The following is a 51048-nucleotide window of genomic DNA, read 5'->3' as shown; positions in this document are numbered from 1 at the left end:
TCACTTTGCGGACCTATGCAACTACGGGGCTATCGCTACATGAAACTGTCCGAACTATTGAAGGATAAAAAAAAGAATTAATTCCTCCTGTAAATTTTCCTGTGATGGCGATGATTTGCGGCCTGGGCTAGAACATCGGCTTCATCTAACTCTTTGATCTTGCTGAGAGGTGTGCGTTGTACTTACCCAACCCGTCGTGCGAATCACAGGAAAATTTACAGGAGGAAGTATTTTGATGACATGTGGGTTCACTTTCGATGCTTGACTCCTGTACTCGCGAGTGGAGCAGAGTTGCACTACATTGTTGGTAATTCGACTTTCTATGGAATACTGGTTTCGACGGAACTGCTATACGCTGAAATGCTCACAACACTAGGGTTCAATGAAGTTAAATGCCGTGCAATGCGCAAGCGTAATTCGAAGAAAGAGTTGGTTGAATTTGATGTTGTTGCACGATGGAAATAATAGCTAACAGAGCGCTCCAGCCGACCGCTTGAAGTGGCGGCCAAGTTTTATCGGTTCCAACTGCCCGATTATTCCCCCTTCCCGACGCTAAATCCCGCAGTCTCCTAAGCCTCGAATACTTGCGAGTAGGTCAGAAAGGAGGAGGTGATTTCAGCGCGCCGCCGCCAGCGCCTGCTCCAAATCAGCAAGAATGTCGTCAATATGCTCGATGCCAATGGACAGCCGCACCAAATCCTCGCTGACCCCAGCGCGGGCCAGTTCTGTTGACGATAACTGGCGGTGAGTCGTGGTCGCGGGGTGGCAGGCCAGTGATTTGGCGTCGCCGATATTGACCAGCCGGGTTACCAGTTGCAGCGCATCAATGAACTTGGCGCCGGCATCGCGCCCGCCCTGGATCCCGAAGCTGAGGATGCTGGAGCCGCGCCCCCCCATGTACTTATCCACCAGCGGCTTGTCCGGGCTGTCGGCCAGCGCCGGATAGCGCACCCAAACCACCTGGGGATGGTCACGCAGATATTCCGCCGCCTTGACCGCATTCTCGCAGTGGCGATCCATCCGTACCGGCAAGGTCTCGATCCCTTGCAAAATCAGGAAGCTGTTGAACGGTGAAATGGCCGCGCCGGTGTTGCGCAGCGGCACGACGCGCGCCCGACCAATAAACGCTGCCGGTCCCAACGCCTCGACATACACCACGCCATGATAGGAGGGATCGGGTTCGTTCAAGCGGGCGAAACGAACCTTGTGCTGATCCCAGGGGAAGCGGCCAGAATCCACGATAATACCGCCGATGCTGGTGCCGTGGCCGCCCATGTACTTGGTTAGAGCGTGGACCACGATGTCGGCGCCGTGCTTGAACGGCCGGCACAAATAAGGAGTCGGCACGGTGTTGTCCACGATCAGCGGTACGCCATGGGCATGGGCCATCTCGGCCAGCGCGCCGAAATCCACCACGTTCGCCGCCGGGTTGCCGATGGATTCGCAGAACACCGCCTTGGTCCGGTCGTCAATCAGCCGGCCCATCGCCTCGGTGTCATGGTAATCGGCGAAACGCGCTTCAATGCCGAACCGGGGCAAGGTATGGGCGAACAGGTTGTAGGTACCGCCGTACAACGTGGAAGTGGTGACGATGTTGTCGCCCGCTTCCGCAATCGTCATCAGGCTATAGGTGATCGCCGCCATACCTGAAGCGACCGCCAGCGCGCCAACCCCGCCTTCCATCGCCGCCACCCGCTGTTCCAGCACCGCAGTGGTGGGATTCATGATCCGGGTGTAGATATTGCCTGGCACCTTCAGATCGAACAAATCCGCGCCATGCTGGGTATCGTCGAAGGCGTAGGAGGTGGTTTGATAGATGGGAACGGCGACCGCCTTGGTGGTGGCTTCTGGCGTATAGCCTCCGTGAATGGCAATGGTTTCAATTTTCATGGTTTCGGGTTCCGTCGGTGGTCGGGGAAAGATTAAGGATATGGGTAGGATCAGCTTGCAAACCGGCCCGGCAGCACGTCCTTCAACTTGGCGCGTGCCTCACGCAGCATCTTGGCGGTGGTGGTCCAATCCACGCAGGCGTCGGTGACTGAGACGCCATACTTGAGTTGCGAGCGGTCAGCAGGAATTGGCTGATTACCCCATTCCAGATTGCTTTCGATCATAAAGCCAACAATCGAGCGGTTGCCTTCCAAAATTTGATGCACGCAGTCATTCAATACCAGCGGTTGTAAAGCTGGGTCTTTGCGGGCGTTAGCATGGCTGCAATCCACCACCAGGTTCAGCGGTAGTTTGTTCTTGATCAGTTCCTGCTCGCACAGCGCAATCGTCACCGTGTCGTAGTTTGGGCCTTCGGTACCGCCGCGCAGCACCACATGACCATAGCGGTTGCCGGTGGTGCGGATTACCGCCGACTGGCCGTGCTGGTTGATGCCAAGAAAACTATGCGGGCGGGCAGCGGATTGCAGGGCATTAATCGCTACATCCAGATTGCCGTTGGTGGCGTTTTTGAAGCCGACCGGGGTAGACAGGCCGCTGGCCATTTCCCGATGGGTCTGCGACTCAGTGGTGCGAGCGCCGATAGCGGTCCAGGCCAGGAGATCATCCAGATATTGTGGGCAGAGCGGATCCAGTGCCTCGGTGCCGGTGGGCAGGCCCATCTCGGCGATTTCCAGCAGCAGCGCACGGGCGATTTGTAGCCCTTCGGCGACGTTGAAAGAGTCGTCCAGGTGCGGATCGTTGATCAGTCCCTTCCAGCCGACGGTGGTTCGGGGTTTCTCGAAATACACCCGCATGATCAGAACCAGAGTGTCGCCGACCTCATTTGCCAGTTCGCGGAGTCGCTGCGCGTACTCGCGGGCCGCCTTGAGGTCATGAATGGAACAGGGACCGACCACCACAAAAACCCGGTGATCCTGATGATCGAGAATGCGCTGCACGGTGTCGCGCCCGGTGAGAACCGTAGCGGCAGCGGTGTCGGTCATCGGCAGCCGTCGCTTGATGTCATCAGGCGTAAGCAGCACATCCAGGGCGGCAACATTGACGTTGTTGAGCAGAGTCGGGTGCATAGGGGTTCCTGCGGAGAGATTCATGAAAAGGGTCGGGTGATTGCTGGACAAGAATAATGGATAAAACTCGACCGGCAGACAACAAAAAGGGCTTGGCCGGTCAATGATTTTTCAGCGGCTGGTGATCTTCAACTCGATCCGACGGTTGCGGCGATACGCATCGGCATTGTCTGCCGGATCAATCGGGTGATACTCCGCCATCCCGACCGCCGCCAGTCGCTGCGGCGGAATGCCCTGCTGAATCAGGTAATTCACTACTTGCTGCGCTCGCGCGGTGGACAGTTCCCAGTTGGACGGGAAGCGGCCCCGCACCGGCACCCGGTCGGTATGACCTTGCACCTCGATGATGACCGGTAAATCCGGCGGCAATTTAGCGGCCAGTTGGCGGTAAACCGCCGCGAACTTGTCCAGATCGCCGCCCCCGGACGCCGATAGCGTGGCCTCGCCAGAGGCAAACAGCACCTCGGATTGAAACACGAAACGGTCGCCCACCACTTTGATGTCGGGATTATTGGCAAACACTTCGCGCAAACGGCCAAAGAAATCGCTGGCGTATTTCTCCAGTTCTTCAACCCGTTCCAGCAGTTTCTTCTTCAAGGCGCTGTCCAGTGCCTCGATCCGGCCTTTTTGCTGGACGATCACCGAATCGCGCTGCGCCAAATCCTGCTGATTGGCCGCCAGCGCACGGTTGAGCCGCTCCAGTTCTGCCGCCAGCCGCTCAGCGCGAGTGCTGAGCAGCGCCGCCTGTTCCTGCGCGCTGGTGGCCGTCTGTTCCGCCTTGCTCTTGTCGGCACTCAATGCCGCCCGTTCGTTGCGTAATTGCGCCAGCAGTTTATCGCGTTCGCTGACCGTGCTTTCCAAGCCCTGCATCCGGCTGCGCAGGCGCGCCGCTTCCTTATCGGCGTCCCCTGCCAGACCTTCCAGATGGCTGATGATCCGCTGCAACTGTCCAATCGCGGTTTCTTTGCCCATCATCTCGCGACCGATCAGCACCTCGGTGATTACGAATACCGTAATCAGAAAGATCAGCACCATCACCAAGCCGCCCAGCGCGTCGGTAAAGGCCGGCCAGACATTGAACTCGCTGAGCGAATCACGCCGGCGGCGCATGATCAGTGTCCTCTGGTTGTGTGGGCCGTTGCGCCAGCAACCGGGCAATAATGCGCAGCTCGTGCCGCAAATCAGCAGTGCGGTCATTCTCGATGTTTTGTAGCGTGGTCCGCAGCGATTCAATCCGTTCGCCCAGATTTGCCACCTGCTCCGCCACCCGGGTAATCCCTTCGCCGCGATTGGCCAGATATTCAGTGGTCGCCGCAACCCGTTCCAGCCGGTCAGTGGTGGATTGCAGCAACGCCGCCAAATGCCGGGGAGAAATAGTTTCAGTCTGAGCAGTCACCGTAACCACCGGCTGCCACAACGGCACCAGATCGCTGACCACCAGCGCCTCCAACTGGGAATGATGATCGTTCTGGGCGTGGAACAGTTGCAGTTCCAGGAAACCCAGCGCCAGCGCGCCCATCAACCCGAACAGCGAGGCCGAGAACGAGGTGCCCATCCCGCCGAGCGGCGCAGCCAGCCGATCCTTGAAGTTGGCGATCAGGGTCATGGTATCGGTCGCCTTCTCGGTCGCCAGGCCACCAATGACATCGCGCACCCCGGCAATCGTCAGCAGCAGGCCGTAGAAGGTGCCAATCAAGCCTAACAACACCAGTGCCCCGACCAGATAACGCACCAGTGCCCGCTGGTCATCGCCGCGTGTTGCCAGCGAATCAAGCAGATACGGCAGGGTGGCAGTGGCGTCGCCGTGACCGATAACCCGGTGAACCTTATGCAGAAAATCGCTCACCCCACGCCGCTGTATAACCCCCAGCAACGCCTCATCAGCCTGCCTGAGCGGCAGTTCATGGCGGCGTGCCTTGAGCGCCACCTCGGCGGCCTGATCGGCGGCGCGGACATCGAGCAGCGTACCGGCCATTGCTTTGAGGGTGTAGGCCACCCCGAACAGGAACGCGACCGCAATCGTGCCATTCAGATAGGGATTGGTCAGGAATGCGGCGATGAGGGGCTGGTGGAAAAACGCGCCCAGCGCTGCCAGCACCAGCAAAAACAGCAGTGAACGGAACAAATAGCGGCTGGCCCCCCGGTTGGAGCGCCGATCAGACGTGGTTATGGGCATAGCGATCTCAGAGAGGAAAGTAGGGCGCGCACGGCGTGCCCCAACAGTTGGGGTACGCCATTTTATCCAGCCTTTAAGTCTGCTGAAGGCTCTGGTTCCAACCGTCCTCGAAGACAATTTGGGCAAGCGGCTTACGTTCCCGTGGCGCCTGTTCGCGCTCTCGCAACACCCCCGGCAGCACCTCGGCCGGTGCCGGATGACCCACCGCAATCATCGCCATGCAGACATGATCGGCGGGAATATTGAAGCGGGTTTTAGCCGATTCCGGGTCAAAACCACCCATCTGATGCGCTACCAACCCCAGCGCAGCTGCTTGCAGGCAAAGATTTTCGCTGGCTGCGCCGGTGTCGTGCTGCGCCCAGCGGTTCGGCTTGCCATTGTGGCCGAAATTCGGCGCAGCTACTGCCAGCAGCAATAGCGATGCATTTTTAACCCACTCTTGATTACCCTCGGCCAGACACTCGAACGCCTGTTGCCAGGCGGCGGCATTGCGGAACCGATCCCAGACCAGATAGCGCCACGGTTGATCGCCGAAGCAGGACGGCGCCCAGCGAGCCGCTTCCAGCAGTGCCAAAAGCTGTTCGCGGCTGACTGGCTGATCCGGATTCATCGCACGCGGACTCCAGCGGCGGGCGATCAAATCGGCAATGACGACCTGAGTGACAGCGGGTTTTTCAAGCATAAATTTCTCCTAATATCGGTTTTGCGAATCTGTAGACCACGACGGCCCAAAAAAGACGAAAATAGCCGCAGATTTTCTTTACGACCGCGCTATCCCCCTATCCTAGAGGAACCTTCATGTCCTATGAGCAGGAAATCAACGATTTTCTCAACCATCATGTCCCGCTGTTTCAGGCGATGCAGGCTCGACTGGAGCGCTGTGACGATACCGGACTGACGCTGGTTGCGCCGCTGGCGCCGAATATCAACGATAAAGGCATCGCCTTTGGTGGATCCATGGCGGCCATCGCCGCGCTGACCGGTTGGGCGCTGACCCGTGTTACTTTGCGTGAGCATGGCGAGACCGCCGAGATCGTGATCACCGACAGCACCCTGAAGTTTCTGAAGCCAGTACGCGAGGGAATCGTGGCGGAGTGCGTGCGCCCGGACGCCGAGGTAACCGAACGCTTTATCAGCCACTACCGCCAGCGCGGCAAGACCCGCTGGACAGTTGAGGTGATCATCCGCGCTGACGGCGAACCGGCGATGACCTTTACCGGGCACTATGCGATTTACCGACCTGAAAAAACGCAATGATGCGGTCGAAGTGAGCGCTGATTCTCGCGACCGGACCGACGCCATAGCGAACACCGTATGCATTCAGGATGGCCGGCGTGGATTCCGGTTCGCTCATCCGGTGCAGATCGTGGTGGCGCGGCGGGCGGATGAAGTGGTTCCGGCGCTGCACACCATCGAAACCGCTGTGACCCAACACCGCCGGTATGCCGCTGGCTTCATCAGCTATGAAGCCGCCGCTGCCTATGATCTCGCGGTGCATCAGCCCGCTCCGGATTTACCGCTGCTCTGGTTTGGCCTGTATGCGCAGGCGGAGCCGATCCACGATTGGCAATCTCTGATAAGTAACGAGTTCGCGCCCGACGCCTATACGGTCGGTCCCTGGCAACCCGCGCTCAGCCGCGCCGATTATGAGCGGGCGGTTGCCCGCATTAAGGACTACCTCGCACGCGGCCACAGCTACCAGGTCAACTATACTTTCCCGCTGCACGCTGATTTTGACGGCGATCCATGGGCGCTGTTTACCCATCTGGCGACGGCGCAGCAAGCTGAGTACGCCGCCTTTATCAATACCGGCCGCTTCGTGATCGGATCGGCATCGCCTGAACTGTTTTTCCAGTTGGACGGCCATCGGCTGAGCGCGAAGCCGATGAAAGGTACCGCGATGCGCGGGCGTACTCTGGCGGAAGACGAGGCTTGCATCGCCGGATTGCGGCAGTCCGAAAAAAATCGGGCTGAAAATCTGATGGTCGTAGACCTGATCCGCAACGATATGGGTCGGGTAGCCCAAGTAGGCAGCGTCGCCGTACCCCGTTTATTTGAGGTGGAGCGCTACCCGACCCTGTTACAAATGACCTCTACCGTTACCGCCCGAACAACGACTTCCGTAACTGAGATTCTGGCGCGGATGTTCCCCTGCGCCTCGATTACCGGCGCGCCCAAGGTGCGCACCATGGAAATCATCCGGGAACTGGAGCCGCAGCCGCGCGGCGTGTACACCGGAGCCATCGGCTTTATCGGCCCCGACCGCCAGGCGCGATTCAGTGTTGCCATTCGCACCGTGCTGGTGGATCGCGAGCGACGACAGGCCGGCTATGGGGTAGGCAGCGGCCTGGTGTGGGATTCGGACACCGCCAGCGAGTATGAGGAATGCCGCTTGAAAGCGCGGGTGCTGACCACACCGCGCCCGTGGTTTCAGTTGCTGGAGGCATTGCTCTGGGAACCGGACAGCGGCTATTTTCTGTGGGCGGAACATTGGGCGCGGTTGGCGGATACCGCCGTTTATTTCAATGTTCCGCTCGACCGGGTCGCTATCGAGGCCGGTTTGGCCAATCGGGCGTTGACCCTCAACCAGGCGAGCAAGGTTCGACTGCGGATCAACCTGAACGGCGCCTTTTCGCTGGAGGTGGAGCCGCTGGAGCGGGGGGTGCTGCCGCAGCCGGTGCGGGTTGGGTTAGCCAGGGAACCGGTTGATTCCGGCATGATCTGGCTGTATCACAAAACCACCCGGCGCGAGATCTACGATGCGGCCCGCGCCACCCGCCCGGATTGCGACGAGGTTATCCTGTGGAACGAACGCGGAGAACTGACGGAAGCCTGTACCGCAAATGTGGTGCTGGAGGATCGAGCGGGTGACTGGGTGACTCCGCCAGTGATGAGCGGTTTGCTGGCGGGCACTTTCCGGGGAAAATTGCTGACCATTGGACGAATCCGGGAACGGGTGCTGACTCGCGCTGATTTAGCCGAAGCGCGAGGTCTTTACTTGATCAACGCCGTGCGCAAATGGCAGGAAACGGCCCTCATTTCCTGAATACTGCCGTGCCCTCGGTTCGGTCCGTTAACCTTCCAGTAACGCCTTATCAATCCGGGCGACCCAGATCAACGCCTCATCCTGGGTCAGCAACAGAATCTGGAGGTTGTTGCGGAAATCCTGCCAGGATTTATCGACACATTCGGTCATGGCATCGGCGTAGCCCGCCACAAGCTGGTCTGGCGAATCGCCGATCCGGGATTGCCTCACATAATCGGTGCTGTGTTGCAAACAGAGTAGATAAGTGTCCAGATTCTTGCGTACCGAACTGAGTATACCGATGCCCAGTAGCCCACTGATTCGCAACATGCATTGCAAAGCCAGCAGATTCGCCATCTGATTGCGCTCCAGTATCCGGTTGATCGTTGTCATGAGAATGTCCTCGTCCCGATTTTGATTTATTAAGTCACGGTTTATTGATTTGTTGCATCGCAACATAATTTACGCTGATCGTCAAGCGGATTCAGCAGTACCCGCCAATTCAATTCACACCGCCACCGCTGCCTTAATCGCGGGATGCGCCTGGTAGCCCACGATCTCAAAATCTTCATAGCGGTATTCGGCGAGCGCCTCTGACCGGCGGTGAATGAGCAGATGCGGCAATGGATAGGGCTCACGGCTCAACTGCAAACGGGCTTGATCCTGATGATTCAGGTACAGGTGGCAGTCGCCGCCAGTCCAGACGAACTCACCCACCCGGAGGTCGGTCTGTTGCGCGACCAGGTGAGTCAGCAGCGCGTAGCTGGCGATATTGAACGGCACTCCAAGAAAGAGATCAGCGCTGCGCTGGTACAATTGACAGGACAACTCGCCATTGGCGACGTAGAACTGGAACAGCACATGGCAGGGCAATAATCGCATTCGATCCAGATCGCCGACGTTCCATGCCGATACCACAATCCGCCGCGAATCCGGATCGCTCCTTAACAATTCAATGGCGTTCGCCAGTTGATTGATGCGCCGACCATCGTTGGCTTCCCAGGCGGTCCATTGCTTGCCATAAATCGGCCCCAGATCGCCATCGGCGTCGCTCCATTCATCCCAGATGGTGACACCATGCTCATGCAGATAGCGGAGATCGGTATCACCGTGCAGGAACCAGAGCAACTCGTGAATGATCGAGCGCAGATGCAGCTTCTTGGTCGTCACCAGCGGAAACCCGGTACTCAAATCGAAGCGTAGTTGCGCCCCGAACCGGCTTAGCGTTCCGACTCCGGTTCGGTCGGATTTGTGGACTCCTTCCTCCAGCACCTGCCGCAGCAGATCGAGATAGGCTTTCATGGCTGGGACACCCTGACGCGCCACGCCATCGCGAAGCGGTAGTATTTTATGGTGCAATGCAATATATTGACGGCAATTCCATGAAGCATGAATAAGTTACCGCACGTTAGGATTCAGAATGGCTGCCAAGGCAACGTCCTCGATTCAAGTGATTACCCGGGCGTCCCGGCTGTTGGACGCCATCGCCGCGTATGATGATCCGGTAAGCCTCAAGACCTTGTCCGATATCACCCGGCTGCACCCCTCTACCGCTTTCCGTATCCTGGCGTCGCTGATCGAACACGACTTTGTCGAACGCAGTTCGGCAGGACACTACCGGCTGGGTATCCGACTGCTACAGTTGGGTCACCGCGTTCACAACTGCCCCGATCTTCATTACGGAATCCGTCCCATGATCGAGCGGCGGCACGACCCACTGAATGGCGAATCAGGCATTACCCATTCCGGGGCAGTTCCACTATGAAGGTAGCGCCCTGCCCGATCTCGCTCTCCACCCAGATATGTCCGTGGTGATGCTCGACGATCTTTTGGCTGATCGGTAATCCCAAACCGGTACCCTTGGGTTTACCAGCGAGGACGTCGTTGACCTGGTGGAACTTCTCGAAGATCAGCTTGTGCTGGTCGCGGGCAATGCCAGGGCCGTTATCAATCACCTCGATGCGACAGGTATCTGCGAGCGACGGCAGGCGAATGATGACTTCGCCGCTCTGTTCGGGGCAAAACTTCACCGCATTTGAGAGCAAATTGATGATCACCTGCGTCAGGCGGTCGTGATCGCCGGCCACCATCACCGGATGGTGGCCCAATTCGGCTTGCAGCACTACCGCCTTGTCGCGAAACAGTTGGCTAGTGGAATTGATGGCATCTTCGATCAGCGCCCGCAGGTCAACTTGATCAATGCGCCATTCAACCCGGTCGGAGTCAATCTTGGCCATGTCCAGCACCTGATTGATCAACCGGGTCAGTCGCTCGCTCTCCTTGACGATGATGCCGAGGAATTTGCTGCACTGCTCGGCCTCCATGTCCGGGTTGGCCAGCAGGATTTCCGAGAAGGCGCGAATCGAGGTCAGCGGGGTACGTAACTCATGGGTGACGGTGGAAATAAACTCGTCTTTCAGCCGATCCAGTGCGCGCAGGCGATTATTAGCCTCTTGCAGTTCGGCGGAGGCGGCTTCCAGTTCGCGGGATTTCTGCTCCAGCCGGCGGCTGTACTCGATCACCTGAGTGCTCTCGTCAAGAATGGTCATCACCTCTTCGATGCTGAGTACCTCGCCCATCACGATGGAGGAGATCATCACCCGCGCCGAAGCCGCGCCAATCGCCCCAGCCAGCAACCGCTCGGTGTAGTGGATCAGCCGTGAATCGGCTTGCAGCGAATCGGTATCGTGTTCACGGGCATAGCGGTCGAAAGCCTCATTGGCGCGGTGCGGCCCGATGAAACGCGCCAGCAACTCGTGCAACTCCGCCGTTTCCACCACGCCCCGCCACAGCAGCGAGTCGCCGTCGTGACGCTTGCGTTCGAGAATGCCGACGAACTGACTGCCTTGCACCTGCTCGATGGTATCCGGCTTGCCCAGCATCGATCCCAGTACCAGACCCCCAATATTGAACAACATGCTCCAAAACACCGCGTGCATGTACCGGTCGAGACCGGCCAGCCCGAACAGCGCGTAGGGCTTCAGCATCGCCAACCCGAACGGGCCATGCTCGATGAAGGCGGCGCTGATCCAGCCGGAATGGGCCATAGCCGGCAGCAGCAGGGTATAGGCCCATATCAGGAAGCCGCCGCTGAGTCCAATGAGTGCACCCAGACGGCTGGCGCGCTTCCAGTACAAACCGATCAGAATCGGTGGGGCAAACTGGGCAGCGGCAGCGAAAGAGATCAGGCCGCTGGCCACCAGCGCGTAGCTTTCACCGACAAAGCGGAAGTACAGGTAGCCGAGCAGGATAACTGCCGCAATACCGGTGCGCCGAATCCCCAGCAGCAAACCGGACAGATCGGCGCGACCCGCCAGCCAGCGCGGATTGGCGCGCAGCAGGATCGGCATCACCAGATCATTGCAGACCATGGTGGACAGGGTGACGGTCTCAAACAGGATCATGCTGATCGCCGCCGATAACCCACCCAGAAATACCAGTAACGCCAAATCAGGCAGATGCTGAGCCATCGGCAGCGCCAGCACGAAAGTATCGGCATCCACACCGCCATTGCTGAAGATCAGCCGCCCGCCGAGCGCTATCGGCAACACGAACAGATTAATCAGCAACAGATAGAGCGGGAATAGCCAGATCGCCTTGCGGAGGTGGGTCTCATCAACATTCTCTACCACCAGCACCTGAAACTGGCGGGGCAGGAACAGAAACGCCATCATCGCCAGAAAGGTCAGCGACAGCCAGCCGCCGTAACCGCCTGGCACCACATCGAAGCGCATCAGTGCGGCTAAATTCGGCTGTGTTGCTGCTTGCCGGAACAGGTCGCCAGGCCCGTTGAACATACCGAAAGTCACCACCGCGCCGACCAGCACGAAGACCACCAGCTTGAACAGGGACTCGAACGCCACCGCCGCCACCATGCCTTCGTGGCGCTCGGTGTTATCAATATGGCGGGTGCCAAACAGGATAGCGAACACCACCAACACCAGCGCCACATAGAAGGTAGTGTCCATCCATACCGCCTGTTGCGCCGAGGCCGCCGGCATCGTCACCGCTGGATAAAGGCGCAGCACGTTGAAGCTGGTGGCAATGGCCTTCAATTGGATAGAGATGTAGGGCAGAACGCCCAGCACGGCGATCACAGTAACCATGCCTGCCAACAGGCCGCTTTTGCCGTAACGGGATGCGACAAAATCGGCGATGGAGGTGATGCGGTGCGCCTTGGTAATCCGCACGATACGCCGCAGCACGAACCAGAACAGCACCGCCATCAGGGTGGGTCCCAGATAAATCGGCAGGAAATCCACTCCGCTGGCCGCCGCCAAGCCGACACTGCCGTAAAAAGTCCAGGCGGTGCAGTAAATCGCCAACGACAGTGTGTAGATGTAGGGGTTGGCGATGATCGAGCGTCCCGCATCCGCCCGCTGGTCGCCGTAATAGGCAATGCCGAATAGCAACCCCATATACACCAGGGCGCTGGCGATGATCACGCCGTCACCTAACATCAGGGCAACTCTACCGACCCGTTGCCACCGCCTGCCTTGACCGCAGTGTCTATTCGAGATGCCGGTTCCGCCGCTGGGGCGGGTGCAGAGGGGCCAGATTCGCCATGCTCATTCGGTTCGCGGACTTTCGAGCGCTCTACGATCGCGATCAGCAGTACGATGATGAGGAACCAGACCAGATAGAGGTAAAGGTAGAGCAGCGGTATCCCGAACGGCATCCAGGTGCGATCGAAAAGGCCCAAAAACGGGTAGTTCAGCGCCAGCACCGCGCTGATGAACAGAATAATGATGGATTCCTTCGATTGTTGCCGCATGGGTTAAAAGTTTGCCTGAGTCTTGCGAATTTCCACCATCTTGTCGGATGCCGCCAGCGCTTGGCCGAGGGTCTTAATCCCTTGCGCTTCCAGCAAATCCAGCAGCTTGAGAAACACCTGCGCCGTTACCAGCGAGTCACCCAGCGCAGTGTGGCGATCATGCACCTCCACACCCAATCGGTCGGCGATGGCATCCAGATCATGATCGTCGGTGTAATCATGCAGGTAACCGGACAGCAGCAGGGTATCCAGCACTGGATTGCCGAAGCGGACCCCGGTCTTCTGCTCCTTGAGCTTGAGGAATTTCATATCGAAAGCGGCGTTGTGCGCCACCAGGACGGTGCGGTCGTCGCCGACAAAAGCGCGGAACTGCGGCAGCACTACCGCGATGCCGGCCTTATCCTTGACCCTCTCGTCGGTGATGCCGTGGAAGCGGATCGATGCCTTGGGAATCGGTCGGCCGGGGTTGACCAGCAGGTCGAGGTTCTCGCCGGCCAGCACCCGGCGGTTGACAATACGCACCCCCGCGATCTGGATAATCTCGTCGCCCTTGGAGGGAGACAATCCGGTCGTTTCAGTATCGAACACCACATAGCTGAGCGCCGCCAACGGGTAATCCAGTAGATCGTTCCATCCCTCGCGATGCTCAGCCAGCGCAAAATCGTAGAATTCTGGACGATCCGGCAGTTCCTGGGCGGGTTCCTGCCATTGTCGCGCGGAGGCTGGCAGCGGCAATCGCAGCAGGGCATAGCCCGGACGGCGGTGGGATTGGCTCCATAAGTCGCTGTTATGCCGCCGCAACACTTCGCCCACCGTGGTGGCACCCACCAAATCCCGCACATGCTCGTTCAACCAACCTTCCAGCCGGTCGGCAGGCACCGGTTTGCCAGGCCAGAGGATATCCATGTAAATCCGCCGGTTGCCCAACAGGCATTCGATTTCAAAGGTATTGCTGATCGCGTCGGCATGCAGTTGTTCAATCAGGTGCTCCAGCAACAGCATGATCGAGTGGTTATCCACATTCAGCCATAGCGGCATCCCGATCATGGTGACGCGCAAGCCATCCTGGTGTTGCAGATGGTGGATGACGCTGCCGATCAGGTCGGTGGAATACACGTCATTCATCGGCCAACTGTTGGCGTACAAGTGGCGCAGTTCAAGCGTCATCTGCTGTAAACGCTGGCTCAGGCGTTCGCTCTCCTCGACGATCACCCGCTGAAACGCATGGCGCTGCGCCTGATCCATATCGGCGAAATTCATGACGGTTTCTGCCGCTGCCCGCAAATTAGCCAGCGGCTGGCGCAGATCCTCGGTGCGAGTCTTGAGCAGAGAGCGGTCAATCTGCCGGGTCACGTCACGGAAGGTAATAACGAAGGTGGACGCCCGTTCGGCCGTGTCCGGCAACAGGCTCATTCGGCACTGGAACATGGTTTCGTCATCGACGGTGGCGCAGACGAATTCGGCGTCGCTGACCGATTTACCGTCGCTGGCGGTCTGTTGGCGGTAGCCCAGCAATTGCAGGGTGTTCTCGATGGGGGCGCGGGTCCACAAGTCATACAGCGAACGGCCCAGTCCCAGCGCTTCGCGATTGGGCAGCAGTTTCGCTGCCGCCGGGTTGTAAAGCAGGATGCGCGCTTCGCCATCACAGACTAATACCCCTTCGGACAGCTCGCGTAGCACCGTTTCCAGCCACGCTTTCTGCTCTTCAATCTCGCGGGTGCCAATGGCTGTGGCGGCAGCGACTTCGCGCCGGGCCTTGTGCAAGGCTTCGCCCAGTTCCTGCAACCGGGTGGGAAAGAGTCCCAGCCAATGTTGGCGGGGCAGTTCCACCGCATAACCGGGATTACTGCGGGTGATAATCTGAGCGCCACGCGCCAGCACGCCGAGCGGAATGAAGCAGTACCAGTCGAGCATGGCCCAAGCTGCGGTGGTTCCGCCGACTATGGCGAACGCCGCTAACGCCAACCATAGCAGGGTCTGGTCACGCTGGTCGGGGTCCGGTACCACCGGGAACAGCAACCAGCCCAGCCCAATCAGCAAGGACAGGGTCAAACCGACTGGAATCAGCCAGAGCAGCCAGAGCTTCCGCCGGTAGTCCATGGCGGTTCAGTCCGCTTCCGCCAGCAGCTCGCGGACCCGTTCTACCACTTCCTGGGTCGAGAACGGCTTGGTGATGTAATCGTCCGCGCCGAGCGCCAAGCCCTTTTCCCGTTCCACCTCGCGGCCTTTGGCAGTCAGCATGATGATCCGGGTACCTTTCCAAGCTGGGTTGGCGCGAATAGCCTGACACACTTCGTAGCCATTCTTGCGCGGCATCATCACATCGAGTAGCACCAGATCGGGGGGTTCTGCCGCGATAGCCGCCAGCGCCGCCTCGCCGTCGGAGGCAGTGCGCACCTGAAACCCCGCCTGTTTCATCAGAAATTCCAGGGACAGGACGATATTGGGTTCATCGTCCACCACCAGAATCTTGTTCGCCATATCCGTTCCCTCCGGTTGCCAGGCGTTCTCGTTCAGGCGGGTATTATGCTGATTTTTCAGCACCGTTGCGCACTCCGGCCGAATCAGACTCGTCTGACGAATCGGCCTTCCGTTCGGCTTCATCCTTGTTGGATCCGCCGCCGGCCTTAGCGAAGGCTTCCCAGAATTTCTGCACCATGTCCATCGAGTGAAATTGAGCCGGTAGCAGGGGTTTGAACATGCTCAGCGCATCGAGATTGAGTACGCCACGCTGCACACTGTCACGCATTTTTTTCAGGATATCGTCGTGTAGAGGCTGTATGTTGGGCAGCCCCAGAAACTCGCGCATTTCCTGGGCGGTAGCCTCAACGCTGACATTAACTTTCATCGAGATGTTTCCTCATGCTTCGGAGCGGCGGGATCGCCGGGTCATTGCAAAGATGGCAGGGACAAGTGCCGGTCTTGCCACCAGCATCGCCATAAATATTTTTAGACAGCGTAAAGCTAATGGAAAACTGCGCCCCCGGCAATCATTCAACCCGTATTCCGGTGATACCGGCTGCGCCTGAAAGGGAGAATCAACCGGGAGCGGGTGCTGCTTAACCCACCACGCCGGTGACGAGTTAGGCGAGTATCATGGCATTTAGAATGAGTAGAAGGAGACTAAAGATGGTCAGCAGCTACCTGATTTGTGATCAGTGTGGACAGTTTGGCCCGCCGGCTGGCTTTGTGAACCAAGGCGGTCTGCGACTGTGTTACCAGTGTTGGTACCAGGAACAGCAGGACAACGCGCCTGATGCTCATCCCAGCGCAACCGGTTCGACGACCGATCCAGCCGGCAAAGGAGAACGGTTCGAACCGGATAGGGAACCATGACCACCTGGCATACCCCATCGAGTGATGGCCCGATCAGCCACGCAGAAGCTCATAGCTGGATTTATAGGCATCCGCTAAAGCCGTCAGATAAACCTCGTTGACCTGCTCAGCATCCAATCCCAGCGTGGTCAATGTGGCCCAGTCACACTGCTCGTAAGCGAGAGTACACGCCAAAACCTTGCCCAATAGCCCTTCATGGCGCAATAAGGCGGCATTGATCTCATCATCCAGCGGCAATGTCGCCAACACATCGGACATCGGCGCCTGCGCGACCAGATCCAGTACCGACAGCAGCCCTACGGTGAAGCCCATTTCGCGCTGTTTTAACCCCAACTGCGCCGCTAATTCCTCACACATCTTGGCGCGAACCAGGGCGATGGTCTGTAAATCGTCGCGGGTATTGTCCATGGCGGACATTGAACGCAGAGTGGCCCAGGAGCGGATATTGCGTAAGCCCAGCAAGGTTACTGCGCGCTGGATGGAATCGATCCGTCGCGATAGATTGAAGTAGGCCGAATTGATGTAGCGCAGCAGCTTATAGCTCAAGGAAACGTCCTGAGCGATCACGGTTTCAATCGTCTTCATGTCGACGTCCGGCTGATTGAGCGCGCTAATCAGCCGCAGAACCGTCAGATGATTGGTGGAAATGCCTTTGAATTTGAGCAGGCGGGGCTGGGAAAAATGGCGTCCCTGAAAGAAGTTGAAACGCAGCGCCTGGCACGACTCCAGAACTTCCTGATCTTCAATCCCCCCGGCGATCAGCGCCACACCACGCTGTTGCAGCCGGGTGATGATCCGGTGCGCCTCCGAAGCTGGAGTGGTCACCATATCGATCCGTGCATATTCAGCAACATCCAGCAACGCTCGATAGGCTTCGTTGTCGGCATAGTTGTCCAGCAAAAAATGGTAGCCCTGCTGGCGTAGGGCGCGTAGCGCGTCTATCAATGGCGTATCCACCATGATATCGGTGCTGATTTGGAACACCATTTGCGGTGAGGAAACGATGGTGTGCTGCAAATACCCCTGCACGATCAGTTCGCGGGCGGCGCTCAAAAACGCCTTGCCAGAACCGACCAGCCGCTCCAGCCCAACCTCAGCCAGGGTGTCGAACAATACTTGCGAGCTGGATAGCTCACTATCGAGCAGACCGGCGTTTTCGGCATCGGTGGGATGATAGGACAGCTCATAACCTTCCAACCGGAAATTTGCCTCATAAATCGGCTGGCGTCCCAAGTAGATTTCCTTCATGGCCACTCCCGATTTCAGTTAGTTAATAGAGGCTGGACGGCCCGGAATTTTAGCAGAACGGATGATGGGTCGAAGCGCTGCAATCCTGAAATTCAACATCACACCTCATCATCTGTCTTCATAACGGGTTCAACCGGAATTTGCGGTTGTGCTTTACCGATACTTAGTTGTGACAGTAACATACCAGCAAACATCAGCACACACCCCACAATCCCGCGTCCCGACAAGGTTTCGTGCAGCAACCACCCGCCACCAAGCGCTGCAAATACGGTTTCCAGGCTGAGAATGATCGCCGCATGGGCCGGTGGGGTATCGCGCTGGGCCACCACCTGCAAAGTGTAGGCAACTCCAACCGACAGCAGACCCCCGTACAGGATCGGTAACCCCGCCGCCCGTAGCCCATCCAGGCTGATCGGCTCGGTGACGATTGCCACCACCAGGCTCAGCACCGCGCAAATGATAAATTGCAGGCAGGCCAGCAGTACCGGCTCGTCATGTCGCCCGGATAGCCAGCCAATCACCAGCACATGGTTGGCCCAGAACAACGCGCCAAGTAGTACCAACCCGTCGCCATAGGCCAAGGTTGGATCGTCGGCTAAGGTCAGCAGGTAGAGGCCAATCACCGCCAGCACCGCGCCGGCCCAAGTACTCCAGGGAGTTCGGTGTCCCCATAGCAGGCCGATCAACGGCACGATGACCACATACAGCCCAGTGATAAAGCCGGCCTTGCCCGCAGTGGTGTAGACGATGCCGATCTGTTGCAGCGAGGCGCCGGCAAAGAGCAACAGACCTGCCAACAGGCCGCCGCTCAGGATTGATCGCCAGTGATCCACCCTCAAAATGGCGGACCGCCGATTGAGCAAGAGTAGCGGCAGTAGCGACAAGGCACCTAACATGAAGCGAACCCCGTTGTAGGTAAAGGGGCCGACATGCTCCATACCGACCCGCTGGGCGACAAAAGCGAAGCCCCAGATTACCGCTGCTAACAGCAAGAGTAATTCTGCTTTCAACGCCTTGAGCGTCAATATCATGTCGCTTGCCTACCTGGTTGAGGCCATCCGCGCTGATTGCAACCGGCATCCTCATGAGTCCAGGTCAGGCAACGATCGTGGCTGGCCTTGCCCGGTAGTGGAAAATGCTTAATAATCACAATTAATCCCGCGCCGGGATGGCGGAACGGTAGACGCAGTGGACTCAAAATCCACCGGCCGCAAGGTCGTGAGAGTTCGAGTCTCTCTCCCGGCACCATGATTTTATTGCGCTTTTCGGATGGGGATTACGTTGTCGGGAAGCCCTACCGGCAGATTTAGGCCAGATTTAGTCTGAGACGAGAGTGCCGCCACACAGTCCACCAGATGTTCGGGAGCTAAGTGGGCGTACCGCTCGGTCACGGACAGCGTGGAATGGCCGAGCCAGAGCCGGATGTTGTAGAGCGGGACGCCGCGCTGCGCCAGCCAACTCGCGCAAGTGTGGCGCAACAGGTGCGGGGTGATGACCCGAATCCCGGCGCGCTGACACGCCCTCGCCAGCGCGGTACGCACGTCGCGGATCGGGCGACCGCCCTCATGACTGAACACCGTCTCCGCTCGCCGGGGTTGGCGCTCAATCGCCGCCAGCGCATCCGGCGTCAACGGCAACACCCGGCGCTTGCCGGACTTCGTGCGATGCCCGTCAATCCACACACTCCCATTTTTCACGTCCTCCCAGCGCAGCCCGTTGATCTCGCCATGCCGCAGGCCGGTGTGCAGCGCGACCGTAATCCAGTCGGCCAGGTACAGGGCGTCTGAGAGCCGTGCGCCCGCCAGCAGCGCCACAGCCTCTTGCTCCGTCAACCAGTCCAAGCGCCCTTCCGGCTCGCGCTGTTTGTGGCCGCGTACCGGGTTCGGAATCGGGTAGCCGCCGACCTGGGCGCGATTAACGGCCACACTGAGCAACGCCAGTTCCCGATTGATCGTGGACGGGCTGACCTTTTCGCCGCGTTCGGAGACATACCGCTGCATGTCCGAGCCGGACAGGGTGTAAGCATCCACGTCGCCGAGGTGACTGAGCAGCGTGGTGGATCGGATGACATCTTCCCGGTGTGACTTTTTGGCGCGGCTGGAGTCGAGGTACAACTTGAGGACGGTACCGAGAGTGATCGGCGGGCGGGCGGGTTGACTCGCACTGGCAGCCAGTTCGGTACGCCAGCGGGCTTCGATGGTGCGGGCCTCGCGGGCGTTGCTGGTCTTGGTGCTGCGGCGAACTTTGCGACCGTCCGGGGCGGTCAGACTCACCCAGTAGAACGGGGAGCCTTTTTGACGATAGGCCATGCGGGGGGGCTCCTGAGCAGAATCCCCGTTATAGTAGCCTAAAGTTACGCTAATCCGGGTAAAAATCCTGCCTCTTTCAAAGCGGGAACCACCAAAAACAGCTAAAAAATCATAGATCGGGCGTTCCACGCGGCTTTTGCGGATTCCGCATCGCGCCCGGCTATCTGGATCAAGCTTTGCGGCTGCCCTTCCGTTAGCGTGGACTCCGAAACAAATCAAACCGATGGGTGGCTTTGTTAAATTCCACCTCATCGTTTTCAATCAATACATCAATCACTTTCTCGTACAATCCTCCTTCGAGGGTTAGAAGATGTTTTGATATACTCCTCCATCTCACAAAGATATAACTCTCTGATTTCTCTATTTGCCCTTCCGTACCAGCATACACAAATGAATATCTTCTGACATAAGGCGTCATGGTTTTCATCATTTCTCCATTATTTACGAGATCACATCGTTCTTCAGGAAACAGCCCATTTTCGTCTAAATCTTTCGCGCAATGTCCACAATAACATTCTCCTGACCCAAAAGCAGCTAAAATAGTAGCCTAAAGAGACTATTAAATCAATACGTCATATCTCGGATGCGCGCTAAAACCTCTTTATGCCGTCCTGCCTCCATCATCGCTTCCAGTACCGACCACTCGCCGATCAGCGCCTGCCACTGCTGCCCGCAGGATGCCATTTTATGCAGCGACTGCCGGAACTCTGGAACCGCAGCGAGCAGCCCCAGGCAGCGGCCAAAATCATCGGAGTCGTGCGGGTAGTCGCAGCGACGCGAGGGGTGAGCGGAACCGGTCAGCACCCAGGCCATGTACTTCGAGGACAGGCCGGTCTGATCGGACGCCTGCCAAGCCGTCAGTCCCATTCCCGGCGTGACCGTCCGCTCTGGCGTCGCCAGCGCCTCTATAATCGAATCCGCTGCCGCGATCACCGCGTTGAACTGCCGGGGAATCAGTCCGGGATAGCCCGCTTCTTCCAAGACCCGCAAAATGCCGGCGATTAAATTAACCTGACTGATTGAAGGGGTCATGATGAAATCCTCTCTAAAGTGGCGTACCGTTTTTTACGGGCGGCGGCGCGATCCCGTTGTTCCTGCATCCAGCGTAAATCCTCGTCCAGAATTCCAAATGTTCCAGAGGCGTCCCTTCGTTCACGCTTGGCTCGGCCTGTTTCAATGGGCCTCCCGTAACCGGGGACGTACCATATGAAAATAGGCTTCCAGACTGCGCTGCGCGTTTCGCAGCGAGCTATCGTTTGTCCGCCGAAATACAGCACTCGCAACTTTTGGGCAATGACTTGGAGAGGCACCCCGGTTTTCTCGGCCAGCCGGGCTGCCGTGATCGGGCCGTAGGCTTTCAGTGCGTTGATCAGCGCTTCTTGATCCATGAGTTATCCCTTCATCAGTAAGCGCCGGGCCTCGGCGCGGGTCAGGCGGGAGGGCGCTACCGGAGCGATGATCGCCGGCGCCGGCGATCCGCTGATTTCAGCGATGTAGCGATCCACTTCGGCGCGGGCGATGCGCGGGCAGCCCGGCGATGGGAAGCAGCGCTTGATCTTCCCGCTCTGAACCAGCCGGGCGACCGTATCCTGCGACACGGCCAGCAGCGCGGCGACCTCATGGGTGCGTAGCAAGGGGGACATGATGATTCTCCGGCTGGCGATAAAGGGGATGGGTCAGGGCAGGGTGAGGCGCGTCCGGCCATTCGTAGCGGACGATTTCCGGGTAGCTTTTTTCGGCGGCGGTACGCAGGGTGATGAACTCCGGGGCGTTCAGCGTGTAGCCGGTCTTGATCCAGTCCATGGCTTGATCGACGCCTCCCGGCAGCATGGAGACGACCTTGGGCATCCGTTCTTTCCACCACGTTTCCGCCTTCTTGCGCGGGTAGGTGCCTTTGGGGTGGTCGAGGCAAACCCACTCGCTGGCGAGCCGGAAAAATCCATCGTAGTAGTCCACCCGCAGAGTCGGGATGCCGCTCTTGCCGCTGGTGTGCTTGGAGTAGGCGACACGGGTCACCGCGTAGCGCACGGGCGGCTTCATATCGGAGATGCCCGCGATAATCGCGGATTGATTCGCGCTGGGCGGCTGAATCGGTTCCGGTTCCCTGGCTGGAAACTCGTAGCCGCACTCCGGGCAGACGCTGGCGAAAATGCGGATCACGGCGTGACAAGCCGGGCATTCCTTCGTCGGTTCCTGCTTCTTGACCGACGGGCCTTTGAGTTTCAGGCAGTCTATCGGGCCATGGCGCTCGATATTGCCGACGAAATCCAGCACCAGACAGCCTCGCCGGATGCCGTCCTCTTGGCTGATTTTCTCGTCGGTCGGGCGCATCCCGCGACCCAATAGCTGAACGTGCATCACCGGACTCAATGTGGGCCGGGCGACAATCAGGCAGTCCGTGAGCGGCGCATCAAACCCTGTGGTGAGGGTATTGACCGACACCAGCGCGGTCACCTGGCCGGCTTGAAACTCGCGGATCGCCGTCTCCCGGTCGCGGGCGCTGGTTTCCCCGGTCACCACCACGGCGCTGATCCCGCGATCCCGTAGGTTCTGGGCTGTGGATTTCGCCCCTTCGACGCCGGTACAAAAAACCAGCCAGTGTTTGCGATCATCGGCTTGCGCCAGCGGGATCGCCGCATCCAGGATCGCGTTGATCACATCGGCGCTGCCCATGAGGGCGTTCAGTTGATCGGCTTTGTAATCGCCGTTCTCGATCCGAACGCCCTTGAGGTTGACCCGGTACTGCGTCGGCGTAGGCCACAGCGCGGCGAGGTAGTCGTCCTGAATCAGCGAGACCAGCGACCGGCTCAAGTCATAAACGATATCGGTAAAGATGCGGTTCTCGCCGACGATCAGCGACTGGTAGCCGCCCGTATGGGTCTTGGTACCGGGGACGTAGCGGTACGGTGTCGCGGTCAGCCCGATGACCCGCAGCTTGGGATTCAGCGCGGTCAGGTCGTCAATGAATCGCCGGTAGGTGCCGCCCTCGATAAACGGAACCCGATGGCACTCATCGATGAACACTACGTCAATCGGCTGGGTCGTGGACGCCAGTTTGCGGGCCTTGTTCCACACCGACTGGATGCCGCAAAACAGGATCGCCCGGCGCGTGTCCGACTTGCCCAGCCCCGCCGAGTACGCTCCGACATGCGCCTCCGGCCAGATTTTGATCATCTTGTCGAGGTTCTGCTGGATCAGCTCCTTGACATGAGCCAGACAGATCACCCGCTTGGCTTTGCCGGTATCGAGGAACTGCTGGATGATTCCAGCCTGCAAAAGCGACTTTCCCGAACCGGTTGGCGCGACGACCAGCGGGTTGCCGGGGTTGCCGGCGTCCACGTAGTCGCACACGGACTGAATGGCTTCCTGCTGATAGGGGCGTAGGATCATCGCGCCTCCCCTTTCCACGATTCCCGCTCCCGCTGCGGCTTACGCATCACCCGATCCGCACTGGTGAGATGCCACTGGCGGCATTCCGGGCATCGGTACGCCGTGCCTTCCAGCCCCTTGCGCTTGTGCGTGTAGCGGCTTTTTTGACTCAGCCGGATCTGAATCACGTCCCAGGCCAGCGCGGCAGTCGCGTAGCTGATCTTTCCGCTGGAGCAGGTCATGCGGTCACCTCGTCCAGTTGCGACTGCGCCTCATCCAGTTCTTTCAGCGCCTGTTCAAGCTCCACGGCCAAATGCCACGCCAGCGCCTCGATTTGCGGCAAGGTGGGCAGGCACAGCATCTTTCCGCGCTGAATCAGGTCTTGCAGGCGCTTGACGCGGGCGTACTTCTCGTTCAGGTTTCCCATATCAATCTCCGATAGCGATTATTCAGGGCATGGGGCGGCCTTGATAACCGCCCCATCAAGGGTTAAAGGGCTATCCGTTCTTGCGTGGCCTTCCATGCGGCGACGGCTCGCTTCTTTAGCCCGTTCTTGAGCGCGGCAACCGCCTCGCGGTAGGCTTCCAGTTCCTCTTGACTCTGGCACTCGGCAAGGGCCAGCAGCAGGTCAGCAATCGGGTCAACCTCCGGTTCCATCAACTCGCCAGTGATCGGATTCATGTCGGCAGGCATTGGCCCCTCCCGATCCAGCGCCTCGCCCAAAGGTTTCAACTTGTCGGCCAGCGTGGCTTTCAGGGCGGCGCTGCGACTTCCCGTAGGCGCGATAGGCGTTACCGGCGCTACCGGCGCGTCGTTTAACTCGACCACCTCCTCTGGGGCGTACATTCCGCTCAGTACGCCGGGGAAAATGGCGCGGATGCCCTCCGAGATGCACCTTGCTTTCAGCATTTGGCGCGGGTACTTGGAGTGCATGTCGTTCTTGATTTGAGCCTTGACCGCCCGCTGGGGCGTCCACTCAATCGTGATGCTGTCGCCGGCGGGATGGGTGAAGGTTCCCGATACCCGCTCATCGGTGTAGCAGCCCCACTGCACCTTGCCGCCTGCCGCTTGGAACCGCGCCAGCATGGCGTCGGCTTTCAGCGCCGGGCGCCCCTGAATGAGGTGGTAGTCGCGCATGGCGGTCGCCGGATGCAGGTTTTCCGCCTGGCAGAGCAGCATCAGCGCGATGGCCTGTTGCTCGGTCTGGATGCCGAACAACTTGCTGGATGCCATGACCTTGCCCATGCGGGCGATGTCGTCAAACGGGATCATGGATACGGCGGGGACTTCGATTCGGGTCAGGGCATTCATGCTTTTTTCTCCTTCGCCAGCCGGAACACCCGGCTTTGAGTGGTTTTCGTGTATTGCGCGGCCACATCGGGCAGCGCCTCTTTGAGTGCGGTCGTATCCAGCCGGGTACTGGATTGTGATTTCCAGGTGCATATCGGCTTGCCGTTCGCTCCGATCAGCGCCTCGGCGTCGCCCAAGACCGCCTTGATCTGCATCTCGGCGGCATCGGCGCTGCCCTGCTTGGCGGAAATTTCCGCTTTCAACCGGTTCAGCGAGGTCACCAGTTCCTCCTGATTCGGAGTGGCCTGTACCGTGGTGCCGGGAGTGGACTTCGGCCAGCAGCGCGCCGTGTCCTCCAGCGTGGCGATAGCAGGCGGGGTGTCGGTCGTAACGTGCCACCAGAATTCGGCGACTCCGGCCTCGATCATCTGGTGAACTTCGGGATCGGCTTCGACCGTGTAGATTTTCAGCTCTGGCCCCATGACCAGGGCGGCGACGTAGGCGACTTGCGCGCCGGTGAGCATCAGGTAGCCCTGCATTTGCAGCATCACATCGGCGTCCACCTCGTCGCTGCCGTCCGCGCCAAAGCGCGACTTGCTGCCAAAGCCGAGGCTGGTCTTCATGTCCACGACCGGGCGCTGCAACTCGCCGATTGCTCGTCCGGCGCGGTAGTCCACATGCCCGATCAGTGGGAGTGTGGGATGCAGGTACTCTTGGCGGTCGCGCCGCAAAATGCGCCCCAGCTTCTTTTCCACAAAGGGGCGCAGCACCTCTTCCATCGGCTCGCCCAGCGCGACCCGCAGGTCGCCTCCGATGTTCGGCCAGGGAGCGCGACCGGTGTAGTTCTCCCAGAGTTGGTAAGCCGTGCCGTAGCGCCCGACGCCAAGCGCCTGGGCAATCTTGCTGCAACCGAGCCGAGTCTGGTGGGACGCGGCGATGTCAATCTTTGCAGTGGCGCTCATGCGGCCTCCATCGTCTCGATAATTTTCAGTTCAAAACCTTCGATCTGCTTGGCAGAGAGCAACTGCGTCACATCCACATCGATCCGCTCATCACGCGGCTCGTATTCGCCCAGGCCGGTATACCAGGCTTGAAACCTGCGCCCGGCCACCACGTTGTGAATATCAATCTCGCCGTCATCAGTCAGGATGTACGAGACGCTGCACAGCCTCGTCTCGCCCGCCAGTTCAATTTCAGTGTCAAGATAAAAAAGTGGGCGGCTCATCCGATGAACTCCTTAATCAGCCCGCCAATCCCGTAAGCGACCGAGGCGAAGCATCCGAAAATCAGCGCCATCAGCAGCACCGCGATCACCCGATCCGTCCGATCCGACACCTGTGGGGCTTTCGTGTAGCGAGCAGCAATCCATGCCCTGCGCCCGGCAGGATCAGCGGGCGGATTCCATTCGCGAATTTCATTCTGATTGCGATTAAAGTGTGCCATTTCAGTCTCCAAAAGTGAGAATTAAGCGCGTGACATTGCCACGCGGCGATGTTGCTGGTGGTTCCGATACTTCTGTTGCCAGGCGATGTCCTCGCGGGTGACGCCCTTGACCGGCGTCAGCGGAGCCATCAGGGCGTTTTCATCCTCGTCATCCTGAGCCGCCAAGGCAGCGGTTGCCTCGGCCAACAGCCGCTCCGAGCGCAGCAGGATCGCGGCGGTCAGCCCTTTTTGAAGGCGGGCATCACAAGCCAGTTCCCGCAGCCGGGAGTTGAGCGGCGCGGAAAGCAAATCCGCCCAGGCATCGGCCACATGAGCAATGGTTTCAAGGCTGGAATCCATGTCGATCTCCTTAATCCGCATCAATCGTGACGAAATAGCCCGACTCGGTTTCCTCCACCGTCATCGGGGCGTCGCTATCGCTCAGACCCTCAATCCAGTGTCGAACTCCTGCAAGGGCGTCTTTGGCGCTGTTGGCAATGCCGATCTGATCAAAGCCTTCGTCGGGATCGTCGTCGGTATAGCGATAATGCAGGGGCTTTTTTGTTTCGCTCATCTTTGCTGCTCCTTTTCGTTTGCGTGGTTGACGGTGATAATAATAGTATCTTTAGGATACCAAAGCAAGGATTTAATAACCGCCCAATAGGCGGTTAAGGTGCTGCGAGACAGGGTTAGACGCCAATCCGGCGCAGCGGGTTAGGCCAGGCATCCGGGGCGGGTGGCGACATGCGAACTTCGCGCATCCCGATCAGGGCAAGGCAGGCGATAGCATCCACAAAGCCCATTTCCTGACCTCGCCCCTGCCGCCAGTTTTCGCCAGTACCGGGTTCCCGATGAAGCCCTAGCAGGGCCGCGCAGAGCGCATGGTAGGCTTCGCGTTCGTTGTTGTGGGAGAGGGTTCGGAGTTCTTCCGAAAAGCCAAATCCGACTTCTAAGCCGTCATTCCAGACTTCATCATCGTCATGCTCGACCGTCCAGCCGAGCAGGCGTTGATGGTGATCCAGGCGCACAAAGGACAGGTCTTCGGCGCGTCTCGGATTTTTGACGGCTGGCTTTTTCTCTCGCGCCGGAGCGGCAGTGACCGCAGATTCTACCCTGGCGACCGACTCGCTAATCTGTTGCAGCAAGACGGAGGTTTGTTGATCCGGCGCGGGCAGGGCCAGCTTGCCTTTGGTAATGGGCATCGCTTCCAGGAAGGCCATGGCCTCTTCAAACCGGCGGGCGGGAAGTTGCGAGTATTTTCCCAACTCAAAATGATCGTTCAATCCAGTGTAGAAAAAGGAAATGTACTTTCCGGTCTCCCTGGATCGACGGGTCGCCATCTGCCGGATCGCGCTTTGTTGCGCCGGAGTGATCGGATCGTCGGAAATCGCGGGAGTGGGAAGGGGTAGGGAGGCTTGGGAACCATGCAAAATGGATTCAACTTGCAGGTCGCACCAGATAGCAAAGCGGGTATCCAGCCAGCGAGAGAATGGAACCCCAAGCTTGGGGTGCATCCAGGTTCCTCCCCCAGCGGTTGGGTTGCCAAACTTGGTTATAACTAATTGATTTTTATCAAGTGTGAGAAAATCACACACTTGATTGATGTAGGATTTGGTATCCGGCAACGCCAGCCAGTCTACTGGACGCCTATCAAACGGTTTAGCCACAGCGGTTGCGTTGAAAAACGCATCATTCGTGAAGGGAACCTTGAGAGACAGACCTTCGTGTTCGTAGGTCTTGACGATCATTTGGGTGTTCATGGGTACAGCCTCTATCGTTTTTTCAATTACCTTCATTAGAAGGTGGTCAGGAAGTTGAAAACCGCGATAGACGGCGCAGGGTATTGGATATTTCCCCGCCTTCCTGACCATTGATCAGGGCGCAAAAAAACCGCAAGGCTTTCGGGTGCGGGTACCGCTATCGGGAGTTTTCAAGCTCCGAGTTCAGCATAGCCCCGCTTGATCTGAAAAATCAACTACAATTATTCAACCCCCTTTGTGGCCGTGATGATTTTCCCGTTGTATAGCTGGCAGATGAAGGATTCCGCCCCGCCATACGCGCCGAACGAGTTCTTGGCGTTGACGTGGATCGTGATGGTGGCGAGCTTGCCGTCAACCGTAGTGTCCGGTTTCCCTTCAATTCGCAGCGATTTACGATCCTTCCAGTCTAAATGGCCGCGAATATAGTCCAAGCAGGTATAAGCGTTGTCGGGCGGCATCCCCGGCGTCGAAGGTCTGCTGGCAGCGCCAGAAACCGCAAAAATAACGACCCCGACAATCCACAATGGAGGCGCAGCAACGGCAGCCCCCATCAGCCACCACCAGATCGACATCTTCGTCTTTTTTGCTCCGTGCCAGCACCCCACCACCACCAGCCCCACCACCAGCCCCATGATCCACAGATTCATCTCTCGCCATCCTCATTACAGTCGTCAAAAGGGATTATTTTCGTACCCTTTCATTTTTGAAACGCCGTGAAACGAATCTCGTTTCAAAAATGAAATCCGCTCAAACAGTGTCATTCCCGGTCAACCCCTGTGCCAAAGCGCCGATCCCGTCCGTGAATTTTTTAGTATCCAAAAGTAACCCGTTCCTATAAAATACTTGTACATTAGCAGTCACCTATAACCTAACCGGGACACTCTCGCTTGAATCCGCACATTGATCACCTTGATATGGCATTCGTTATTCGCTTGGCTAAGACACTGGGAGTCTCGTTAGAGTGGCTCCTTTTCGGGACGGGAGAAGAACCTAAGCCTCGCTGCTGCCAGGAATGCCAGTCACCCCCCCCCCGAAAATAAAACGCATGTATCAGAAAAATAACGCCTCCGCTAGTTTTTAGTGGCCGCGCTGGTCGCCGCATCCAGCATCGCTTCAAAGATCTGGCGGCTGCGCGGATCGAGCTTTTCGATCTGCTGTGCGGTCTTTTTGGACGCGGTCGCGGGCGCGGGGCGCATATCGCCGCGTCCGGTCATCAGCCAGTCAAACGACACGTTCAGCCCATTGGCAATCCGCTGGGCGGTCGTGGCGGACGGGAGCTTCATCCCATGCCGCCAGGCGTGGATGGTGGTGCTTTTCACCTCGAACGCTCGCGCTAATTCGAGTTGGGTTTCGCCGATGGTGTGCCGCGCCTGGTAGCAGGCTTCGCGGAAGCGGACGGCAAATTCTTTGTGTTCGCCAGACGGCGGGCCGGGGATTTTCTTAGGCATATATCACTCCTCATCTTGCCGTTTTCAGTCGCTATCGGATACCATAATCGTCATGAACGATATCCAACGTGCGATCCACATCATCGGTACGAACCGGCTGGCGAAGGCTTGCCGGGTCAAGCACCCGTCCGTCAATAAGTGGGGCAAGGCGGGCCGACTTCCGCGAACGGAGTGGACGGGGGAAACCCGCTATGCCGAAGTCATCGAGCAGCTTTCAGAAGGGCGGGTGACGGTCAAAGAGCTGCTGCGCCTGCCGCACCGTCCGCCTCGCTAACCGCTCCCGATCCGGGGGGGCATCCCAGAGAAAAACAGGATGCCTTTGTAGGGTTAATCATAGTAGCTACAAGTTACCATTACAAGTCATGCGGCGTATGTGCGGTAGCGCACATAGCGATGGATTGTCCGTAAAATTATCTTCTATAGCGAGAAAAAATCATGCCATTTCAGCGGGGAAACGCCGTTATTTTGTTGATAATCAGCGGTTTAAGAGTTGTTGAGTCAGTATCTAAAAGCGACTATGGTAGGCAAAGAAAAAGCCCCGGCGCAGGGGCTTTCCGATTCAACGCAACAGCAACAAAGGAATTTTCAATGAAGGCTCATTGTAGCACATCGGGCGGGAACGGAAACGCAATCCGGCTTCCCGTTGAAATGCTGGAAAGGGTTTATACGGGAATCACCGATTTTTATCCCGCAATTCCAGATGATTCGCTAATGGAGTATGTCGCCCTCGTAGATTTTATGCGTATGGCGCTGGATGAGCTGATCCGAGTTTCAGCCCAAGGGGAGGACGCGCCATGAGGGACTACGGCAAAGTTTCGGCTCAATTCTGGACAGGGAAAACCGGGCGAGCATTGCGCGGCGATCCGACCGCTCAGGTGATCGCGCTGTACCTGATGACCAGCCCTCACTCCAACATGATCGGAGCCTATTACTGCCCAATCGCCTATATCGCCAACGATACCGGCATCCCCTTTGAAGGGGCTTGCAAGGGGCTTGATAAGTTAGTGACCGATGGGTTCTGTGAGTATGACGCCGACTCCGATTGGGTATGGGTGCGCGAGATGGCGCGGTTCCAAATCGCGGAGTCTCTAAAAGCGAATGACAATCTGGTGATCGGGATTCGCAAGGAATACCGACAGCTTCCAGAGGGGGGGATTAAATCGCATTTTTTTGAAAGGTATTCAGAGGCTTACCACCTATCCAGCCCTTCTGGAATCGCCGCCGATAAGCAAGCCCATTTGAAGGGGCTTGGTAAGGGGCTTGGTAAGGGGGTTAGCAAGCCCCTCCGAAGCCAAGAGCAGGAGCAGGAGCAGGAACAGGAGCAAGAGCAGGAACAGGAACAAGACTTAAAACATTCATCACCTGAAGGTGATGTCGTCGTCTCGCCGCCGGGCGACACCCCCCCTACCGCCCTCTCGAAAGCCAAGATCGACCCCACGCCGTATCAAGCCATCGTCGCGCTGTACCACGAATGCCTGCCTACCCTGCCTACCGTCGCCAAGCTCACGCCCCTTCGCAAAACCCAGATCAAGCGAGCCTGGCGTGAAGACCTCAAGACCCTGCCCGACTGGGAACGCTACTTCCGCTACATCGCCGAACAAAACGGATTCCTCGTCGGCAAGGTGCCGGGCAAAAACGGCAAAGCCCCGTTCACCGCAAGCCTGGAGTGGATCACCCACGACGGGCACATGACCAGCATCATCGAAGGCAAGTACGAGGATCACGACCATGCCTGAACTCTTCTCCCGCGAGGCTGAACAAGCCGTCATCGGCGGACTGTTTGTCTCGCCGATTGCCTTCGCTGAAATCGCCGACCGAGTCGCCCTGTCCGACTTCGCCGGGGCCGATCACCGGCACATCTGGCAGGCCATGGCGGCGCTGACGGCTGAACACCGCCCGATTGACATCCTCACCGTCGCCGAACGGCTGGAACGGGACGGGCTGATTCCCGGCCAGGTGGACTTCTCGTACCTCGGCCTGCTGGCGCACGACACCCCGTCTGCGGCGAACGTCCGCACCTATGCCGACCTGGTGCGCGGCTACTCCAAGCGCCGGCAACTGGCGGTGATCGCCACCCAACTGGCGGCGCTGGCGCACAGCGAGTCGGATGTCGAGAAGGCCATCAACAGCGCCAAGGCCGCGCTGGCGACGCTGGAATCCACAGGCAAGGCCGACACCCTACAGCCCCTGTCCGTCGCCCTGAGCGCGGTACTGGCCGACCTGGATGCGCGAGCCAACCACACGCCTCGCCTGCTCGGCGCCTCGACCGCTCTGGACGCGGTAGACCGCATGACGGACGGGCTGCAACCGGGCCGGCTGTACGTGATCGCCGGACGCCCCTCGACCGGCAAATCGCTGATCGGGCTGCAATGGCTATGGGCGGCAGTGGCCGCAGGGCACAACGGGCTGCTGGCGACGCTGGAAATGGGCGCCAAGGAAGTCGCGGCGCGGCTGCTCGCCAGCGAAACGCCGATAGACCACGGCCAGTTGCAATCGGCGCGGCTGGATGAAGCCGACTGGGGAAAGCTGGCGGAATCCGCAGCGGGGCTGATGAGCGCCGCGCTGTGGATCGACGATTCGCCGTCGCTGTCCATCGCCGAACTCCAGAGCCGGGCGCGTCGCCTGCATCGCCAGCACCCGCTCGGCATCGTCGTCGTGGACTACATCGGGCTGATGACCGGCAACAAAACCGGCAGCCGCTACGACAACCGGGCGCAGGAAGTGGGGCAAATCTCTGGCGGGTTGAAAGCCTTGGCGCGAGAGTTGAACTGTCCGGTCGTCGCGCTGGCGCAACTGAACCGCGATCTCGAACAGCGCACCAACAAGCGCCCGATCATGGCCGATCTGCGGGAAAGCGGCAGCATCGAGCAGGACGCCGACGTGATCGGGTTCCTCTACCGCGACGAGTTGTACGACGAAGCGAGCCTCGACAAAGGCTGCGCGGAGTTGATTTTTCGCAAAAACCGCCAAGGCAAAATCGGCACAGTCCCGCTCAAGTTCGAGGGCCAGTTTTGCCGGTTTAGCGCGCTGGCCGGAGGGCTACCGAGCCAGAACGCGCCCGCAGCGCCGAAAAAAGGCAAGGGTTTCCGCAAGGGAGGCGACTACGTTGACTACTGAAATTCTGGACAGGATTCGGGCCAGGGGCGTTCCCTCGATTCCCTCCGCGACCGTCCTCGCCAATGGGCGCCGGGCGCAACTGGCGACGTTCCCCCCGGAATTGCGGGAAGCGATGAAGGTCGCCGCCAAGCGCCACGCCTGGACGCCGGAAACCTGGATGATCCAGGTGGCGCTGATCGCCGATTGCCGACATGCCGGACGCTGTTCCGACGACGATTTGGTTTTAGCCTATCAAAACCCACCACCAGAATAGCCCTAGAAGCCGTCAAAACGGGCGCGTGTGGCGTCCGTTTCTGCTTTTGCTACCAACGTAGCGGGTCGGTTGAAATCGTGGCTTAAAACGCAAAATAGGCGGCACGGCGATTTTAGGCTGTCCTGCGCGGGCGAGGCTTAGGAGTTGAGTTGCGCTCCCGCAAAAAAAAGCAGATAATAGTATCTGAAAGCAACCAAAGGAAAAACGTATGTGGATTTTTTTGAATGACGCCTTTTTGAGTATCGTCGAGGACAAAAATAACCCTGATTTCCTGCTGGTGCGCGGGCGGATCAAGGGCGATATTGAGCAGGTGTTTCCAGACTATTTAGCCATAGAAGGCGAGGGTACGGACTATCGCTTTCGCGCCTTGGTGGAGCGGGATATTGTCGCCGAGGCGCTGTACCATGCCGCTTGCAACGTGGATTACGGCAATTTCAAGAGCAGCGTCCAGGAGCGCGAGCGCCACGATAAGTACATGAAAGTGTGGGAAGTGATGGCGAATTGGCAGTCGCAAGCTGAGTCAAGAGAGCGGGCGACTGAAAAAGCCGCGAAATTGGCGGCAAAATCGGCTGAAAAACCCCTAAAACCGGCAAGCAAAAGAGTCAAAACCAGTGGCTAAAAAGCTCTACGATTTATCAGTAAAAACGCGCACCTACACTGATAATCAGGGTAAGGAGAAAGGAGTCTGGCAGAATGTTGGCTCAGTCTGGCTGGGGGATGACGGCGGCAAGTGGATCACGCTGTCGCGCTGGTTCAACCCGGCTGGGGTGAATGTCGAGCCGAATCGGGACAGCATTATGGTTTCGATGTTCAAGCCGGAGGACAAGAACGTGGTGATCCAGGACGTGCCGCGATCCGCGCCGCAACGGGCCGCACCTGCGCCGGCGCCGGCAGAGGACGACATCCCGTTCTGACGCCCGCAATTATCGCTGATAGCGGCTGATACAGTCTCCCGACGAGGGCGTCGGAAAACAAAAAACCGCAACACTGAAATCACAGTGCTGCGGCTGGTTTATAACTCTTGACGACATGGTGAATGATGTGGCTTCAAAAATTAGAAGTGAAATGGTTCTGGTAACTCCCGAAATGGCAACAAAATATCTCAGTTGCAACGAGCAGAATCGTCGGGTTCGCTTGGGGTGGGTGGATTGTCTAGCGACTTCGATTAAGAATGGAGAATGGCAATTTACTCATCAAGGGATTGCGTTTTCAGAAACCGGGAGGCTACTGGACGGGCAGCATCGGCTTATGGCGATTGCGAAGGCGGGGATTCCGGTTTCTGTCATCATCACCCATGGGTTAGATGATAATACCTTCGCCGCGATTGATTGCGGCATAAGACGAACCGACGAAGATTTAACGCGGCTACCTAAATTCACGGTGGAAGCAACGAAACTACTGATAACTATTATGAATTTTGATGTTAATGGTTATTTGAGTAGATCAGCGAAAAAAACTACTCCCGCCCAAATTCACTTGTATGCCGACATTATAGGCGTTTTCTGTGATCTGCTTCTGAAGAAAGCGCCTACCAAAGCGGCGATATTTAGCTCTACTCCGGTGAGGTTAGCGGCGATTTACGCGATGATGACAGGGGAGTCACTGGATTATGTGATTTCCACGTATCGGAAACTGGTATTGAGAGATACAGCGTCTATGTCTCCGATTTGTCATTCGGCGGTACGCCAGGTACTTACAGGAACAGTGACCACCAGAGGAGGTGATGATGTTCGTATTGAGAACTTTGCTCGGTTTATCGCCGTGTTTAAAGAAACGAACAAGAACGTCTTGAAACTCAAGGCCCGCGACCGGACGACCGTAATCCAAGAGGTGAGAAAAGAACTCAAGCATTGGTTTTCTAGTGAGGTTTCTCCAGTATTGAAATCAAAGATTGAAACGGTACGCTCATCTGTTTATGAACAGATGACATTAACGCAGGAGCGCAAGGAAACCGCATGATCACCCCCAAGCCCGACCGCCCGCGTCCCGATTTGCGCTGCCCGTATACCGGCTGCGCGTCGCCGGTGATCCAGTTTAAACTGTCCGCCGATCCGAAGCAGACAGGGTTTCGCTGCCGCGTCCACGGCATGATTGCCCCGCCCGTAGCGGCCAGTGCGGCCAGCGGGTTCACAGCGAAATCGTAGCGTGACTCTTTTTTAATCCCTGAAAGCGACTATACTTCACCCATAAGGACACAGCCCATGTCAAGAATATCGTTTGATGATGATCCGAACCTCACCCTGGCCGACCGGCTGGATGCACTGACGACGATCCGCGATAACGTGGACGCGCAGATCACCGCGATCCGGCAGGATATTCGAGATCAAATCTTGAAGCTGAACGCGCTGATCAATCCGCAGCCGGTCAAGGTCGCCAAGGTCAGGCCGCCCAAGCCGCCTCGGTACGCCAACCCCGACGATCCGCTGGACACCTGGAGCGGGTACGGACGCCGCCCACCGTGGTTTCAGAAGGCGACCCGCGATGGAATTGATCCGGAGACGTTAGAGATTCCGGGTTATTCATGATCGAGCCGCTGCTGACGCTGACCTTGCCGGTACCGCCGTCCATGAATCACATCTGGCGGCATGTCGGCGGGAAGGTGCTACTCAGCAAAGCGGCGCGGGACTACCGAAAGGCGGTCAAGGCGCACGTCACCGGCCTGTTGCTGGTGCTGCGCTGGAAGCCGCTGGAAGGGCGGCTGGCCGTTAAAGCGATACTGTATCCGAAAACCGCTGCGCCCCGCGACTGCGACAACGTGTTCAAGGGTATCGGCGATGCCCTCACCGCCTCCGGGGTCTGGCTGGATGACGCTCAGATTGACTGCTTGATGATTGAGCGAAAGCCTGCCGACAAATTCAATCCCCGCGTCATTGTTGAGATTAGAGAGTACCCATCATGCCCCTTCTAGTGAAACGACTGCGGGAGAGCGCCATCCTCCCGACTCGCGCCCATGAGACGGACGCGGGGCTTGATCTGTACGCCGACATTCCTGAGCCGATCCGCATCCCCCCCGGAGAGCGGGTCTTGGTGCCGACCGGGATTGCGATCAGCCTGTGGCCGTGGACGTGCGGGCAGATCTGGCCGCGATCCGGCATGGCCGTGGCCTTTGGCGTGGATACGCTGGCCGGCATCGTGGATTCCGGCTATCGCGGCGAGGTCAAGGTGGCGCTGATCAACCACGGCCATGATCGGGTCACGATTAACTCCGGCGACCGCATCGCCCAACTGGTTCTCGTCACGATTGCACGGGATGAGGTTCTGGAAGTCTCCGAATTGCCCTCGGCGGATCGTCGTGGCAACGGATTCGGGAGCAGCGGAGTTTGAGTGCCGTGGAGCGAGTGGACTGCCAAGGCGACCTGTTGGTGGTGAATGCCGCCAGGGCGTCGCTGGATAAGCAGCACATGACGTTTGACGGCGTGAACGATCAGCGGCTACTGAACTACCTGGCGCTCCATGGGCACATCAGCCCGTTCTTTCACCCGCAGATCACGCTGCGAATCACCGCGCCGATTTTCATTGCTCGACAACTCATGCGAAGCACGGTCGGGCTGGCGGTTTCGGAAGTCAGCCGGCGTTATGTCTCGACCCCGCCCACCTACTGGCACCCGGTCGCGTGGCGTTCTGCCGTAGCGAACGTCAAGCAGGGCAGCGGCGGCGCTCTACCCAAAGCCAAGGCGCGGCTGGTCGGAGCGATGTACCGGGCCGTCCTGGCGGTCTGCGATACCGCCTACCGCCTACCGCCTCAGTCTCAGGATCGGACTGTGTCCAGAGCAGGCGCGGGCGATGCTGCCGCTTTCGCTGGAAACGACCTGGATTTGGACGGGTTCGCTGTACGCTTTTTGGCGGGTTTATCAGTTGCGATCCGAGGCACACGCGCAGCAGGAAAGCCAGTGGATCGCGGCGCAGATTAAACGGGAATGCCGGGCGCAATGCCCTGAGAGTTGGACAGCCTTGGAGAATGCCCTGTCGTGAGTGAGCCGATTGATTTCTACGGAGTGGCTTGGCCGCAAGAGTGCGCTGACCCGATTGTCGAGACGGTACGCCAGAAGCTGAAAGCGCGATCCGAGGTCGGGATTGCGAAGTACGGCCATACCCTGGCACGAACCGATTTAAGCCGGCTGGATTGGCTGCGTCACGCTCAGGAAGAGGCGATGGACTTGGCGCTGTACCTGCAAAAGCTGATCGATCTGGAAATGTCACCGCCGGACTGGAGCGCCGCATGATCCTGTTCAAGACGCCGTCGGACTTTGTGCTGACGCTGTGGGAAGACGCCGATGAGGCAGCCGCGATGATCGGACTACCGGCCTCCGCGCTACTGGCCCAGGCCGCGAACGAAACCGGGTACGGCAAGCACATCCCACAGGCGGGGACGGTGTTCAGCTACAACCTGTTCGGCATTAAGGCGGGGAAGTCCTGGACAGGGCCGACCGTCAAGAACCAGACCGCCGAGCATGGCAAAGCAGGCTGGCGACAAGAAGCGGCATCCTTCCGGGTGTACGCCAGCTATGCCGAGAGCTTTAAGGGCTTTGTCGCATTCCTGAAAGCCAATGCCCGATACAAGCCCGCACTGAATCGCGCCGAAGAGGGCGATGTCGGCGGATTCTTTCGGGCCTTACAAGTCGCCGGCTATGCGACCGACCCCGATTATGCCGACAAGATTATTGCGATTGAGCGGCGCATTAAACAGATTAGGAGTTGAGCATGAATCTTATTGAACTCCAAGCTGAAAAGAGCTAACCCATGGCCCTCGTTTACAAAGACCGAGTGCAAGAAACCACCACCACTACCGGCACCGGGACACTCACCCTTGCGGGTGCGGTGTCCGGGTTTCAATCGTTTTCCGCGATTGGCAATGCAAATACCTGCATCTACTGTATCGAAGATGCGAACGGCGCGTGGGAAGTGGGCGTGGGCACCTACACTCTCAGTGGAACGACACTGGCCCGCACCACGGTATTAGCGAGTAGCGCGAGCGGGAGTGCGATTACGCTGAGTTCCGGGACTCATAAAGTTTATGTGACTGCCGATGCGCGAATTATGACCGCCGCCGATAGAATGCGAGTCGGGGGATTCAGCGCCCGAGGAGACGGCAGTACGCTGATTACCATTACCAATGGCGGCACGACGCTGGTTTCTTCTGCTGCGAAAACCGAAGACTTCGATATCGATAGCGCATTTGACCCGTCTACAGGAATTTGGCAGCCCACTCAATCAGGGGTGTATATCGTTGGAGGATCGGCTATTACGAACAGCACCGCAACAAGCGGATCAACCTTTGCAGTTTATTGCGACTGGTCTACTGATGGGAGTTCATGGTCTTCTACGGAGAATCGTGGGTTGTTGTGGCGAGGGATTAGCGGCGCAGTAGGATCGGTGGGCGGAAGTGGCGCGTTTTTAGTGTATGCCAACGGATCAACGGATCGTTGGAGATTGTCGGTTTTTTATAATGGGGCAGGTACGATCACAGTTCCCGGTATTGCCGGAAATAAAGACTGGATTCGATTTTGGGCAAAATATATGGGGGAAACCTCCTAATGTTAGCGAATGCGCTATTGCAAATTTACCCTGATTTGCAATTCGGGCCGAACGAACCCGGCGTGGAATGCGCGATTTACCGCGAAAACGGCGTGGATTCTATCGTTCAATGGAACCGCCCCGAACCGCAACCGAACGAATCCGAATTGCTGGCGGCTTTTGACGCGCTGGCATGGGCGAAAGCCGAGAAAAAAGCCGAATTAGCGGCCTCTCGCTACACCGCTGAAATCGGCGGGATGGTCTGGAATGGCTGGCCGGTGGCGACCGATGAACGCTCTCGAATCTCGATGTTGGGCGCAGTGATTCAGGTGAATATGGGCCTTTGGTCGGGTGGCTGGAAGTTTGCCGATGGCGTCTTCCGGGCATTGACAGGCGAACAAGTGGTGGCGATGTCCGCATCGGTCGGCGCTCATGTAGCGGCCTGTTTCGCGCAAGAGTCCGCTCGGCTGGCAACGCTTGAAACGGCGGATACGCTAGAAGCCATTGCTCAGGTGGTGTGGTAAATGATTCTTTCCGGCGCTCCCGTTTCCGGTTGTCCGATTGCGGCACGGGTTGCGGATGCGGGCGCAACACCCATCCCGCTCACCGGCGCGGCGCTGTCCGTGATGACCGCAACCGGTGTGGTCACCATGACGATGCCGCTGACCGGGGCAGCATCCGGTCAAGCCACAGCGACGGGAGCCGTCACTATGGCCTCCGCGCTGGCGGCAACGGCAACGGCCACCACAACAGCAACCGGCGACGTGCGAATGCAGATCACCGTGGCCGGGAACGCGGTCGCGGCGGCAGCCACAGCGGGCGGTACTCTCCAGATGACCACCCCTGTTTCTGGATCGGCTGCGGGGCAAGCCACAGCGACGGGCGATGTAAAGATGACATTTGCGCTGTCCGGCGCAGCACTGGCGCAAGCGACCGCAGCCGCTAACTTGACCGCGCTGTCCGCAGGCCAGTTGGCCGGCAACGCCCAGGCTCAGGCCAGCGCCAGCGGCAGTTTGATGATGAATGTCGCACTGGCCGGTACGGCTCAGGCGCGGGCATCGAGCGCCGGGAACGTGACCAGCATCATTCCGATTTCCGGGGCTGCCGTATCGGCTATGGGCGCAACCGGAAACCTCATCGTCACGCTCGGTTTTGGGCTGTCCGCAGCCGCATTGGCTCAGGCCAGCGCGGGCGGGAGCATCACGATGACCATTCCGCTCTTGGGCGCGGCGGTGTCTCGCGCTGTCGTCGCCGGGGCTTTGGGATTGGACAGCGACAACTGGCTCCCCAACCCAGGCCGGACGCTGATCGTCCTGGCCGAGAATCGAACGCTGACCCTCACCGCAGGACAACGAGTGATCGTGCTATGACCGTAGGCGAATTTAAGCGGGTGGTTCCTGATGGTGTGCTGATCGAGAAAAATCCGACCAGCACCTTGGACTATGTGATCGATCTATCGCTGGAAATGGCTGCGTCGGGCGATACGCTGGCGACAGTCACCTGGGATGTCCCGGCAGGGCTGACCTCTGTGCTGACCAGCAAGACGGACACTCAGGCGGTCATCTGGCTGACGGGCGGAACCTATTCCTCGTCGGTGACCACGCAGTACGTGGTGACCTGCACTTACACCACGACCGCAGGGCGCGGCGACAGCCGTCAATTCACGGTACTGATGCGCCCGGTGTATGAGTTTTAATCGGCTTTTTAATCCCCAGGAGTGATGACATGACGTTTTTTAAGAGACTAAGCATGGCGTTGGTTTTGTTGGTGGCCTCGGTAGCGGCGTATCCCGCAGCGATGACCGATACCCTCGAAAACAGCGTCATAGACTGGCTGTTACGCGGGCAAGCCTTTACGCCTCCAGCGACCGTCTGGGTGGCGCTGTTCACAACCTGCCCGACCGACAGCACGGCTGGGACGGAGGTGACGGGCGGCAGCTATGCGCGAGTGAGCATTGCATCGAGCCTGGCGAATTGGGCCGGTACGCAGTCCTCCGGCAGCACGGTCGCATCGTCGGGAACGGGCGGCACCACCTCGAACAATGCAACCGTCCCCTTCCCTCCGGCGACTGCGGATTGGGGTACGGTCAACTGCTTCGGCCTCATGTCGGCATCCAGCGGCGGCACGTTGTACATCTACACCGCGCTGACCACGCCCCGCACCATCACGAACGGCTCGACGGCGAGTTTCGCCGCTGCCGCGCTGACCTTCCAGATCGACAACTAATGACCACCACTCCCGGCGCGAATCACGTCGAATGGCTGCCGGTCACGGGCCTCATCCCCTTTGCCCGCAACGCCAAGACGCACTCGGATTCCCAAATTGCAAAAATTGCTGGGTCAATCCGGGAGTTCGGCTTTAACGCGCCGGTACTGGTGGACGCCACGGACGGCATCATCGCCGGGCATGGCCGAGTGCTGGCGGCGCGCAAGCTCGGCATGGAGACGGTTCCGTGCGTCCGGCTGCCGCACTTGTCGGAGACGCAGAAACGGGCCTACATCATCGCCGATAACCGACTGGCGGAACTCGCCGAGTGGGACAACGACCTGCTGGCCGTGGAACTGGAAGACCTCAAGATCGAGGGCTTTGATCTGGAGTTGACCGGCTGGGACGGCGAAGAACTGGACGCGCTGCTGGAGGAACTCCAGGAGGAGGTGCCGGACAACGCCGACGACAGCGGCAGCGAGATGGATCTGGCTGACGAACTCCAGGAGAAGTGGCAGACCGCAACCGGGCAACTCTGGCGGATCGGCGAGCATCGCCTCTACTGCGCCGACTGCACGAATCCGGAAAACGTAGCGCGACTCCTGCAGGGCGAGAAAGCGGCGATCTGCTGGACAGATCCGCCCTGGAACGTGGCGTATGGCGAAGAATTCAGAGGCGGGAATAACGCCCTCGGCTGGAAGAAGCGAACCATCGCCAATGACAACTTGGGCGACCAGTTCCCGGAGTTTGTCGCGCAGTTCGTGGCCGCTATCTTTGGCGCGGTACTGCCGGACGCTCCGCTCTACATGGCGATGTCGGCACAGGAGTGGCCGGTGATTCACGCCGGGCTGACCGGCGCGGGGTTCCACTGGTCAAGCACGGTGATTTGGGCGAAGGACAGCCTGGTGGTTAGCCGCAAGGATTATCACACTCAGTATGAACCGCTCTGGTACGGATGGCGCGGCGATGCGGCGCGGCTGTGTCCCGTCGAAGATCGCAAGCAATCCGACCTGTGGCAAATCCCTCGCCCCAAGCGGTCGGATCACCATCCCACAATGAAGCCGATTGAACTGGTGCAGCGCAGTCTCGAAAACAGCAGCCGCAAAGGCGATCTGGTGTTTGAGCCGTTCGCCGGGTCGGGCACGACGCTGATCGCGGGCCAGAATTGCGGGCGGCGGGTCTACGGGATTGAGATGGAGCCGAAGTATGTCGCCTGCATCCTGGAACGGATGGTGGCCGCGTTCCCGCATCTGTCCGTGACGCTGGAGGATGCGCCATGACCGCGATCCGTACCGCGCCCACTGCCGCGCCTCGCAAAAAGAAGAAGCCCGACTGGGCGAAAATCCGCGCCGGCTACGAGACGGGCGGGACGCTGAGAGGACTCAGCGAGAAGTACGGCGTGGCCTGGCAGACGATCCAGCATCGCAAAGACAAAGAGGACTGGAGTCAGGATTTCAAGGAAGTCATTCTTCGTAAGGCCGAAGAGCAACTGGCCGGGCTGTCCGTCAACGACGACGCGGATAAAAGGGCGGCGGCGATAGCCGAGGAAGCCGCCAAGAAAGCAACGGTACTGGCGCGGCATCGCAATGAATGGAACGCGGTACGCAAGCTGGCCTATGAAGCCATCCAGGACGGCAAGCACGATTTTGAGAAAGCCAAGCTGGCGAAAATCACCAGCGAAACGCTGCAAATCGTTCAGCACAACGAGCGCAAAGCCTGGGGGCTGAACGATCCAGCGCCGGTCGCTACGGACACTGCCGGCGTGGATCGGCAGCAGACCGCGATGGTGGCGATCAATAATCTACTGGCCTCCATCGTCCTGGTGAAGCACGAACAGGGCACAACGGACTCGGACGATGCTCGATAGAGCCTTACAGCGGAGCCTTAAAATCGGGCTGCCGCGCCACTTGCGCTACCTGCAAGAAGATCAGCAATCCGCGATCATGCGGCGGATCGAGTGGCTGTCCTCGGCGCGATCCTCGCAGCTTATCCCGCCCGGAATGTTCATTCACCTCATTTTGGCCGGGCGCGGGTTCGGTAAGACGCTGACGGCCAGCCAAGAGGCGTGGTGGCTGGCCTCATCAAACCCCGGCTGGCGGATCGCGGTCGTCGCGCCTACGGCGGGAGACTTGCGCCGCACGGTGTTTGAGGGCGACTCTGGATTGCTCCGGGTGACGCCTGCCGAGGTGCTGCGTGGCGGCGAGATCGGCCATGCCTACAATCGCTCCCTGTTTGAAATGCACTTCAAGAACGGATCGTTGATTCAAGGCTTTGCGGCAACCGAGCCGGATCGGCTGCGCGGGCCACAGTTTCACGCCGCGTTCTGCGATGAATTAGCCGCTTGGTCAAGATTGCAGGACACTTGGGACCAGTTGATGATGACCCTGCGGCTTGGAAAACAGCCGCGAGTGGTGATTGCCACCACTCCCCGTCCGGTCGCGATGATCAAGCAGCTTCTGGCGCGGCAAGGTCAGGATGTCTATGTGGTGCGCGGCAGCACCTTTGAGAACGTCGCTAATCTCGCGCCGGGATTCATCGCCACGCTGCGGCAACGCTACGAAGGGACGCGCCTCGCTCGACAAGAGTTATACGCCGAGGTGCTGGAAGACGTGCCGGGCGCGCTGTGGCAACGGACGGAGATTGACCAGCATCGCGCCAAGGACACTCCGGCGTTGCAGCGGGTCGTGGTCGCGGTTGATCCGGCGGTCAGCAATACCGAGGGCAGCGATGAAACCGGAATCATTGTCGCCGGGTTAGGCACGGATCGGCGCGGGTACGTCCTGGAAGACGCCACCTTGCGCGGCGCTCCTGACGAGTGGGCACGGCAGGCGGTCAGGATGTACGACGCTCACCGGGCCGATTTGCTGGTCTCTGAGGTCAACAACGGCGGCGATCTGGTGATGGCGACCGTCAAGACCGCAGCACAAGACCTGTTTCAGCGGGGCGAACGCCCCAACCCGGAAATCAATCAGCGCAAAATCCACAGCAGCCGGGGCAAGGTGATCCGGGCCGAGCCGATTGCCGCGCTGTACGCCCAAGGCCGGGTCAGTCACATCCACTCACTGCCGACGCTGGAAGATCAGATGTGCGTGTTCACCAGCGACTTTGACCGGGGGAAATCCGGGTACTCGCCGGATCGCGTGGATGCGCTGGTGTTTGCGCTGTCAGAACTGATGCTCAACCAAGCGCCGATTGTGGCGGGCGCAGCAGGCCGGACGCGGGAATCGCCGTGGCAGTGAACCTGTAAGCAATCCTTACACGTTGCAACGCGCAACAAACGCGCAAGCCTCGTTTTATTTCCCCGATGTTTGCGCGTTTTGTTAAAGTATCCGATAGCGATAATTTTGATTCCTTTCGAGGGCAGTGCGTCATGGTCGATCTGGTCCAGGTAGGCGATTCCGGCTTACGCCGCAGCGGCGGGTATATCAGCGAAGAATTCCTGCCGGAACTGCGCGGCAGCCTGGCCGTTCGCCAGTACCGGCAGATGGCCGATAACGACGCCACCATCGGCGCGATCCTGTTTGCGATTGAAATGCTCTGCCGTCAGGTCACCTGGGACATGCAGCCGGTCGATGACAGCAGCGGGGCCGATGACGGAGCCGAGTTTGCGGAACAGGTGCTGTTTGACGATATGGAGATGCCCTGGGACAGCTTTATTTCGGAAGTGCTGTCGATGCTGGTCTACGGCTACGCGCCCTTTGAGACGGTCTGGAAGCTTCGCAAGGGCGACAGCAAAGACCCGCGCTACCGATCCCGATTCAGCGACGGCAAGGTAGGGTTACGGGCGTTGTCCATCCGGGCGCAAGAATCGGTTCGGCGCTGGCACTTTGCCGAAGATGGGACGGTGATCGGGCTTTGGCAGCAGCCGGAAACCGGCACGGAGATTTATATCCCGGCTGAAAAGCTGCTGCTGTTCCGTACCCGCTCGCGCAAGAACAACCCGGAAGGCGTCAGCCTGTTGCGGAACGCTTGGCGGTCGTGGAAGCTCAAGACCCGGATCGAGGAAATTGAAGGCATCGGCATCGAACGCGACCTCGCCGGGCTGCCGGTCGTTCGGATTCCCGGCCAGTTCATGTCGAGCTACGCCACGGATCAGGAAAAGGCGGCGGTACGCCACTACGAAGATCTGGTTCAGAACATCAAGCGCGACCGGCAAGAGGGCGTGGTGCTGCCGGGCGACAAGGACGAACAAGGGAACTACCTCTACGATTTGACCCTGCTCACCGCAGGCAGCAGCCGGGCGTTCGATACCGGAACGGTGATTGATCGCTACGAGCATCGCATGGCCTCGTCGGTACTGGCTGACTTCATCTTTCTAGGCCAGCAGGCGACCGGATCGTTCGCATTATCCAGCGACAAAACGGCGCTGTTCGCCACTGCCCTCGGCACGATCCTTAAGCAAATCGAGGAACCGATTAACCGTTTTCTACTGCCGCAACTGTGGAAGCTGAACGGGATGAAACCGGAAACGATGCCGACCTTGAGCCATGGCGACATCGAAAAGCCCGACTTAGCCCAACTGGGCGAGTTTATCCGGGCACTGTCCGGCTCTGGCGCAACCCTGTTCCCGGATCGCGATCTGGAAAACCGGCTGCGCGAGTTCGCCAGTCTGCCGAAAGCGCCGGAGGAAGGGGCAGAAGGCAAGGGGATGACGCCGGAAGAACAAGCCAAGCTGGACGTGGAGTTGCGGTGAACGGCGCCGATCCAGAGATCACGCCAGAGCAGATCAATGCCACCATTCGCGCCGTCCAGTTTTACCAATTCCCTGGCACGACGCTGACGGTGTGCGCCCTGACGCTGTGCAACGGATTTCACGTGGTCGGCGGGAGCGCCTGCGTCAGCCCGGATGATTTTGACGTGGAGCTGGGGCAACAGCGGGCCTTGGAAAACGCAAGGGGCGCGATTTGGGATTTAGAGGGATATTTGCTGTGCGAGAGGCAGTACCGCGACCGGATAGGGATTCCTGATGAGCGCCGCTGACGATGCCCGCTGGCGGGCGCTGGAACACCTGACCGCAGGCATGGAGCCGGGGATTGCCGATGCGCTGGATGCAGCGTTTCTGGCGATAGGCAGCAGTCTCGATCTGGACTACCTGATTGCGGAACTGGAAGCCGGGCATGTGGATCGGGTACTGGCGTTGCTCGCCGATGATCGGCTGGTGCCGGCGTTTACCGGGGCGATTCACGCGCTGCGCGAGGTCACGGCCAAGGCGGGCGCATGGGAAGCGAGTCTGATCAGCAAGATGCTGGCGACCAGTCTCAAGCCTCCCGTACCGCCTCCCGGCGCACTCCCCGGATGGCCTCCACCTCCGTCTGCCTTCGCGCCCAAGACGATGCTGTTTCGGTTCGATGCCCTGAACCCGAAGCTGATTGATCATATCCAGAGCTATGAGTTTGACCTGATCCGCGAGATCACCCGCCAGACCCGCGAGAGTGTCCGGTCGGCGGTACTGGCCGGGATGAACGCGGGCGAGAATCCGCGTGAAACCGCACGGCAGATTCGCCAGTCCATCGGATTAACTGAGCGCCAGCAGGCCGCTGTCGGGGCGTTTCGCAAGGAACTACAGAACTTCCACCTCAAGCAGAGCGCCGGAACCTGGAACCTGGGCGGGAAAATCAGTCGCGCTCCCGGAGGCGCTCAGACCTTTGCCGTAGATCAGTACGGGACACCCAAGGACGGAATTATCAGCCGCCGTCTGCGCGACTTTCGCTTTGACTCGACCCTGCAAGCGGCGATGGACTCCGGCAAGCCCCTGAGTACCGCCAAAATTGACCAGATGGTGGCGGCCTACACCCGAAAGTATCTGCGCTACCGATCCGAGATGATCGCCCGTACCGAGGCGCTGCGAGCGTCCAATGTGGGCATCCACCAGGCGTGGAAACAGGCCGCAGCGCAGGGACTGGTACAGGAAGACCTGCTGCGAAAACGCTGGCTGTTGGCGCTCGGCAGCGACCGTACCTGTAAGCATTGCCGCCCGATGCCCAAGCTCAACGCGGGCGAAGAAGGCTACGGGATTGGCGTGGATGATCGCTTCCAGACCGTGAAGGGCGATACCGTGGTGCGCCCTCCGTTGCATCCAGCCTGTAGATGCTCGGTCGTCATCCGGCAAATCGAGCCGGGGATGGTCAACCCGTTCGCGTAAAGGTCGCTAAAAACGACCTATCCGCCACTTATTGAATACTTTTTTTCGGAGCCGATGATGTCCATTGCTTTGTCTGCCGCGCAGTTCGCCCTAGCCTCCGTACAGCTTCATCAAGTACAGAAGGCCGCTAAAAGTCGGGAAAGTTTGACGCCAAGCGGCATCCCCGCTGGCCGATGGGGAGCGCAAAAGGCGGGCAGTTTGCGCCCAAGGGCATCGGTACGACCGTCTTTGGCGCGGGGACGCTGTTCGGCGGCGGCATTGCCTCGTCCATGTCGGGGATGACACCCGCGTTTCACAACGTCCCGAACGTGCATCCTGAAAACGATGAGGACGGCACTCCGGTTCCGATCAGTAACCCGACAAAGCCGACCGATCCGAAAGACTGGAACGATCCAGAGCAAACCGCGACCTGGACGCCCGGCAGCGCCTCGCCCAAAGAACTGAATGGCATCCCGGTCTCGAAATGGGCGGACGCGCCCAAGGACATCGCCGGCTGGGCAAAAATACCGGGCAACCCCGCGATCAAAGAGTCGGTCATGGACTCAGGATTCAAGCAGCCCGCCTCCGGAGCGGTGATCGTGGAGCCGGACGGGCGCATCTGGATCGCGCATCCGAGTAACGGCTACGGCGGGTCAAAGCAGGTCATGCCGAAAGGCAAGCAGGACATCGGGCTGACGCTGCAACAGGTCGCTATCAAGGAGGCGTATGAGGAAACTGGATTAAAAGTCAGGCTAGTAGATCATCTGATGGACGGCGAAACCGCCACCAGCAAAACCCGGTACTACCTGGCGGTTCGAGAGGGCGGCGACCCGGCGCACATGGGCTGGGAGTCGCAGGCCATGAGTCTGGTGCGATCCGATCAAGCCAAAGCGATGCTGGGCAAGGTCGCGGATCAGAACGCGATAGACGCTGCGATTTCCCATTTACACCAGCTTGCTAAAGACGCGCCTGAACCCGCCCAGACCGAGGTCGCGCCGGCCAAGGTGTCCAGCGTCAAGCCGGGTACCTACGAGTATCACCCGGACACCGGGCTACCTCGCCCTACCTTCAAGATCGGCAGCGATACGAATCCCGGCTGGGACTTGAAGGTCAAGGCGCTGTACCGCTTAGCGCAGAACGGGGATGTGGCCGGGCTGGAAGCCAAGACGTTCGGCAGCAACCCCTACGGCAAAAAGGCAACCGCGTACAAAGAGCATTTGCTGGAAGTCATGGCCGGGAAGGGCGCGGTTGCGGTCAAGCCGGTTGCGCCCAAGGTCGAGCCGGTCGCCGCTAAGCCCGCCGTTGCCGAAGTGGCAGCGGTTAAGCCTGTCGCGCCCAAGATTGACCCGGCTTCTGCTGGATTTGCGGCAGCGGCAGCCGAGGCGGTCGCGGTTAAGCCTGCTGTGCATATCGCCCCTGCCGCTGTGCCTGCTGCCGTAGCGGTTGATCCGGCAGTCTCGCCAAAAGCCATGCCTGCGCCCAAGACGCAAGCGGCATTCCCTGGCTACGAGTATCACCCGACGACCGGGCTACCCAAGCCTCCTCCGATTGGCAGCGCCAGCAATCCCGGATGGAACGGGAAAGTCAGGTCGCTCCATGCCTTAGCCGAAGCTGCGCTGATGTCCGGTAGCACCAAGGCGCTGGAAGCCAAGACCTTCGGCAGCAATAACTACGGCAAGAAGGCGACTCAGTACAAAGAGGCGCTGCTGTCGTCGCTGAAAGAGCAGGGCTTCGCGCCCAAGAAGCCGAGCGATCCGGCATCCGCTGGCATAGCGGCAGCGCGAGCCGAAGCGGCAGCGGTTGCGGTTGCAGTAAAGCCAGCGGCCACTCCCGTAGCGCCCAAACAGATCGGGGCGTATGACCTGGTTCCAAAGGACGCCGACCCACTCGCGGTATCGGTCGCTGGCGCAATGGCGACTTATGCGAATAACGGCGATGTGAGCGCACTTTCAGCAAAAGAAAACTGGATAGCCCTCACCTCCGTCCATGCTTACGATGCAGCCATCGCTCACGCTCAGGCGGTGAAAGATGCGGGTGGGGCTAAAACGGAAGGCGGACTCCCTTTTGCGACGCCTATCCCCGCACCTACCCCAAAGACCGCAATAAGCCCCAACACGCCGCTGACCGCTACTGATTTAGGCGACGGGCCTAAATTCATGTTGAACGGAATGGCGGGGAAAGCCAACGCGGGCGACACCGGCTTTCTTATGTCTCACAAAGCCGACTTTGAGTCCTCGACCTCGAAAGAGGCGTGGCGCAAAGCCTACGATCATGCCAAGGCGGTATCCGCGACCGGAGTGGGCGCACTTTCGCCATCGCTCGGCAAGCCAGTGAGCGCGAAAGTATCTCTATCCTCCCCACTCAGCGATATGCGTCTAGGGAAGATGGTCTTTGCCGCAAAACCAGCGAGCGATCCGGCGACCGTTTTCCCGGCTGTCACCAATATGGCGGCGAAAGCGAACGCAGGGGACGTTAAGGGGTTAGCGGCACAAAAAGACACGCTGACCAATGCCACTACCCCGGAGGCGTGGCAAACGGCTTATGAGTACGCTAAGGCGGTCAATGCTGCCGCAGCGCCGAAGGTAGACGCCAGCAAGCCGTCCACGCATTTCCAACTCTCCGACATGACGCCCGCTGGAGCCAAGCCGGGCGGATCGTCTCAGGGCGGGATGTACACCGACAAGGACGGCGCAAAGTGGCTGGTCAAGAGCTACCCGGACAGTGATCAAGCCAAGAACGAGGCGCTGGCCTCCCGGCTGTACAACGCAGCGGGCGCCCATGCTCCTGAAATGCAACTGGTTGACCTCGGCGGGAAGTATCACGGCGGAACCGGCATTGCCTCACGCTGGCTGGAAGGGCCGACAAAGCCGCTGTCGCCGAGCGACCCGCATGCCGTCAAGGCCGCGCAGAAGTCGTTCGTGATGGACGCCTGGCTGGGAAATTGGGATGCGGTCGGCGCGGCGCATGACAACATCGTCATCGACAAGAACGGCAAGGCGATCCGAGTCGATCCGGGCGGGGCGTTGCTGTACCGGGCCATGGGTTCCAAAAAGACCGACGCGGAATTCGGGAATACCGTGCCGGAATTGCACAGCCTGCGCGACCCGACTAAAAACCCGCAAGCGGCCAGCATCTACGGATCAATGACGAATGAGGATATCCAGCACAGCGCCCGGCAACTGAACGTCCTCGATAATTCCACGATTGAGACGCTGGTCAATCAATGGGGGCCGGGGACAGCGGCGGATCGGGCGGCACTGACCACCAAGCTGATCCTCCGCAAGAATGATCTGCTCAAACAAATACCCCAGCTAGGGAAGCCCACGATACCGGAGGTCACGGCCAACCCGGTACTGGCAAATTCCGCAGCGAAAGCGCCCAAGAGCAGCTTCAAGCCCGACCTGTTGTCGCCTCCGCAGGACTACCACCATTGGGCGGGGCCGGGCAAAGGGCTGTCGTCCAGTGAGGCTAAGAACGCACTCACCAATGAAATGGCAAATGATGTCTACGCGCTGGCGCTGACCGGCAACCGCACGGCGCTGAAAGCCTACGATCCGGCGGGGAAATCCACATCGAGTCAAACCACCACGCAGATCAACATCTACAAAGAGAAGTTGCTGCTGGAAATCGACAATCAACTGCATCCGACCACGGCGGTCGGCGGGAAAATGACCCCGCTGTATGCAGAAGTAAAATCCAAGGGCGCGGGGACGAATCCGGGCTATGCCATTGCGATGGATGCCCAAAACTATCCCCCCGTTGCCGGGGCGAATGTCGGGAAGATCAGTCCGAATAACAAAACCGGAGTCGGCAGCTATATCCTGCTAGGGAAAGTCAACGGTAAGTCGGTTCAAGACTATTGGGAACAAATCAGTCCGTGGAAAGGAACCCCGCATGGAGGGACGAGTCAATCCACTCCCGAACTGGATAAAATTGACTTCCCAACGGACATCAGGAAGCAGCACGAAGTCTATGCCAAGAGCTTAAAGGACTTAGATAATCCAGGGTATAACGCGATTCACGCCTACACCGGAAGCTCGTTTTATAAAGTCAATGAACAACTCCGCAACGGGCAAGGATTTACCAAACTAGGGAAAGAGATCGCTGTAGCGATGAATAGTCACGTCCAGGATTTACCGGAGGGCATGGCTTTTCGGAGAGGGCTGGATATAAGCGGCGATGCCCTTAAAGCGCTGCAAAGTCTCAAGCCGGGGACGGTGATTCAATCGCCGCAGTTTGAGAGTATGGCTCGGCCAGGGCATGGCTTTGGCGGGAATGTGGATCTGAGAATTATGGCGGGGCAGGGCGCAAAGGGACTGTACGTGAACAGTATCTCCGCGCATCCCGGTGAAGGCGAGTTATTAGGCGCGTATGGACAGCGGTATGCCATCCATAATGTTAAGATAAACAACGCAAAAACGATTGTCGAAATGATTTTATTGCCGCATGTGGATGCGGTTCTTTAACCCGGAGTGCGCCATGACCTCAGACCAAGAACAAAGAGCCGCTGACACCGGCATCCCGCAAGCCTTTCGGACTCAAGCCGGGACGCCGGAGCGCCCGCCGCTGGCGAATCAGGATGAAATGGAAGGGCTGCTGCGTCAGTACCTGAGCCAAACGGCGGACAACTACGACGCCTATCTGGCGAACGAACTGGATAGCGT

General features: G+C 58.9%; 63 protein-coding genes, 1 tRNA gene and 1 pseudogene. 35 read left to right on the top strand and 30 right to left on the bottom strand.

Annotation, left to right across the window (positions count from 1 at the left end):
- Positions 1–615: 615 nt before the first annotated feature.
- The 5 genes from BN874_RS18225 to BN874_RS18205 all read right to left on the bottom strand — a co-directional run bounded on the left by BN874_RS18225 (position 616) and on the right by BN874_RS18205 (position 5875).
- Positions 616–1890 carry a bifunctional O-acetylhomoserine aminocarboxypropyltransferase/cysteine synthase gene (locus BN874_RS18225; RefSeq protein WP_034435718.1) on the bottom strand — a complete coding sequence of 425 codons (1275 nt, stop codon included), beginning with the start codon at positions 1888–1890 and terminating at the stop codon, positions 616–618.
- A gap of 50 nt (positions 1891–1940) precedes the next feature.
- Positions 1941–3017 (bottom strand): 3-deoxy-7-phosphoheptulonate synthase, encoded by a 1077-nt coding sequence (locus BN874_RS18220; RefSeq protein WP_034435717.1) that lies wholly within the window; start codon positions 3015–3017, stop codon positions 1941–1943.
- Positions 3018–3128: 111 nt separating this feature from the next.
- Entirely contained in the window at positions 3129–4127 is a 999-nt protein-coding gene (locus BN874_RS18215) for a peptidoglycan -binding protein (protein ID WP_034435716.1), read from the bottom strand.
- On the bottom strand, positions 4111–5193 hold the full coding sequence (locus tag BN874_RS22935) for a hypothetical protein (protein WP_051498037.1): 1083 nt from the start codon (positions 5191–5193) through the stop codon (positions 4111–4113). The genes BN874_RS18215 and BN874_RS22935 overlap by 17 nt, the downstream gene beginning before the upstream one ends.
- 73 nt (positions 5194–5266) lie before the next feature.
- Positions 5267–5875: a nitroreductase family protein gene (locus BN874_RS18205; protein WP_034435714.1), complete on the bottom strand. Its 609-nt coding sequence runs from the start codon at positions 5873–5875 to the stop codon at positions 5267–5269.
- 116 nt (positions 5876–5991) lie between these two features.
- Here BN874_RS18205 and BN874_RS22930 point away from each other — a divergent pair, with 116 nt between their 5' ends.
- Both BN874_RS22930 and pabB read left to right on the top strand, forming a co-directional pair.
- Positions 5992–6450: a YiiD C-terminal domain-containing protein gene (locus tag BN874_RS22930; protein WP_051498036.1), complete on the top strand. Its 459-nt coding sequence runs from the start codon at positions 5992–5994 to the stop codon at positions 6448–6450.
- Positions 6451–6460: 10 nt separating this feature from the next.
- Positions 6461–8239 (top strand): aminodeoxychorismate synthase component I, encoded by a 1779-nt coding sequence (gene pabB, locus BN874_RS18195; protein WP_195912222.1) that lies wholly within the window; start codon positions 6461–6463, stop codon positions 8237–8239.
- A 27-nt stretch (positions 8240–8266) separates the two neighbouring features.
- Here pabB and BN874_RS18190 read toward each other — a convergent pair whose 3' ends face one another.
- Both BN874_RS18190 and thyA read right to left on the bottom strand, forming a co-directional pair.
- Entirely contained in the window at positions 8267–8611 is a 345-nt protein-coding gene (locus BN874_RS18190) for a hypothetical protein (protein ID WP_034435713.1), read from the bottom strand.
- A gap of 114 nt (positions 8612–8725) precedes the next feature.
- Positions 8726–9520: a thymidylate synthase gene (gene thyA, locus BN874_RS18185; protein WP_034435712.1), complete on the bottom strand. Its 795-nt coding sequence runs from the start codon at positions 9518–9520 to the stop codon at positions 8726–8728.
- Positions 9521–9638: 118 nt separating this feature from the next.
- Here thyA and BN874_RS18180 point away from each other — a divergent pair, with 118 nt between their 5' ends.
- Positions 9639–9983, top strand: a complete 345-nt coding sequence (locus BN874_RS18180; protein ID WP_051498035.1) for a helix-turn-helix domain-containing protein — start codon at positions 9639–9641, stop codon at positions 9981–9983.
- Here BN874_RS18180 and BN874_RS18175 read toward each other — a convergent pair.
- Genes BN874_RS18175 through BN874_RS18155 form a run of 5 tightly spaced genes read right to left on the bottom strand, consistent with a single transcriptional unit; the run spans position 9955 to position 15840 of the window.
- Positions 9955–12678 (bottom strand): sensor histidine kinase, encoded by a 2724-nt coding sequence (locus tag BN874_RS18175; protein ID WP_034435711.1) that lies wholly within the window; start codon positions 12676–12678, stop codon positions 9955–9957. The two genes, BN874_RS18180 and BN874_RS18175, sit on opposite strands and share 29 nt — an antisense overlap.
- Positions 12678–12992, bottom strand: coding sequence for a hypothetical protein (locus tag BN874_RS22925; protein WP_051498034.1), 315 nt, complete (start codon positions 12990–12992; stop codon positions 12678–12680). The genes BN874_RS18175 and BN874_RS22925 overlap by 1 nt, the downstream gene beginning before the upstream one ends.
- Positions 12993–12995: 3 nt before the next feature.
- Positions 12996–15092, bottom strand: a complete 2097-nt coding sequence (locus tag BN874_RS18165; RefSeq protein WP_034435710.1) for an exonuclease domain-containing protein — start codon at positions 15090–15092, stop codon at positions 12996–12998.
- A 6-nt stretch (positions 15093–15098) separates the two neighbouring features.
- Positions 15099–15473, bottom strand: coding sequence for a response regulator transcription factor (locus tag BN874_RS18160; RefSeq protein ID WP_034435754.1), 375 nt, complete (start codon positions 15471–15473; stop codon positions 15099–15101).
- 43 nt (positions 15474–15516) lie between these two features.
- Positions 15517–15840, bottom strand: a complete 324-nt coding sequence (locus BN874_RS18155) for a hypothetical protein (RefSeq protein ID WP_051498033.1) — start codon at positions 15838–15840, stop codon at positions 15517–15519.
- A gap of 281 nt (positions 15841–16121) precedes the next feature.
- Between BN874_RS18155 and BN874_RS18150 the strand changes: the two genes are divergently transcribed.
- The gene (locus BN874_RS18150; RefSeq protein WP_034435709.1) at positions 16122–16328 is read left to right on the top strand and encodes a hypothetical protein; all 207 of its coding nucleotides are present in this window, start codon (positions 16122–16124) and stop codon (positions 16326–16328) included.
- A gap of 33 nt (positions 16329–16361) precedes the next feature.
- Here the strand turns inward: BN874_RS18150 and BN874_RS18145 are convergent, their stop codons facing one another.
- Both BN874_RS18145 and BN874_RS18140 read right to left on the bottom strand, forming a co-directional pair.
- Positions 16362–17576 (bottom strand): EAL and HDOD domain-containing protein, encoded by a 1215-nt coding sequence (locus BN874_RS18145; protein WP_034435708.1) that lies wholly within the window; start codon positions 17574–17576, stop codon positions 16362–16364.
- Positions 17577–17674: 98 nt separating this feature from the next.
- A complete protein-coding gene (locus tag BN874_RS18140) occupies positions 17675–18607 on the bottom strand; it encodes a DMT family transporter (protein ID WP_034435707.1) in 933 nt (310 codons plus the stop codon).
- Positions 18608–18738: 131 nt separating this feature from the next.
- Between BN874_RS18140 and BN874_RS18135 the strand changes: the two genes are divergently transcribed.
- Positions 18739–18824, top strand: a tRNA-Leu gene (locus BN874_RS18135).
- A 5-nt stretch (positions 18825–18829) separates the two neighbouring features.
- On the opposite strand, the gene BN874_RS18130 is transcribed toward BN874_RS18135, so the two are convergent.
- From BN874_RS18130 to BN874_RS18065, 15 genes are all read right to left on the bottom strand, one after another.
- Positions 18830–19885: a tyrosine-type recombinase/integrase gene (locus BN874_RS18130; protein WP_051498032.1), complete on the bottom strand. Its 1056-nt coding sequence runs from the start codon at positions 19883–19885 to the stop codon at positions 18830–18832.
- A 564-nt stretch (positions 19886–20449) separates the two neighbouring features.
- Positions 20450–20917: a hypothetical protein gene (locus BN874_RS22920; protein ID WP_051498031.1), complete on the bottom strand. Its 468-nt coding sequence runs from the start codon at positions 20915–20917 to the stop codon at positions 20450–20452.
- A complete protein-coding gene (locus tag BN874_RS18120) occupies positions 20914–21273 on the bottom strand; it encodes a hypothetical protein (RefSeq protein ID WP_034435706.1) in 360 nt (119 codons plus the stop codon). Before BN874_RS18120 ends, BN874_RS22920 begins: the two co-directional genes overlap by 4 nt.
- 3 nt (positions 21274–21276) lie before the next feature.
- Positions 21277–21528 carry a helix-turn-helix transcriptional regulator gene (locus BN874_RS18115; protein WP_034435705.1) on the bottom strand — a complete coding sequence of 84 codons (252 nt, stop codon included), beginning with the start codon at positions 21526–21528 and terminating at the stop codon, positions 21277–21279.
- Complete coding sequence (locus tag BN874_RS18110) at positions 21503–23275, bottom strand: DEAD/DEAH box helicase (protein ID WP_051498030.1); 1773 nt, start codon at positions 23273–23275, stop codon at positions 21503–21505. The genes BN874_RS18115 and BN874_RS18110 overlap by 26 nt, the downstream gene beginning before the upstream one ends.
- The gene (locus BN874_RS18105) at positions 23272–23496 is read right to left on the bottom strand and encodes a hypothetical protein (RefSeq protein WP_034435703.1); all 225 of its coding nucleotides are present in this window, start codon (positions 23494–23496) and stop codon (positions 23272–23274) included. The genes BN874_RS18110 and BN874_RS18105 overlap by 4 nt, the downstream gene beginning before the upstream one ends.
- Positions 23493–23681 carry a hypothetical protein gene (locus BN874_RS22915; RefSeq protein ID WP_051498029.1) on the bottom strand — a complete coding sequence of 63 codons (189 nt, stop codon included), beginning with the start codon at positions 23679–23681 and terminating at the stop codon, positions 23493–23495. The genes BN874_RS18105 and BN874_RS22915 overlap by 4 nt, the downstream gene beginning before the upstream one ends.
- A gap of 62 nt (positions 23682–23743) precedes the next feature.
- Positions 23744–24565 (bottom strand): hypothetical protein, encoded by an 822-nt coding sequence (locus BN874_RS18100; protein WP_034435701.1) that lies wholly within the window; start codon positions 24563–24565, stop codon positions 23744–23746.
- On the bottom strand, positions 24562–25506 hold the full coding sequence (locus tag BN874_RS18095; RefSeq protein WP_034435699.1) for a YqaJ viral recombinase family nuclease: 945 nt from the start codon (positions 25504–25506) through the stop codon (positions 24562–24564). Before BN874_RS18095 ends, BN874_RS18100 begins: the two co-directional genes overlap by 4 nt.
- Positions 25503–25769 carry a hypothetical protein gene (locus BN874_RS18090; protein WP_034435698.1) on the bottom strand — a complete coding sequence of 89 codons (267 nt, stop codon included), beginning with the start codon at positions 25767–25769 and terminating at the stop codon, positions 25503–25505. Before BN874_RS18090 ends, BN874_RS18095 begins: the two co-directional genes overlap by 4 nt.
- Positions 25766–25987, bottom strand: a complete 222-nt coding sequence (locus BN874_RS18085) for a hypothetical protein (protein WP_034435696.1) — start codon at positions 25985–25987, stop codon at positions 25766–25768. Before BN874_RS18085 ends, BN874_RS18090 begins: the two co-directional genes overlap by 4 nt.
- 21 nt (positions 25988–26008) lie before the next feature.
- Positions 26009–26326 carry a hypothetical protein gene (locus tag BN874_RS18080; RefSeq protein WP_154725015.1) on the bottom strand — a complete coding sequence of 106 codons (318 nt, stop codon included), beginning with the start codon at positions 26324–26326 and terminating at the stop codon, positions 26009–26011.
- 10 nt (positions 26327–26336) lie between these two features.
- A complete protein-coding gene (locus BN874_RS18075; protein ID WP_034435694.1) occupies positions 26337–26540 on the bottom strand; it encodes a hypothetical protein in 204 nt (67 codons plus the stop codon).
- Positions 26541–26655: 115 nt separating this feature from the next.
- Positions 26656–27726 carry a KilA-N domain-containing protein gene (locus BN874_RS22910; RefSeq protein WP_051498028.1) on the bottom strand — a complete coding sequence of 357 codons (1071 nt, stop codon included), beginning with the start codon at positions 27724–27726 and terminating at the stop codon, positions 26656–26658.
- Positions 27727–27947: 221 nt separating this feature from the next.
- Positions 27948–28373, bottom strand: coding sequence for a hypothetical protein (locus tag BN874_RS18065; protein WP_034435692.1), 426 nt, complete (start codon positions 28371–28373; stop codon positions 27948–27950).
- 267 nt (positions 28374–28640) lie between these two features.
- Here BN874_RS18065 and BN874_RS26545 point away from each other — a divergent pair, with 267 nt between their 5' ends.
- On the top strand, positions 28641–28766 hold the full coding sequence (locus BN874_RS26545) for a helix-turn-helix domain-containing protein (RefSeq protein ID WP_420886149.1): 126 nt from the start codon (positions 28641–28643) through the stop codon (positions 28764–28766).
- Between the two features lie 30 nt (positions 28767–28796).
- Here BN874_RS26545 and BN874_RS18060 read toward each other — a convergent pair whose 3' ends face one another.
- Positions 28797–29174: a helix-turn-helix domain-containing protein gene (locus tag BN874_RS18060; RefSeq protein ID WP_034435690.1), complete on the bottom strand. Its 378-nt coding sequence runs from the start codon at positions 29172–29174 to the stop codon at positions 28797–28799.
- A 52-nt stretch (positions 29175–29226) separates the two neighbouring features.
- Between BN874_RS18060 and BN874_RS18055 the strand changes: the two genes are divergently transcribed.
- The 29 genes and pseudogenes from BN874_RS18055 to BN874_RS17920 all read left to right on the top strand — a co-directional run.
- Positions 29227–29448 (top strand): helix-turn-helix domain-containing protein, encoded by a 222-nt coding sequence (locus BN874_RS18055; RefSeq protein WP_034435689.1) that lies wholly within the window; start codon positions 29227–29229, stop codon positions 29446–29448.
- Positions 29449–29609: 161 nt separating this feature from the next.
- Positions 29610–29972 carry a hypothetical protein gene (locus tag BN874_RS18050; protein WP_034435688.1) on the top strand — a complete coding sequence of 121 codons (363 nt, stop codon included), beginning with the start codon at positions 29610–29612 and terminating at the stop codon, positions 29970–29972.
- The gene (locus BN874_RS22905) at positions 29969–30910 is read left to right on the top strand and encodes a hypothetical protein (RefSeq protein ID WP_051498027.1); all 942 of its coding nucleotides are present in this window, start codon (positions 29969–29971) and stop codon (positions 30908–30910) included. Before BN874_RS18050 ends, BN874_RS22905 begins: the two co-directional genes overlap by 4 nt.
- Entirely contained in the window at positions 30903–32291 is a 1389-nt protein-coding gene (gene dnaB / locus BN874_RS18040; RefSeq protein ID WP_051498026.1) for a replicative DNA helicase, read from the top strand. The genes BN874_RS22905 and dnaB overlap by 8 nt, the downstream gene beginning before the upstream one ends.
- Complete coding sequence (locus BN874_RS18035; RefSeq protein ID WP_034435687.1) at positions 32281–32544, top strand: hypothetical protein; 264 nt, start codon at positions 32281–32283, stop codon at positions 32542–32544. Before dnaB ends, BN874_RS18035 begins: the two co-directional genes overlap by 11 nt.
- 208 nt (positions 32545–32752) lie before the next feature.
- Positions 32753–33163, top strand: a complete 411-nt coding sequence (locus tag BN874_RS18030; protein WP_195912221.1) for a hypothetical protein — start codon at positions 32753–32755, stop codon at positions 33161–33163.
- Positions 33156–33458 (top strand): hypothetical protein, encoded by a 303-nt coding sequence (locus BN874_RS18025; protein ID WP_034435686.1) that lies wholly within the window; start codon positions 33156–33158, stop codon positions 33456–33458. The genes BN874_RS18030 and BN874_RS18025 overlap by 8 nt, the downstream gene beginning before the upstream one ends.
- 127 nt (positions 33459–33585) lie before the next feature.
- Positions 33586–34503 (top strand): hypothetical protein, encoded by a 918-nt coding sequence (locus BN874_RS22900; protein ID WP_154725014.1) that lies wholly within the window; start codon positions 33586–33588, stop codon positions 34501–34503.
- Entirely contained in the window at positions 34500–34688 is a 189-nt protein-coding gene (locus BN874_RS18015; RefSeq protein WP_034435685.1) for a hypothetical protein, read from the top strand. Before BN874_RS22900 ends, BN874_RS18015 begins: the two co-directional genes overlap by 4 nt.
- Positions 34689–34745: 57 nt before the next feature.
- Positions 34746–35069 (top strand): H-NS histone family protein, encoded by a 324-nt coding sequence (locus BN874_RS18010; protein ID WP_034435684.1) that lies wholly within the window; start codon positions 34746–34748, stop codon positions 35067–35069.
- Entirely contained in the window at positions 35066–35452 is a 387-nt protein-coding gene (locus tag BN874_RS18005) for a RusA family crossover junction endodeoxyribonuclease (RefSeq protein WP_034435683.1), read from the top strand. The genes BN874_RS18010 and BN874_RS18005 overlap by 4 nt, the downstream gene beginning before the upstream one ends.
- A complete protein-coding gene (gene dut / locus BN874_RS18000; RefSeq protein ID WP_034435682.1) occupies positions 35440–35868 on the top strand; it encodes a dUTP diphosphatase in 429 nt (142 codons plus the stop codon). The genes BN874_RS18005 and dut overlap by 13 nt, the downstream gene beginning before the upstream one ends.
- 5 nt (positions 35869–35873) lie before the next feature.
- Positions 35874–36176 (top strand): annotated as a pseudogene (locus BN874_RS26540) (FAD-dependent thymidylate synthase); the annotation flags it as partial.
- A 151-nt stretch (positions 36177–36327) separates the two neighbouring features.
- Complete coding sequence (locus BN874_RS26535; protein ID WP_420886148.1) at positions 36328–36516, top strand: FAD-dependent thymidylate synthase; 189 nt, start codon at positions 36328–36330, stop codon at positions 36514–36516.
- The gene (locus BN874_RS17990) at positions 36513–36767 is read left to right on the top strand and encodes a hypothetical protein (protein ID WP_230314484.1); all 255 of its coding nucleotides are present in this window, start codon (positions 36513–36515) and stop codon (positions 36765–36767) included. The genes BN874_RS26535 and BN874_RS17990 overlap by 4 nt, the downstream gene beginning before the upstream one ends.
- Positions 36764–37243 (top strand): glycoside hydrolase family 73 protein, encoded by a 480-nt coding sequence (locus BN874_RS17985; RefSeq protein WP_051498023.1) that lies wholly within the window; start codon positions 36764–36766, stop codon positions 37241–37243. Before BN874_RS17990 ends, BN874_RS17985 begins: the two co-directional genes overlap by 4 nt.
- A gap of 41 nt (positions 37244–37284) precedes the next feature.
- Complete coding sequence (locus BN874_RS22890; RefSeq protein WP_051498022.1) at positions 37285–38079, top strand: hypothetical protein; 795 nt, start codon at positions 37285–37287, stop codon at positions 38077–38079.
- Positions 38079–38582, top strand: a complete 504-nt coding sequence (locus tag BN874_RS17975; RefSeq protein ID WP_034435681.1) for a DUF4376 domain-containing protein — start codon at positions 38079–38081, stop codon at positions 38580–38582. Before BN874_RS22890 ends, BN874_RS17975 begins: the two co-directional genes overlap by 1 nt.
- Positions 38583–39428 carry a hypothetical protein gene (locus tag BN874_RS17970; RefSeq protein WP_034435680.1) on the top strand — a complete coding sequence of 282 codons (846 nt, stop codon included), beginning with the start codon at positions 38583–38585 and terminating at the stop codon, positions 39426–39428.
- The gene (locus BN874_RS17965) at positions 39425–39754 is read left to right on the top strand and encodes a phage fiber-tail adaptor protein (protein ID WP_034435679.1); all 330 of its coding nucleotides are present in this window, start codon (positions 39425–39427) and stop codon (positions 39752–39754) included. The genes BN874_RS17970 and BN874_RS17965 overlap by 4 nt, the downstream gene beginning before the upstream one ends.
- A 53-nt stretch (positions 39755–39807) precedes the next feature.
- The gene (locus BN874_RS17960) at positions 39808–40284 is read left to right on the top strand and encodes a phage tail fiber protein (protein ID WP_034435678.1); all 477 of its coding nucleotides are present in this window, start codon (positions 39808–39810) and stop codon (positions 40282–40284) included.
- Positions 40284–41543 carry a site-specific DNA-methyltransferase gene (locus BN874_RS17955; protein WP_051498021.1) on the top strand — a complete coding sequence of 420 codons (1260 nt, stop codon included), beginning with the start codon at positions 40284–40286 and terminating at the stop codon, positions 41541–41543. Before BN874_RS17960 ends, BN874_RS17955 begins: the two co-directional genes overlap by 1 nt.
- Positions 41540–42130, top strand: coding sequence for a hypothetical protein (locus BN874_RS17950; RefSeq protein ID WP_051498020.1), 591 nt, complete (start codon positions 41540–41542; stop codon positions 42128–42130). The genes BN874_RS17955 and BN874_RS17950 overlap by 4 nt, the downstream gene beginning before the upstream one ends.
- Positions 42120–43502, top strand: coding sequence for a terminase large subunit domain-containing protein (locus BN874_RS17945; RefSeq protein WP_081756500.1), 1383 nt, complete (start codon positions 42120–42122; stop codon positions 43500–43502). The genes BN874_RS17950 and BN874_RS17945 overlap by 11 nt, the downstream gene beginning before the upstream one ends.
- A gap of 131 nt (positions 43503–43633) precedes the next feature.
- On the top strand, positions 43634–44956 hold the full coding sequence (locus tag BN874_RS17940) for a phage portal protein family protein (protein ID WP_051498019.1): 1323 nt from the start codon (positions 43634–43636) through the stop codon (positions 44954–44956).
- A complete protein-coding gene (locus BN874_RS17935; RefSeq protein WP_051498018.1) occupies positions 44953–45243 on the top strand; it encodes a Gp49 family protein in 291 nt (96 codons plus the stop codon). Before BN874_RS17940 ends, BN874_RS17935 begins: the two co-directional genes overlap by 4 nt.
- Positions 45230–46405 (top strand): structural protein, encoded by a 1176-nt coding sequence (locus BN874_RS17930; RefSeq protein ID WP_034435677.1) that lies wholly within the window; start codon positions 45230–45232, stop codon positions 46403–46405. The genes BN874_RS17935 and BN874_RS17930 overlap by 14 nt, the downstream gene beginning before the upstream one ends.
- Positions 46406–46578: 173 nt before the next feature.
- Positions 46579–50850, top strand: a complete 4272-nt coding sequence (locus BN874_RS22885; RefSeq protein WP_051498017.1) for an ADP-ribosyltransferase — start codon at positions 46579–46581, stop codon at positions 50848–50850.
- A gap of 13 nt (positions 50851–50863) precedes the next feature.
- Positions 50864–51048 (top strand): hypothetical protein (locus BN874_RS17920; RefSeq protein WP_034435676.1); only part of this gene is annotated, 185 nt, incomplete at its 3' end.

The sequence above is a fragment of the Candidatus Contendobacter odensis Run_B_J11 genome, assembly GCF_000531125.1.
In the GTDB taxonomy this organism is placed as follows: domain Bacteria; phylum Pseudomonadota; class Gammaproteobacteria; order Competibacterales; family Competibacteraceae; genus Contendibacter; species Contendibacter odensensis.
The sequence above is the reverse complement of the archived record's forward strand: the minus strand, read 5'-3'. Positions and strand labels throughout refer to the sequence as shown.

What these genes read in the sequence shown, in the direction of transcription:
- BN874_RS18225 (WP_034435718.1), bottom strand. Translation starts at nt 1,890, where the DNA reads ATGAAAATTGAAACCATTGCCATTCACGGAGGCTATACGCCAGAAGCC.
- BN874_RS18220 (WP_034435717.1), bottom strand. Translation starts at nt 3,017, where the DNA reads ATGCACCCGACTCTGCTCAACAACGTCAATGTTGCCGCCCTGGATGTG.
- BN874_RS18215 (WP_034435716.1), bottom strand. Translation starts at nt 4,127, where the DNA reads ATGCGCCGCCGGCGTGATTCGCTCAGCGAGTTCAATGTCTGGCCGGCC.
- BN874_RS22935 (WP_051498037.1), bottom strand. Translation starts at nt 5,193, where the DNA reads ATGCCCATAACCACGTCTGATCGGCGCTCCAACCGGGGGGCCAGCCGC.
- BN874_RS18205 (WP_034435714.1), bottom strand. Translation starts at nt 5,875, where the DNA reads ATGCTTGAAAAACCCGCTGTCACTCAGGTCGTCATTGCCGATTTGATC.
- BN874_RS22930 (WP_051498036.1), top strand. Translation starts at nt 5,992, where the DNA reads ATGTCCTATGAGCAGGAAATCAACGATTTTCTCAACCATCATGTCCCG.
- BN874_RS18190 (WP_034435713.1), bottom strand. Translation starts at nt 8,611, where the DNA reads ATGACAACGATCAACCGGATACTGGAGCGCAATCAGATGGCGAATCTG.
- thyA (WP_034435712.1), bottom strand. Translation starts at nt 9,520, where the DNA reads ATGAAAGCCTATCTCGATCTGCTGCGGCAGGTGCTGGAGGAAGGAGTC.
- BN874_RS18180 (WP_051498035.1), top strand. Translation starts at nt 9,639, where the DNA reads ATGGCTGCCAAGGCAACGTCCTCGATTCAAGTGATTACCCGGGCGTCC.
- BN874_RS18175 (WP_034435711.1), bottom strand. Translation starts at nt 12,678, where the DNA reads ATGTTAGGTGACGGCGTGATCATCGCCAGCGCCCTGGTGTATATGGGG.
- BN874_RS22925 (WP_051498034.1), bottom strand. Translation starts at nt 12,992, where the DNA reads ATGCGGCAACAATCGAAGGAATCCATCATTATTCTGTTCATCAGCGCG.
- BN874_RS18165 (WP_034435710.1), bottom strand. Translation starts at nt 15,092, where the DNA reads ATGGACTACCGGCGGAAGCTCTGGCTGCTCTGGCTGATTCCAGTCGGT.
- BN874_RS18160 (WP_034435754.1), bottom strand. Translation starts at nt 15,473, where the DNA reads ATGGCGAACAAGATTCTGGTGGTGGACGATGAACCCAATATCGTCCTG.
- BN874_RS18155 (WP_051498033.1), bottom strand. Translation starts at nt 15,840, where the DNA reads ATGAAAGTTAATGTCAGCGTTGAGGCTACCGCCCAGGAAATGCGCGAG.
- BN874_RS18150 (WP_034435709.1), top strand. Translation starts at nt 16,122, where the DNA reads ATGGTCAGCAGCTACCTGATTTGTGATCAGTGTGGACAGTTTGGCCCG.
- BN874_RS18145 (WP_034435708.1), bottom strand. Translation starts at nt 17,576, where the DNA reads ATGAAGGAAATCTACTTGGGACGCCAGCCGATTTATGAGGCAAATTTC.
- BN874_RS18140 (WP_034435707.1), bottom strand. Translation starts at nt 18,607, where the DNA reads ATGATATTGACGCTCAAGGCGTTGAAAGCAGAATTACTCTTGCTGTTA.
- BN874_RS18130 (WP_051498032.1), bottom strand. Translation starts at nt 19,885, where the DNA reads ATGGCCTATCGTCAAAAAGGCTCCCCGTTCTACTGGGTGAGTCTGACC.
- BN874_RS22920 (WP_051498031.1), bottom strand. Translation starts at nt 20,917, where the DNA reads ATGACCCCTTCAATCAGTCAGGTTAATTTAATCGCCGGCATTTTGCGG.
- BN874_RS18120 (WP_034435706.1), bottom strand. Translation starts at nt 21,273, where the DNA reads ATGGATCAAGAAGCGCTGATCAACGCACTGAAAGCCTACGGCCCGATC.
- BN874_RS18115 (WP_034435705.1), bottom strand. Translation starts at nt 21,528, where the DNA reads ATGTCCCCCTTGCTACGCACCCATGAGGTCGCCGCGCTGCTGGCCGTG.
- BN874_RS18110 (WP_051498030.1), bottom strand. Translation starts at nt 23,275, where the DNA reads ATGATCCTACGCCCCTATCAGCAGGAAGCCATTCAGTCCGTGTGCGAC.
- BN874_RS18105 (WP_034435703.1), bottom strand. Translation starts at nt 23,496, where the DNA reads ATGACCTGCTCCAGCGGAAAGATCAGCTACGCGACTGCCGCGCTGGCC.
- BN874_RS22915 (WP_051498029.1), bottom strand. Translation starts at nt 23,681, where the DNA reads ATGGGAAACCTGAACGAGAAGTACGCCCGCGTCAAGCGCCTGCAAGAC.
- BN874_RS18100 (WP_034435701.1), bottom strand. Translation starts at nt 24,565, where the DNA reads ATGAATGCCCTGACCCGAATCGAAGTCCCCGCCGTATCCATGATCCCG.
- BN874_RS18095 (WP_034435699.1), bottom strand. Translation starts at nt 25,506, where the DNA reads ATGAGCGCCACTGCAAAGATTGACATCGCCGCGTCCCACCAGACTCGG.
- BN874_RS18090 (WP_034435698.1), bottom strand. Translation starts at nt 25,769, where the DNA reads ATGAGCCGCCCACTTTTTTATCTTGACACTGAAATTGAACTGGCGGGC.
- BN874_RS18085 (WP_034435696.1), bottom strand. Translation starts at nt 25,987, where the DNA reads ATGGCACACTTTAATCGCAATCAGAATGAAATTCGCGAATGGAATCCG.
- BN874_RS18080 (WP_154725015.1), bottom strand. Translation starts at nt 26,326, where the DNA reads ATGGATTCCAGCCTTGAAACCATTGCTCATGTGGCCGATGCCTGGGCG.
- BN874_RS18075 (WP_034435694.1), bottom strand. Translation starts at nt 26,540, where the DNA reads ATGAGCGAAACAAAAAAGCCCCTGCATTATCGCTATACCGACGACGAT.
- BN874_RS22910 (WP_051498028.1), bottom strand. Translation starts at nt 27,726, where the DNA reads ATGAACACCCAAATGATCGTCAAGACCTACGAACACGAAGGTCTGTCT.
- BN874_RS18065 (WP_034435692.1), bottom strand. Translation starts at nt 28,373, where the DNA reads ATGAATCTGTGGATCATGGGGCTGGTGGTGGGGCTGGTGGTGGTGGGG.
- BN874_RS26545 (WP_420886149.1), top strand. Translation starts at nt 28,641, where the DNA reads ATGGCATTCGTTATTCGCTTGGCTAAGACACTGGGAGTCTCGTTAGAG.
- BN874_RS18060 (WP_034435690.1), bottom strand. Translation starts at nt 29,174, where the DNA reads ATGCCTAAGAAAATCCCCGGCCCGCCGTCTGGCGAACACAAAGAATTT.
- BN874_RS18055 (WP_034435689.1), top strand. Translation starts at nt 29,227, where the DNA reads ATGAACGATATCCAACGTGCGATCCACATCATCGGTACGAACCGGCTG.
- BN874_RS18050 (WP_034435688.1), top strand. Translation starts at nt 29,610, where the DNA reads ATGCCATTTCAGCGGGGAAACGCCGTTATTTTGTTGATAATCAGCGGT.
- BN874_RS22905 (WP_051498027.1), top strand. Translation starts at nt 29,969, where the DNA reads ATGAGGGACTACGGCAAAGTTTCGGCTCAATTCTGGACAGGGAAAACC.
- dnaB (WP_051498026.1), top strand. Translation starts at nt 30,903, where the DNA reads ATGCCTGAACTCTTCTCCCGCGAGGCTGAACAAGCCGTCATCGGCGGA.
- BN874_RS18030 (WP_195912221.1), top strand. Translation starts at nt 32,753, where the DNA reads ATGTGGATTTTTTTGAATGACGCCTTTTTGAGTATCGTCGAGGACAAA.
- BN874_RS18015 (WP_034435685.1), top strand. Translation starts at nt 34,500, where the DNA reads ATGATCACCCCCAAGCCCGACCGCCCGCGTCCCGATTTGCGCTGCCCG.
- BN874_RS18010 (WP_034435684.1), top strand. Translation starts at nt 34,746, where the DNA reads ATGTCAAGAATATCGTTTGATGATGATCCGAACCTCACCCTGGCCGAC.
- BN874_RS18005 (WP_034435683.1), top strand. Translation starts at nt 35,066, where the DNA reads ATGATCGAGCCGCTGCTGACGCTGACCTTGCCGGTACCGCCGTCCATG.
- dut (WP_034435682.1), top strand. Translation starts at nt 35,440, where the DNA reads ATGCCCCTTCTAGTGAAACGACTGCGGGAGAGCGCCATCCTCCCGACT.
- BN874_RS26535 (WP_420886148.1), top strand. Translation starts at nt 36,328, where the DNA reads ATGCTGCCGCTTTCGCTGGAAACGACCTGGATTTGGACGGGTTCGCTG.
- BN874_RS17985 (WP_051498023.1), top strand. Translation starts at nt 36,764, where the DNA reads ATGATCCTGTTCAAGACGCCGTCGGACTTTGTGCTGACGCTGTGGGAA.
- BN874_RS22890 (WP_051498022.1), top strand. Translation starts at nt 37,285, where the DNA reads ATGGCCCTCGTTTACAAAGACCGAGTGCAAGAAACCACCACCACTACC.
- BN874_RS17975 (WP_034435681.1), top strand. Translation starts at nt 38,079, where the DNA reads ATGTTAGCGAATGCGCTATTGCAAATTTACCCTGATTTGCAATTCGGG.
- BN874_RS17970 (WP_034435680.1), top strand. Translation starts at nt 38,583, where the DNA reads ATGATTCTTTCCGGCGCTCCCGTTTCCGGTTGTCCGATTGCGGCACGG.
- BN874_RS17965 (WP_034435679.1), top strand. Translation starts at nt 39,425, where the DNA reads ATGACCGTAGGCGAATTTAAGCGGGTGGTTCCTGATGGTGTGCTGATC.
- BN874_RS17960 (WP_034435678.1), top strand. Translation starts at nt 39,808, where the DNA reads ATGGCGTTGGTTTTGTTGGTGGCCTCGGTAGCGGCGTATCCCGCAGCG.
- BN874_RS17955 (WP_051498021.1), top strand. Translation starts at nt 40,284, where the DNA reads ATGACCACCACTCCCGGCGCGAATCACGTCGAATGGCTGCCGGTCACG.
- BN874_RS17950 (WP_051498020.1), top strand. Translation starts at nt 41,540, where the DNA reads ATGACCGCGATCCGTACCGCGCCCACTGCCGCGCCTCGCAAAAAGAAG.
- BN874_RS17945 (WP_081756500.1), top strand. Translation starts at nt 42,120, where the DNA reads ATGCTCGATAGAGCCTTACAGCGGAGCCTTAAAATCGGGCTGCCGCGC.
- BN874_RS17940 (WP_051498019.1), top strand. Translation starts at nt 43,634, where the DNA reads ATGGTCGATCTGGTCCAGGTAGGCGATTCCGGCTTACGCCGCAGCGGC.
- BN874_RS17930 (WP_034435677.1), top strand. Translation starts at nt 45,230, where the DNA reads ATGAGCGCCGCTGACGATGCCCGCTGGCGGGCGCTGGAACACCTGACC.
- BN874_RS22885 (WP_051498017.1), top strand. Translation starts at nt 46,579, where the DNA reads ATGGGGAGCGCAAAAGGCGGGCAGTTTGCGCCCAAGGGCATCGGTACG.